Source organism: Exiguobacterium indicum HHS 31, assembly GCF_001939065.1.
Classification (GTDB): Bacteria; Bacillota; Bacilli; order Exiguobacteriales; family Exiguobacteriaceae; genus Exiguobacterium_A; species Exiguobacterium_A indicum.
On sequence record NZ_MPSZ01000003.1, the window covers coordinates 173,015 to 227,702 of the forward strand.

Annotated in this window: 46 protein-coding genes and 2 riboswitches (1 of these 48 only partly in view); of the genes, 17 read left to right on the forward strand and 29 right to left on the reverse strand. The window is 48.1% G+C overall.

Going from position 1 to position 54,688, the window contains the following annotated elements:
* From N179_RS10580 to N179_RS10595, 4 genes are all read left to right on the forward strand, one after another.
* A protein-coding gene (locus N179_RS10580) for an aminotransferase class I/II-fold pyridoxal phosphate-dependent enzyme (RefSeq protein ID WP_058264623.1) crosses the window boundary here: on the forward strand, window positions 1-171 show its final stretch. It extends 1,017 nt beyond the left edge of the window; only the last 171 of its 1,188 coding nucleotides appear in the window; its start codon lies off the left edge, out of view; the stop codon is at window positions 169-171.
* A 62-nt stretch (window positions 172-233) separates the two neighbouring features.
* Window positions 234-339: riboswitch (SAM riboswitch) on the forward strand.
* An 84-nt stretch (window positions 340-423) separates the two neighbouring features.
* Window positions 424-1,437 carry a methionine ABC transporter ATP-binding protein gene (locus tag N179_RS10585; protein ID WP_058712982.1) on the forward strand — a complete coding sequence of 338 codons (1,014 nt, stop codon included), beginning with the start codon at window positions 424-426 and terminating at the stop codon, window positions 1,435-1,437.
* Window positions 1,427-2,092 carry a methionine ABC transporter permease gene (locus N179_RS10590; RefSeq protein WP_023469366.1) on the forward strand — a complete coding sequence of 222 codons (666 nt, stop codon included), beginning with the start codon at window positions 1,427-1,429 and terminating at the stop codon, window positions 2,090-2,092. Before N179_RS10585 ends, N179_RS10590 begins: the two co-directional genes overlap by 11 nt.
* 27 nt (window positions 2,093-2,119) lie before the next feature.
* Complete coding sequence (locus tag N179_RS10595) at window positions 2,120-2,935, forward strand: MetQ/NlpA family ABC transporter substrate-binding protein (protein WP_058712983.1); 816 nt, start codon at window positions 2,120-2,122, stop codon at window positions 2,933-2,935.
* 59 nt (window positions 2,936-2,994) lie between these two features.
* Here N179_RS10595 and N179_RS10600 read toward each other — a convergent pair whose 3' ends face one another.
* Entirely contained in the window at window positions 2,995-3,495 is a 501-nt protein-coding gene (locus N179_RS10600; RefSeq protein WP_241492559.1) for a GNAT family N-acetyltransferase, read from the reverse strand.
* Between the two features lie 85 nt (window positions 3,496-3,580).
* Window positions 3,581-4,459, reverse strand: a complete 879-nt coding sequence (locus N179_RS10605) for a CAP domain-containing protein (protein ID WP_075642842.1) — start codon at window positions 4,457-4,459, stop codon at window positions 3,581-3,583.
* Between the two features lie 348 nt (window positions 4,460-4,807).
* Between N179_RS10605 and N179_RS10610 the strand changes: the two genes are divergently transcribed.
* Window positions 4,808-5,164 (forward strand): hypothetical protein, encoded by a 357-nt coding sequence (locus tag N179_RS10610; RefSeq protein ID WP_050678127.1) that lies wholly within the window; start codon window positions 4,808-4,810, stop codon window positions 5,162-5,164.
* Window positions 5,165-5,259: 95 nt separating this feature from the next.
* On the opposite strand, the gene N179_RS10615 is transcribed toward N179_RS10610, so the two are convergent.
* Together N179_RS10615 and N179_RS10620 are read right to left on the reverse strand one after the other, a co-directional pair.
* Window positions 5,260-7,968: a chitobiase/beta-hexosaminidase C-terminal domain-containing protein gene (locus N179_RS10615; RefSeq protein ID WP_244150230.1), complete on the reverse strand. Its 2,709-nt coding sequence runs from the start codon at window positions 7,966-7,968 to the stop codon at window positions 5,260-5,262.
* 129 nt (window positions 7,969-8,097) lie between these two features.
* On the reverse strand, window positions 8,098-8,277 hold the full coding sequence (locus N179_RS10620) for a DUF2188 domain-containing protein (protein ID WP_035396111.1): 180 nt from the start codon (window positions 8,275-8,277) through the stop codon (window positions 8,098-8,100).
* Between the two features lie 601 nt (window positions 8,278-8,878).
* Between N179_RS10620 and N179_RS10625 the strand changes: the two genes are divergently transcribed.
* The gene (locus tag N179_RS10625; protein WP_075642843.1) at window positions 8,879-10,909 is read left to right on the forward strand and encodes a thioredoxin domain-containing protein; all 2,031 of its coding nucleotides are present in this window, start codon (window positions 8,879-8,881) and stop codon (window positions 10,907-10,909) included.
* 200 nt (window positions 10,910-11,109) lie between these two features.
* A complete protein-coding gene (locus N179_RS10630) occupies window positions 11,110-14,481 on the forward strand; it encodes an SH3 domain-containing protein (protein WP_075642844.1) in 3,372 nt (1,123 codons plus the stop codon).
* Between the two features lie 315 nt (window positions 14,482-14,796).
* Here N179_RS10630 and N179_RS10635 read toward each other — a convergent pair whose 3' ends face one another.
* The 5 genes from N179_RS10635 to N179_RS10660 form a co-directional block, all read right to left on the reverse strand.
* Window positions 14,797-15,885, reverse strand: coding sequence for a universal stress protein (locus N179_RS10635; RefSeq protein WP_075642845.1), 1,089 nt, complete (start codon window positions 15,883-15,885; stop codon window positions 14,797-14,799).
* On the reverse strand, window positions 15,882-16,403 hold the full coding sequence (gene kdpC / locus N179_RS10640; RefSeq protein WP_075642846.1) for a K(+)-transporting ATPase subunit C: 522 nt from the start codon (window positions 16,401-16,403) through the stop codon (window positions 15,882-15,884). Before kdpC ends, N179_RS10635 begins: the two co-directional genes overlap by 4 nt.
* A gap of 14 nt (window positions 16,404-16,417) precedes the next feature.
* Window positions 16,418-18,484 carry a potassium-transporting ATPase subunit KdpB gene (gene kdpB / locus N179_RS10645; RefSeq protein WP_371811226.1) on the reverse strand — a complete coding sequence of 689 codons (2,067 nt, stop codon included), beginning with the start codon at window positions 18,482-18,484 and terminating at the stop codon, window positions 16,418-16,420.
* Between the two features lie 20 nt (window positions 18,485-18,504).
* Window positions 18,505-20,145, reverse strand: coding sequence for a potassium-transporting ATPase subunit KdpA (gene kdpA, locus N179_RS10650; RefSeq protein WP_075642847.1), 1,641 nt, complete (start codon window positions 20,143-20,145; stop codon window positions 18,505-18,507).
* A gap of 325 nt (window positions 20,146-20,470) precedes the next feature.
* Window positions 20,471-20,624: riboswitch (cyclic di-AMP (ydaO/yuaA leader) on the reverse strand.
* A 241-nt stretch (window positions 20,625-20,865) separates the two neighbouring features.
* Entirely contained in the window at window positions 20,866-21,060 is a 195-nt protein-coding gene (locus tag N179_RS10660; RefSeq protein WP_023469379.1) for a hypothetical protein, read from the reverse strand.
* Between the two features lie 170 nt (window positions 21,061-21,230).
* Here N179_RS10660 and N179_RS10665 point away from each other — a divergent pair, with 170 nt between their 5' ends.
* Window positions 21,231-21,710: a glutathione peroxidase gene (locus tag N179_RS10665; RefSeq protein WP_058264615.1), complete on the forward strand. Its 480-nt coding sequence runs from the start codon at window positions 21,231-21,233 to the stop codon at window positions 21,708-21,710.
* 47 nt (window positions 21,711-21,757) lie between these two features.
* Here the strand turns inward: N179_RS10665 and N179_RS10670 are convergent, their stop codons facing one another.
* Together N179_RS10670 and N179_RS10675 are read right to left on the reverse strand one after the other, a co-directional pair.
* Window positions 21,758-22,327, reverse strand: coding sequence for a hypothetical protein (locus N179_RS10670; protein ID WP_058264614.1), 570 nt, complete (start codon window positions 22,325-22,327; stop codon window positions 21,758-21,760).
* Between the two features lie 63 nt (window positions 22,328-22,390).
* A complete protein-coding gene (locus N179_RS10675) occupies window positions 22,391-23,461 on the reverse strand; it encodes a glycerate kinase (protein ID WP_058264613.1) in 1,071 nt (356 codons plus the stop codon).
* Between the two features lie 123 nt (window positions 23,462-23,584).
* Here N179_RS10675 and N179_RS10680 point away from each other — a divergent pair, with 123 nt between their 5' ends.
* The 3 genes from N179_RS10680 to N179_RS10690 all read left to right on the forward strand — a co-directional run bounded on the left by N179_RS10680 (window position 23,585) and on the right by N179_RS10690 (window position 28,541).
* Entirely contained in the window at window positions 23,585-27,094 is a 3,510-nt protein-coding gene (locus N179_RS10680; protein ID WP_075642848.1) for a CDP-glycerol glycerophosphotransferase family protein, read from the forward strand.
* Window positions 27,095-27,246: 152 nt separating this feature from the next.
* Window positions 27,247-27,930 (forward strand): hypothetical protein, encoded by a 684-nt coding sequence (locus N179_RS10685; RefSeq protein WP_075642849.1) that lies wholly within the window; start codon window positions 27,247-27,249, stop codon window positions 27,928-27,930.
* The gene (locus N179_RS10690) at window positions 27,927-28,541 is read left to right on the forward strand and encodes a hypothetical protein (RefSeq protein ID WP_152995325.1); all 615 of its coding nucleotides are present in this window, start codon (window positions 27,927-27,929) and stop codon (window positions 28,539-28,541) included. The genes N179_RS10685 and N179_RS10690 overlap by 4 nt, the downstream gene beginning before the upstream one ends.
* 74 nt (window positions 28,542-28,615) lie before the next feature.
* On the opposite strand, the gene N179_RS10695 is transcribed toward N179_RS10690, so the two are convergent.
* Entirely contained in the window at window positions 28,616-29,521 is a 906-nt protein-coding gene (locus N179_RS10695) for a Gfo/Idh/MocA family protein (RefSeq protein WP_058264610.1), read from the reverse strand.
* Window positions 29,522-29,665: 144 nt separating this feature from the next.
* On the opposite strand from N179_RS10695, the gene N179_RS10700 reads away from it, so the two are divergent.
* Both N179_RS10700 and N179_RS10705 read left to right on the forward strand, forming a co-directional pair.
* On the forward strand, window positions 29,666-30,895 hold the full coding sequence (locus N179_RS10700; protein WP_023469387.1) for an SH3 domain-containing protein: 1,230 nt from the start codon (window positions 29,666-29,668) through the stop codon (window positions 30,893-30,895).
* Window positions 30,896-31,041: 146 nt separating this feature from the next.
* The gene (locus N179_RS10705; RefSeq protein WP_075642850.1) at window positions 31,042-31,647 is read left to right on the forward strand and encodes an AmiS/UreI family transporter; all 606 of its coding nucleotides are present in this window, start codon (window positions 31,042-31,044) and stop codon (window positions 31,645-31,647) included.
* 238 nt (window positions 31,648-31,885) lie between these two features.
* Here the strand turns inward: N179_RS10705 and N179_RS10710 are convergent, their stop codons facing one another.
* The 13 genes from N179_RS10710 to N179_RS10770 are packed head-to-tail and all read right to left on the reverse strand — an operon-like array spanning window position 31,886 to window position 46,329.
* Window positions 31,886-32,782, reverse strand: a complete 897-nt coding sequence (locus tag N179_RS10710; protein ID WP_075642851.1) for an LCP family glycopolymer transferase — start codon at window positions 32,780-32,782, stop codon at window positions 31,886-31,888.
* Window positions 32,783-32,811: 29 nt separating this feature from the next.
* Window positions 32,812-33,555: a hypothetical protein gene (locus N179_RS10715; protein ID WP_035396081.1), complete on the reverse strand. Its 744-nt coding sequence runs from the start codon at window positions 33,553-33,555 to the stop codon at window positions 32,812-32,814.
* 23 nt (window positions 33,556-33,578) lie between these two features.
* Window positions 33,579-34,730 (reverse strand): aminotransferase class I/II-fold pyridoxal phosphate-dependent enzyme, encoded by a 1,152-nt coding sequence (locus N179_RS10720; protein ID WP_075642852.1) that lies wholly within the window; start codon window positions 34,728-34,730, stop codon window positions 33,579-33,581.
* A complete protein-coding gene (locus N179_RS10725) occupies window positions 34,727-35,800 on the reverse strand; it encodes a lipid II:glycine glycyltransferase FemX (RefSeq protein ID WP_075642853.1) in 1,074 nt (357 codons plus the stop codon). The genes N179_RS10720 and N179_RS10725 overlap by 4 nt, the downstream gene beginning before the upstream one ends.
* The gene (locus tag N179_RS10730; RefSeq protein WP_035396072.1) at window positions 35,781-36,401 is read right to left on the reverse strand and encodes a sugar transferase; all 621 of its coding nucleotides are present in this window, start codon (window positions 36,399-36,401) and stop codon (window positions 35,781-35,783) included. The genes N179_RS10725 and N179_RS10730 overlap by 20 nt, the downstream gene beginning before the upstream one ends.
* A 15-nt stretch (window positions 36,402-36,416) precedes the next feature.
* On the reverse strand, window positions 36,417-37,526 hold the full coding sequence (locus N179_RS10735) for a glycosyltransferase family 4 protein (protein ID WP_035396069.1): 1,110 nt from the start codon (window positions 37,524-37,526) through the stop codon (window positions 36,417-36,419).
* Complete coding sequence (locus N179_RS10740; protein ID WP_023469395.1) at window positions 37,514-38,857, reverse strand: nucleotide sugar dehydrogenase; 1,344 nt, start codon at window positions 38,855-38,857, stop codon at window positions 37,514-37,516. The genes N179_RS10735 and N179_RS10740 overlap by 13 nt, the downstream gene beginning before the upstream one ends.
* Before the next feature lie 12 nt (window positions 38,858-38,869).
* Entirely contained in the window at window positions 38,870-40,219 is a 1,350-nt protein-coding gene (locus tag N179_RS10745) for a phenylacetate--CoA ligase family protein (RefSeq protein ID WP_023469396.1), read from the reverse strand.
* A complete protein-coding gene (locus tag N179_RS10750; RefSeq protein ID WP_058264602.1) occupies window positions 40,209-41,243 on the reverse strand; it encodes an NAD-dependent epimerase in 1,035 nt (344 codons plus the stop codon). The genes N179_RS10745 and N179_RS10750 overlap by 11 nt, the downstream gene beginning before the upstream one ends.
* A complete protein-coding gene (locus N179_RS10755) occupies window positions 41,233-42,519 on the reverse strand; it encodes a glycosyltransferase family 39 protein (RefSeq protein WP_058264601.1) in 1,287 nt (428 codons plus the stop codon). Before N179_RS10755 ends, N179_RS10750 begins: the two co-directional genes overlap by 11 nt.
* A 12-nt stretch (window positions 42,520-42,531) precedes the next feature.
* Window positions 42,532-43,791: an oligosaccharide flippase family protein gene (locus tag N179_RS10760; RefSeq protein ID WP_055969136.1), complete on the reverse strand. Its 1,260-nt coding sequence runs from the start codon at window positions 43,789-43,791 to the stop codon at window positions 42,532-42,534.
* A gap of 15 nt (window positions 43,792-43,806) precedes the next feature.
* The gene (locus N179_RS10765; protein WP_023469400.1) at window positions 43,807-45,672 is read right to left on the reverse strand and encodes a polysaccharide biosynthesis protein; all 1,866 of its coding nucleotides are present in this window, start codon (window positions 45,670-45,672) and stop codon (window positions 43,807-43,809) included.
* Between the two features lie 21 nt (window positions 45,673-45,693).
* Window positions 45,694-46,329 carry a YveK family protein gene (locus N179_RS10770; RefSeq protein WP_244150231.1) on the reverse strand — a complete coding sequence of 212 codons (636 nt, stop codon included), beginning with the start codon at window positions 46,327-46,329 and terminating at the stop codon, window positions 45,694-45,696.
* Between the two features lie 338 nt (window positions 46,330-46,667).
* On the opposite strand from N179_RS10770, the gene N179_RS10775 reads away from it, so the two are divergent.
* Window positions 46,668-47,936, forward strand: a complete 1,269-nt coding sequence (locus tag N179_RS10775) for an O-antigen ligase family protein (RefSeq protein WP_075642855.1) — start codon at window positions 46,668-46,670, stop codon at window positions 47,934-47,936.
* A 28-nt stretch (window positions 47,937-47,964) separates the two neighbouring features.
* Complete coding sequence (locus tag N179_RS10780) at window positions 47,965-48,723, forward strand: homing endonuclease associated repeat-containing protein (protein WP_023469403.1); 759 nt, start codon at window positions 47,965-47,967, stop codon at window positions 48,721-48,723.
* A gap of 60 nt (window positions 48,724-48,783) precedes the next feature.
* On the opposite strand, the gene N179_RS10785 is transcribed toward N179_RS10780, so the two are convergent.
* Together N179_RS10785 and N179_RS10790 are read right to left on the reverse strand one after the other, a co-directional pair.
* Entirely contained in the window at window positions 48,784-49,779 is a 996-nt protein-coding gene (locus N179_RS10785) for an ATP-grasp domain-containing protein (RefSeq protein WP_075642856.1), read from the reverse strand.
* A gap of 16 nt (window positions 49,780-49,795) precedes the next feature.
* Entirely contained in the window at window positions 49,796-50,320 is a 525-nt protein-coding gene (locus tag N179_RS10790; RefSeq protein ID WP_075642857.1) for a VanZ family protein, read from the reverse strand.
* Between the two features lie 203 nt (window positions 50,321-50,523).
* On the opposite strand from N179_RS10790, the gene N179_RS10795 reads away from it, so the two are divergent.
* Window positions 50,524-50,943 (forward strand): helix-turn-helix domain-containing protein, encoded by a 420-nt coding sequence (locus N179_RS10795; RefSeq protein ID WP_023469406.1) that lies wholly within the window; start codon window positions 50,524-50,526, stop codon window positions 50,941-50,943.
* A gap of 502 nt (window positions 50,944-51,445) precedes the next feature.
* Here N179_RS10795 and N179_RS10805 read toward each other — a convergent pair.
* Together N179_RS10805 and N179_RS10810 are read right to left on the reverse strand one after the other, a co-directional pair.
* Window positions 51,446-52,183 carry a class I SAM-dependent methyltransferase gene (locus N179_RS10805; RefSeq protein ID WP_035396050.1) on the reverse strand — a complete coding sequence of 246 codons (738 nt, stop codon included), beginning with the start codon at window positions 52,181-52,183 and terminating at the stop codon, window positions 51,446-51,448.
* On the reverse strand, window positions 52,176-53,372 hold the full coding sequence (locus N179_RS10810) for a hypothetical protein (RefSeq protein WP_075642858.1): 1,197 nt from the start codon (window positions 53,370-53,372) through the stop codon (window positions 52,176-52,178). Before N179_RS10810 ends, N179_RS10805 begins: the two co-directional genes overlap by 8 nt.
* Window positions 53,373-53,743: 371 nt before the next feature.
* Here N179_RS10810 and N179_RS10815 point away from each other — a divergent pair, with 371 nt between their 5' ends.
* Entirely contained in the window at window positions 53,744-54,637 is an 894-nt protein-coding gene (locus tag N179_RS10815) for a helix-turn-helix domain-containing protein (protein ID WP_035396046.1), read from the forward strand.
* Window positions 54,638-54,688: the final 51 nt, after the last annotated feature.

The window sequence follows — 54,688 nt, forward strand, 5'->3', positions numbered from 1 at the left end:
ACGGATCACCTGCTTGACGAAGCACATGTCGCTGTGACCCCTGGATCCTTCTTCGGCGAATACGGTGAAGGCTACGTCCGGATCAGCTTGATTGCTGACGTTGAACGTCTAGAAGAAGCCGTCGATCGAATCGGAACGCTCAACCTGTTCCGGACACCTGTTGCGGAATAATTCTGAAAAAACATTTGACAGATGGGAATCATTTCCGTTAAAGTAAATCCCAACAGCATAACTACTTATCGAGAGCGACCGAGGGATTAGGCCCAACGACGTCCGGCAACCACCTGTAAGGAACGGTGCCACATCCTACAGAATGATTTTCATTCTGAGAGATAAGTTACGAAATCTTACACTTTCGTCGCTTTTTTCTGGTTGCTCCGCTACTAGGAAAAAGCGACTTTTTTTGTATGAGGAGATGAGCGGATGATTGAATTCAAACACATTACAAAACGGTTCGTCCGAGACCGGACCCCGATTTTTGCCTTACGGGATGTCGATTTGACGATTCAAAAAGGAGAAATCTTCGGAATCATTGGAGAGTCTGGTGCCGGTAAAAGTACGTTGCTTCGCCTAATCAACGGGCTCGAGCATCCGACACAAGGAACCGTCAAGGTCGACGGTGTCTCGCTCGGCGGGATGTCAAAAGCAGATTTGCGTCAACTTCGCTTGCGGACAGGAATGATCTTTCAGCATTTCCAATTGATCCAGTCGCGCAACGTCGCGGATAACATCGCTTTTGCGCTCAAGGCCGCTGGCGTCAAACGAGCAGATTTCCCGGAGCGGATTCGCGAACTCGTCTCGCTCGTCGGACTTGAAGGATTTGAGACGAACTTCCCGAGTCAATTAAGCGGTGGGCAGAAACAGCGCGTCGGGATTGCCCGGGCACTCGCAAACAATCCGACCGTCTTGTTATGTGATGAAGCGACATCCGCTCTTGACCCCGTTACGACACTACAGATCCTTGAACTGCTGAAGGATTTGAATGAACGACTCGGGTTGACGATCGTCCTCATCACGCATGAGATTGATGTCGTCAAACAGATTTGCCATCGTGTCGCGGTCATGTCACAAGGTGAAGTCGTTGAAGTCGCCTCAACCTATGACTTGTTCAGTCAAGCTAAGCATCCGGTGACGCAACATTATGTCGATACGGCACTACAAATCGAATTGCCGGAACGCATCTTACAGGCAACCCCAGGCAAGATCATCCGCTTGCAGTTCACGGGCGAGAAGACCGGTGAGAGTACGTTATCAGAAGCGATCCGCCGTTACGATATCTCAGTCAGTATCTTGCACGGCAAGGTCGACTATATTCAAGACGTCGCCTTCGGTGTCCTCATTGTCAGCTTGACGGGATCATCCGATCAAATCGCTCCTGCCCTCGACTGGCTCGCGACGGAACTTCATGCACTCGAGGTGATTCAGGATGTGGCTTGATCGTATTCAAACGATGTTACCTGAACTCTTGAAGGCACTCGGCGAGACAGCATGGATGGTCGGAATTTCACTTGCTTTCGCATTGGTCGTCGGGATTCCGCTCGGAATTCTCTTGTTCGTCACCGACCGCGGATTATTTTTTCAAAACCTTGCCGTCCGCCGTGTTCTTGACTTCGTCGTCAACATCGTCCGGTCGCTACCGTTCATTATCTTGTTGGTCGCCCTCATTCCGTTGACGAAGTTCTTACTCGACAATACGATCGGTCCGACGGCAGCATCTGTCAGTCTCAGTGTCGCAGCGATTCCATTTCTCGCGCGACTCGTCGAAACATCACTCCGTGAAATTCCGCCTGGTCTAATCGAAGCAGCGGAAGCCTGTGGGGCGAAACCCTTGCGGATCATCGTCAGTGTCCTCTTACCGGAAGCACTCCCTGGCATCATTCAGGGCATCACATTAACGACGATCAGCTTGATTGGCTTCTCAGCGATGGCTGGTATCGTCGGCGGCGGTGGTGTCGGTGACCTCGCGATCCGTTTCGGTTACTATCGCTACGATAATCTCATCATGATCGTGACGATCGTCGTGCTCATCGTCATCGTTCAAAGTATTCAAGCACTTGGCAATCAACTGGCGCGAAAAACAGATAAACGCTAATCATACATGCAAAGGGAGAGTGGAATCATGAAAAAACGATATGCCTTTTTAGCAACAGCCTTACTCGGTGCAGGAGTCCTCGCAGGATGTGGAGACAGCAGCGCTGATGAAAAAAACAAGACGATCAAGATCGGGGCGACGAGCGGTCCGTATAGCGACATGGTCAAACAAGCGATTCAGCCACAACTCGAAAAGAAAGGCTATAAAGTCGAAATCGTCGAGTTCAGCGATTACATTCAACCGAACATCGCCCTCGGTAGCGGCAATATCGACGCCAACTTGTTCCAACACTCGATCTATCTCAAGACGTTTTCTAAAGAAAAGAATCTCGACTTAAAAGGACTGATCACGGTTCCGACAGCACCGATGGGACTATACAGCAAGACAGCGAAGACACTTGACGACGTCAAGACAGGTGCTGAAGTCGCGACGCCGAATGATCCGACGAACCAAGCACGGGCACTGAACTTGCTTGCGGAACAAGGCTGGATTGAACTCAAGCCGGACGCTGATCCACTGACCGTTTCAGAAAAAGATATCGTCAAGAATCCGAAGAAACTCGTCATCAAACCACTTGAAGCGGCTCAACTGCCACGCGCTGTTGAAAGTGTCGACATCTCAGCCGTTCCAGGAAACTTCGCACTTGCTGCGAAATTCGACTTACTTGATGCGTTAGCACTTGAGACGATGGACGAACAATACCGTAACCTCGTCGCTGTCCAAACGAAAGATGCGGACAAACAAGTCGCAAAAGACTTAAAAGCAGCCGTCGAATCGGACGCCTTCAATACAGTCATCGAAAAATCATTCAAAGGCTTCAGCAAGCCTGAATGGGCAAACTGATGTAAAAAACGACCGGAATTCAAGGAGAGATCATCTCTTTGAATTCCGGTCGTTTGGTGTTAGAACCGATACCACATCAGTTCTTCATCATGATAGGTATCATCGATTTTCAGCGCCCGTGGTTCAATCGCGTATGATTCAAAACCAAGCGACCGGTACAACGCTTTAGCAGCTTCGTTCGTCCGGACGACCGAGAGATGGACTTGCTCAATTAGAGGATGATGCTTTAATGTACGTAATGCCTCTTCTACGAGTTGTCGTCCGACCTGTTGTTTTCGGGCGCGTGGCGTGACGTACATCGCAAATACATTCGCTCGATGTCGCATCTTGAACGGCTCGGAGCAGACGATGGTGACGACACCGACGAGTTCATTTTCATGAAACGCACCAAACGTCATCGACTGTTCGCTTTCAAGACGAGTTGCGTACCGTTCGACGGATCGATCTTTTTCTGATTCATAATCAGAGCCAAATGCCTCAGGATGGTTTCGTAAGGCTTCTAATCGCAACGCTTTATAGAGTACTGCATCTTCTGGATTCAATCGACGGATTTCCAACATCCCCACCTCCTGCCTTTAGTGTAAAACACATCGCTTCATGAAAAAGAGGACGACATCGTGAAATATCGTCCTCCATTTTTCTATTTTAAGGTGTTCGGAAATTAATCGTGAAGTATGGCGCGTTACTCCGGAAAGCCACACCGATGTCAGCTTGTTTGTACTCTTTTTTCAAAATATTTTCTCGGTGCCCTTTTGAATTCATTAAGCCCCAATGTGATGCAAAGACATTCGGATAGCCCATTGATAGATTTTCACCAGCATAGCTGAACCTGATGCCTTCACGCTTCATCCGGTCGAACGGATCACGCCCTTGCGGATCCGTATGTGCGAAGAAATTATTCTTCGCCATATTTTCGCTATGACCGCGTGTCACTGGCTTCAGTGCCGTATACGGAGCCAACGTATTTAACTTGTAGTCAGCCCGTTCCCAGTTCATCAATCGTAGCATCAGCTTCTCATCCGTCGTTCGTAACGCATTCGAAGCCGTACCATAGAAACCCTTTTTCTTCGCTTCGACGTCTTTCGGAATCGACAGTGTCGCTTTCACCTTATTCCCATCATGTTGGTCGAAGAAATAGGTGACGTAATTCCCCTTCTTCTCATAGACGGCTGCATGATCCAGGTTCAACATGTAGTTCGTGTTGCCTTTACGGTAGGATTTCACTGCGGTCCATCCTTTTTTCTTCAGCGATGATTCCGTATCCTTGTTCAAGACTGCCCCTTGCGTTGTTATACCATTTTTAAATCGGTACTTTCCGTATTCCTTACCGTCCTTCGTCAACGATACGAATTCTTCGCTGGACGTCCGCCTGACTTCCCAGTCGTAACCTGGATATTCACTGCTATATCGATCAATCAGCTTGCCGCCACTTTTCGGATAATCGGCTTCTGCCTGTTCCATTGGAATGTTCTCGTAGCCGAAAAAAGCTACTGCTGCTACTCCGACGATCAACCATTTTTTCATATCTTCGTTTCGCCTCCTTTAATCATTACCTTTATTTTAAAAGAAAATGATTCTTTCGAACAGTCATTGGCTCTTAATTGTCTAAATCACATTTTCCGTTCACAAATTAGACACGTTTTATGAGAACGTTCTCATATTATTAAAATGCTTTCGTTAAGAGGATTCTTAAAAGTATTTAGTACATATACTAAACCATCTTTCCCTTTTCTTAAAATGTGTGAACATTCTTTTATTTCATCATTCGAGATTTTTGATTGCTCTCGGAATTCTTACTCGGTATCATTAGAATTCGTAAGCCAAACTTTCAATGCTTTTCCAAATAACATAATGATATGAAGGAGTTGACCTATGGTTTTACTGTATTTCATTTATGAATCCATTGCTTTTTTACCGATTCAACAATACTTATTTTCCGGCTGGATGATTCTTGTCGCGTTGACCGTATCGTTTAGCTTGGCTAATGCACATGAAGATGTTCGACTCAATCAACGGCTCGGTTTCGAGTTGCTTGTTCCTGGATCAGGTATGCTACTTTCTAAGAAATTCATTCCTGGTCTTGCTATCATCCTGTTCTTAATCTTGATCCACTTCACTTATATGTTCCGCGTCATTCCTCTACCGATTGCTTTAATTTCGACGCTCTCGATCAGCACCCTCTCACTTCTTTCGCTTTTAATTCCAGCACGCAAAAAAGCGGACCGCTAAGTCCGCTTTCAAAAAAACAACGGACCTTCTTCGTCAAAAAGGTCCGTTGTCATATTATTGATAGTTTTTCGTTTCTTGTAATTTATAGCCGTTCGCTAATTCAAGCCACAGCGTTTTACCTTTTTCGTTTTCACTTGGATGGTTGGATTGTCTTGTGATACACGAAGAGCGAGAAGATCTCCTTGCTGATCGGCATGTGTTTCTCCGACCTTCTCCCATTTCGAACCTACTTGACGTTCAATGAAGATATGTTTTCCTTTTTGAACAGCACGCCAGTTTCCGACTTCTGCTGTTCCTTTGACCGGTACGGCCGTCTCTGCACCTTGAATCGAGATAATCGCTGGGTCGTGATCACTCGCGCTACCGTCTGCTTCCATATACTCTGAGTTGATGTTGACGATATCCGACGACGTATACGACTTCAAGTTGTTCGAGATTAAGATATGGTCGAGCACTTGAGCGTTTCCGTTATAGACATACGAGTACCGCTCTGATTCCGGCAGATCGTCAACTGTGTTCCACAAGTTATCGCCTTTTAAGATATCAAGCGTCTTCGAGAACTGGAAGTCGTTTAAGTCACCGAGTACGACGACGTTCGAGCCTTTGACTTCCGTCTTCAATTCAGAGACAAAATCTTGGACGATATTCGCAATCGCATGACGCTGGACTTCACTTTTACGCACGACCGGTTGGTTCTTACCGAAGTCAGCTCCGTCGCCACCTTTTGAGTTAAAGTGGTTGACGATGACATGGTACGAATCACCATTGAAGAGGAATTCAGCGACGAGCGGTTTCCGTGAACTCGCGAAGTTCGGATCCGTCGGTTGGATACGACCCGGGTTTTTCGTTAACTTACCATTTTCCACCGTAACGGCTTCCGTCGCGCCACCTTTTTCACCTGGTGCGAGCGATACACGTGCTGGATTGTAGAGGAATCCGACACGAATGTTTCCGCCTGGCTGTCCACCGTCTTTCTTATCTTCTGGTGCGATGTCCGTATAGGCATAGCGGACACCTGTTTTTGCTTCGATTGCTGCAATCAATGTCTCGAATGATTTTGATGCGTCGACTGTTCCGCTATCCGTCGCACCATCATTATCCTGCATCTCTGTCAAACCGACGATATCCGGCGTCTTCAGGAATGTCGCGATGCCTTCTGAGACACGATCGACTTTTCCAGCGTCTGCCGTTGAGGCGAAATTCTCGACGTTGTACGAAGCAACCGTCAAGCGTGATTCCCCCGTCTTGATGTTCGTCGGTTGACGCTCCACTTCGCTCGTGACGAGTTTCGGAAGGTCCGCTGCTTTGGCGAGTACTTTATAAGCCGAATAGTTATAGCTCATGACGCCTTCGATTGTTCCATCGAATGTATCACCAGCTTTCGCACGGTACGACGAGCTGCCCATCTCGACAAATAGACGTTCTGGGTTGACATTATCCTTCGTCAGGATTGGTGTGCCACGTTTTGTGTAGACCTTGTTTGCGTCTGTTTGTGTCCGAACTGGGATTGTTCGGTTTGCTTGCGGCCCTGTGACGATTGCGTTCGGTAAAGCGACACGCATACCTTCTAAGCTTTCGTATAAGTCAATCGCATCTTCTTCTGGATCAAACTGGGCGAAGGAATCATTGTCGACGACTTGCGTCGGAATCAAGACCCCTTTATCACCAAGAACGATACTTGCTGGTAAGCCTTCATTAAGCGCACCCTTCACGAGATTGACCGTACTGATTTCCGTGACAGCAAGGTCTGTATCTGCTTTATCGCTGTATCCGCCAAGTAACCACTCTTTGACATATCCTGTCGTCGCGATCTGTTGTCCAATAGCAGCACCATGGTTTTTCGCATAGACGAGAATCCCTTCTGATGTCCGGCTGTCGTTATCTGGATTTGGATCCTGCATGTAGAAGTTGTTCGCATCGACGACGTACGTGACGACACCTGTCGTCCGGACGAGCTGGTCGGCATATGGTGATGTATGCGCAATACCTTGGATGTTGCTGATTTTCGTGATTTGTGGTGCGATATAGTACTTGAATGTCGAAACCGCTGACGTTTTACCGTCCTTGACGGCAACTGCTTGAATCGTCACTTCATCGTTGATCGTAATCGGTGACGTGTACACCGGACTGTCGACAGTCGGTGTCGTGCCATCGACCGTATAATGGATTGTTCCTTCACCTGACAATGTCACTTGATCTCCACGTTCGACTTCACCGACCGGAGAAGCTGTAGGTGCTGCAAGAACGTCGCCCGCTTCTGTCTGATGACTGCCGAGATTCGTCAGTGTATCAACCGGGAAGCTCGTCCACTGTGATGGTTCGTACGTTTTAGCACCTGATGTGACGCTAGATTTCCGGACAAGTGTCGTATCTTTTGCGAAATCCGTCGATGAACCGAGTGGTCCGATGATATCAAGAACGACATCACCCTTTTTCAATGCGATCGGATCATTCCCGTTGAAGTTCAATGATCCCGTCGTCAATTGTGCTTTTGCTTTGATATCTGCATTCGCACTCGAGTTCGCGATGACGAACGTCTTCCCTGGATCCACTTTCCCCGATAGTGTGATTTTCGCTTCTGACGGTCCACCGTTCGTATATTGAACGAGTGTATAGTCTGCTAAATCAATGATTTGCCCCGACCCATTGTATAGCTCGATTGCCTTATTATTACTTGTTCCTTCTATGTATTCAGACAAGATGACGCCTTCGCCTTCTGCCCCGACAAGACCCGCTTGTGGAAGGATTCCTGCTGTTAATACTCCGGCCAATGCCCACTTTCCAAACGTACTGCCGTATTTCATGATGAGACCCCCTATTGAATTTTCTGACACTTCTTCATAATATCAGATTATATTCTCAATAGTGTATATTTTTCGTAAAAAAAGATACCATCCTTCGTAAATGAAAGAAATGGTATCGCTTACAACTTTTTATTGTTCGTCTTTGTGACTTTCGTACCATTTTTCAGCTTGCGATGTCGCGATCGGAATGGCGCGCCCCTCTTCATAGCCATCTTTTAATAACGCGTTCGCGATTTCGATCGCTTTCTTTCGAAGCGGCGGATCAAAGTTCTTGAATGACTCCGGATAGTCGTTCTCATTCCATGGCATGTCGTCACCCCCCTTCTTTTAGCATTACCCGAAAAAAGGCACAAAAAAAACGCCTCATCAGCGTGTCGTTGTTTTTGGTTGTCATGAGAATCGAGGATTACAGGTGATCAAAACACCTGAAACGACGAAAGCCCTACCTCTCTTTCGTTGTTACGGCTCCTTGGCCGCGCCAGCTGAATCAAGCATTTTAGCAAGAATCGTGATGCGTCTGCAACGGACGCATGATACTGGGATTTTTAGAAATAGCTCGGGAATGAGCGGAAAAGTATCGATTGGAAGGTTTATCTTGCTGGGTCAACTTCTCCTCGTAGTATGAAGAAGGACAAAATAAAAGCGATGACTTATGTCTGACTCATTTGTCAGTAGCGGTCTAAAAATCCTGACCTGTCGATTTAATTGTATGATATGGATTGAAGATTCTCACATGAGTGATCATCCCCGATTCATGACTTATATTAATCTATCACACTTTCTTTTATAAAGTCAATCTTTCTTTTTAAAAATCGTTTTCTCCTGTCTCAGAATTGGAGTTGCACCTGCCGTAAAAGCCGAGTATCGTGAAGAGGACTTATTATTATAGAAGAAACGAGGGAAATCCATCATGTCGAATCGACTTATCCATGAAACGAGTCCCTACCTATTGCAACATGCTCACCAGCCTGTCGATTGGTACCCGTGGGGCGAAGACGCCTTCACTGCCGCTCGAGAAAGCGGCAAGCCGATTTTTTTATCGATTGGTTATTCGACGTGCCATTGGTGCCATGTGCTGTCTCATGAGAGCTTCGAAGATGAAGAAACGGCACGACTCTTGAACGAACGCTACATCGCAATCAAGGTCGACCGGGAAGAACGTCCTGACATTGACCATGTCTACATGACGGCGGCTCAAGTCATGAACGGACAAGGTGGCTGGCCACTGAGCGTCTTCATGACAGCGGACCAGCAACCATTTTACATCGGCACGTATTTTCCGAAGACGCCTCAGTTCAACCGCCCGAGTTTTCGTCAGGTGACGCTTCAGCTCAGCGAGCAATTCCGCCGTTCACCAGAAAAAATCGCACAAGTCGGTCAGAACATGTCGCAAACGCTTCGCGACGTATTGCAGCCTACGACGTCTACCCATACTTGGAATGAATCCATCATTCACGAGACCTTTGATCAAGCGATGTGCCAATTTGACCGTCAACACGGTGGATTCGGCGAGGCACCGAAGTTTCCGTCGCCAGCCCTGCTTCGTTTCTTGCTTGATTATTATCAATTCGCGGAAGACGAAACAGCGCTCCATATGGTCATGCGTTCATTAATCGCGATGCGTGACGGCGGGATGACCGATCAAGTCGGCTACGGTCTGTTCCGCTATACGGTCGATGCCGAGTGGCAGATTCCTCATTTCGAGAAGATGCTGTACGACAATGCTTGGTTTGCAACCCTATGTATCGAGACGTATCAAGTGACCGGGCAAATCCGCTTCCGACGTTACGCGGAAGAAGTACTGACATTCGTAGAGCGTGAGTTGTCTGCACCGGACGGCACCTTCTACGCCGCCTTGGATGCGGATAATGAAGGGGGCGAAGGACATTATTATACGTTCACGGCAGCTGAACTGACCGACTTACTCGGACCAGACACACTGTTCCCGCGCTTTTACCATGCCTCCCAGTCCGGGAACTTCGAAGGAAGGAATGTCTTTTACCGGACAGGACAAACACTCGAGATGTTCGCACGTGAAATGCACTTGTCACCTGCTGAGACAGCGGCGCAACTCGAACGCGAGCGACAAACTCTTCTTCGTGCGCGAAGTGAACGCCCGCGACCATTTTGTGATGATAAGCGCCTGACATCGTGGAACGCGATGATGATCTCGACGTTCGCTAAAGCCGGTCGTGTCTTTGGTGAACCGCATTATACACATGTCGCCACGCGTGCGATGACATCACTCGAGCGATTCGTCCGCACGGAGAATCAACTTGCTGTTCATTACCGAGACGGACAAGCAACCGGACACGGATTCCTCGATGACTATGCATATTTGATCGATGCACATCTTGAACTATTCCAATCAACACGACGGGCGCTTCATCTAAAGGAAGCTTTAGCATTCGCAGATGTGCTACAGGACCAGTTTCAAACAGCAGATGGTTATTTTTATCTGACGTCGTCACGCTCCGATGAGCTACTCGTTCGTCCACTCGATCTGTATGATGGCGTCACACCTGCTGGAAATAGTATTGCCTTAAACGCCTTCTTCACGCTCAGTCGTCTGACTGGTCGTCTCGTTTATCAGGAAAGTGCCGAACGGGCGCTCGCAGCTTTAATCGAAGAAGTCGAGCAACAACCGACCGGATTCGCCTCACTTGTCGGTACCTTCACCTACCGGCAGATGGAACCGAAGGAATTGATTATCTTGATTCCAGAAAACGTAGACATCCCGGTCGAAATCGATCAACTGCAACAGATGCGCTTGCCGGAAGTCGCCTTGTTAATTGGTACGAAGCGTGACCTTTTGCCGCACGTCTCTTTGCTCGCGGATTATCCAGAACCAGAAGAGCCAACGGCGTATCTCTGTCATGATTTTACTTGTGAACGCCCGACGACGAATTTAACAGAAATCCTCGCACGTCTCACTATCTGATCCTATTCCCTCTTGTTTAAACAAACAGGAGGGTTTTTCAAAAAACTAAATCCCTTTTTTCAAAAAAACCCAATATTTTCTTCATAAAAATCCGATATGGTCGATAGTAGGAATAGGCATAAGTACGTACACCTTAGACCAGACATCCTAGAAGCCGATTCCGTCCGCTTGGACGAATATCTACTAGGAGGAAAGATACTTTGAATACGACATCCATCTCGAAACCTTTGAAGGTGTTCGCGAGTCTTCTTATCGTGTTTAGCATCATTCTATCATCTCTACCGATAGTGAACGCAGCAACAACGAAAGTAACGGCTTATCGTCTATCGGCAGATACGGATCTGTATGATAAGACGACATCTTCACGGAAACGCTTGTTGACGATCAAGACCGGAACGGTCGTTTCATCCGCATATGATGCCGGAAGCTACAAAAAAGTAACATATGGCGGAAAAACGGGATATGTCGCTTCAAAATATTTAGTGTTGTATGAGAAAAAGCAAACGATCTCTGGACAACGCTATATCGTCTCTACGAATACGGCGATTAAAAATGCGGCACGCACGACAGCAACGACAATTGGTACCTTGCAAAGTAAAGATGTGTATTATACGACACAACGGATTACCGATCCATACGGCAAAACGTGGTATCGCCTGAACTACGCAGGAAAAACAGGATATGTCCCATCTGGTGCCACTCCTGTTTCCTATCAGAAGATTGCGAACGAAACATCACGTACGACGGATACCTACACGCTACATACTTATGCAGGAACGGGTTATCCAAAAGTCGAATCGATTCCAGTTGGGACAAACGTTGAAGTAGTCGGAAAAATCGACGGCTGGTATAGCGTTCGTCACGGCAAAAATAGTGGATACATGCACCGTGACGCTTTTTTACAAGTCTCTAAACAAAGTGTCAAAACGATTCCTACTACACGTGTTCTCTTGAAGAAATCCGTCGAAATCAAAGCATCTGCCTCTTCGACGAGTAAAACGATTGCTTCTTTAAAAACAGGCGATGCGTATTACACGACGACACTTGCAACGGATTCTCGAGGTAGCACGTGGCACAAAATTAAAAAAGACGGTCAAACCGGTTATCTTTTAGCGAATCAAGGAACGATCGTGAATTATGAAAGCCTGAAGAACGTCTCTTTCGTCACAACAGCTAAAACGACACTTCGCTCTTATGCAGGCAGTTCGTATGCAGGAATCAAGTCGATTCCGGCCGGTGCGAAACCGCTCGTCTCTGGTCGAATCGGTACATGGTATCGTGTCACGTACGATGGTGTAACAGGATATGCGTCGGCTTCGACGTTTAAGACAGCAGCCCTCGTCCAAACCATTTCAGGTACACGTTTCGCCGTCACATCATCCACCGATATCTTAGTCGCTCCTGAAGCAGATGCGTTTAAAATCGCTACGCTTCAAGAGGGTGATATCTATTACACGACACGTCTCGTCACACTTGGTTCTAAAAAATGGTATCAGATCAAAAAAGACGGAAAGACCGGTTACATCGCTTACGGAACAGGAGAAAAAGTCTCCTATCAAGCGGATGCCGTGACGATGAAAACAACCGACGCTACAGGATTAAAGTCTTATGCTGGCGTATCTTACGCTTCCATCAAGTCTATCCCAAGCGGTACGAAGTTATCCGTAACAGGGGCTATCAATGAGTGGTACCGTGTGACGTATGCAGGAAAAATCGGATATGTTCATCAGGATGATTTGAACGAATATATCGTAACGTCTACGATCTCAGCAGCGCGTTATGTATTAAATACATCCATCGACGTCAAAACGACGTATCAGGCGGATGCCGATACATGGAAGACGCTAAAAAGCGGAGATGTCTATTACACGACGCGCCTTGTCACGAACGGTCACGGTCAGTCGTGGCATCGTATTTCAGTAGACGGGAAAACAGGATATATCCGAGCGAATCAAGGAAGTCCGATTTCATACCGTAAGATTTCAGCCCATCGCTATAAGACGGTACAAACGACTTCTCTGAAGTCATATGCTGGTCCGACATACAGCGAAGTCTCATCGCTTACGAAAGGAACAGTCGTACAAGTGAATGGTTCAATCGGGACATGGATGAACGTAAGTGTTAATGGAAAAACAGGGTATATCGATGGCGCTCTTTTAACACCTTATACAGAAACAAAAAAGATTAGTGGCGCTCGTTTCCTCGCGAACGAGAACTTAATCATTCGAAATTCACCTTTAGAAGAAGCAACAGCACTTACGACACTAGCTAAAGGAAACGTCTACTACACGACTTCACTGATTACGTCACATACGAATAAACAGTGGCATAAAGTAACGATCAATGGAAAAACAGGGTATGTCGATACGAACGCATCTACAAGTAAGATTGACTATGTATCGAAAGATTCGTTATACGTCCGAGCTACAAGTCCTACTCCACTTCGCTCGTATGTCGGAAGTTCCTATCAAGTCGTGACGACGATTCCTTCGAACGTCGTCGTCAACGTCACCGGACAAATCGGCCAATGGTATAAGATTTCCTATCAAGGTAAATCAGGCTATGCGTATAATGGAACACTTGTAACGACATCTTCAAAACTAAATGTCTACAACTCCATTGCGACACCGTATACATTTGATAACTTCATCAGCACTCAAATGAAGTTAAATCCTTCACCTCAAACCGATTTGTATAAAAATAAGATGATGTATGTCAGCTCGATGTATGTTCGATTCGGTGGATCAGAAGACCCAGTCAATGGTACACTCGCGACCGTATCGTCAACGACACCACTCAACATCCGATCGGGTGCGGCGACGGATAGCCATATTTATGGACAATTCCAGCCGAAACAGATGATTAAGGTCTATCAACGAATCGGTGATTTCTATACGACGTATCCGCGTGTTTACACGTCTTCCACTGGATACTGGACACTCGGTTGGTTGAATGCACTCGAGTCCGATGTCCGGAACGTCGCTGACCCATTAAAAGTCAGCCGCTCTTCAAAGGAATTCTTCCAATTCCTTGATTTATCGAAGACGACAGGCGCATCTGCCGCAACATTAGATAAGATCATCAGTACAAAAGGCATCTTTGGTAAATGTACGACTGGAAGCTGTGGACAAGCATTCATCGACGCTGGTACAGCCTTTTCCGTCAACGAAATCTACTTGATCTCCCACGCGCTACTTGAGACAGGAAATGGAACGTCAACTTTAGCGAATGGCGTCATGTGGAATGGAAAAATGGTCTACAACATGTACGGCATCGGTGCTATCGATTCAGATCCAATCAACGGTGGAGCAAGAACAGCTTACGAAAAAGGATGGTTCACACCGGAAGCAGCCATCATGGGTGGAGCCGAATTTATTGGAACCCAATATATTCACCATGCATACAATCAAAACACACTCTATAAAATGCGCTGGAACCCAATGAATCCTGGTCGTCATCAATATGCGACAGACATGGGATGGGCAGCGAAACAAACGACTCGCATCTATGATTTATATCAACAAATGGATAGCTATACAGCTGTCTTCGATATTCCAGTCTTCGCTCGTTGAGGAAACGATGAAGCCGAGTCTTTAAATCATTGAAATGATTCCAACAAAAAAGGAAAGACCGTTCTGGTGACTTCACTGGAACGGTCTTTCCTTTTTGATTGATGTAGAACGAAAAATGTCATCCTCCACTCCTACAGGATCAGAAAGCGCGCTCGGCGCTTTCGTCAGGGTTAGGTAAGACCCGGCAGACCGCATCAAATGCAGGGATGCCGCGGCTTACCTCCCGCCCTGAGGACAGGGAGAATGACCGACTCGTTCGTCTTGTGAAACGACAAACTTCGAAGAGAACCCCTGCATTTACGCGGAAGGGCTCCCCTAGCGTTCCATGTCATCGGCAACGATTTGAATATCAATCCCGCGGACATGACGCATGATTTCATTGATGATTGATCCGCGCCGAATTTCCTGCCAACGGGTCCGTGCGGATTGACCGAGGACGATTTGAGTGATGCGATGATGCTTGGCAGCTGCCGTGATCGCTTGGGCGATCGAGCGCTCGCCTTGGATTCGGATTAGAACTTCTGCTCCGAACAAGGAACCACTCTCGCGTACCATCGCTAAGACTTCTTTCTGTTTCGCATTCAATTGATTTTCCGCTGCCGGTAAAATCGTTAGGACATACAGTTCTGCCTTCAATCTACTTGCCATGCGAAAGCCGCGATAGATCAACTTCCGCGCGTTGTCGTTGAGCTGGATACAGACGAGAATTCGTTCTTGTAGCGACGCCGGATCTTTTTCGATCAGCAAACGTGATTGATAGACTTGATCGTCGACTTCGTCCGCGACCTGACGCAGCGATAGCTCACGTAAGCTCGCAAGATTCTGAAGCGAGAAGAACGAATTCAAGCTCTGTTCAATCTTTTCTTTTTTGTAGATCTTTCCTTGCTCGAGTCGTTCCCGTAACGTCTGTGGTGTGACATCGACGAGTAGAATCTCATCGGCTTCCCCGAGAAACGGATCCGGGATGCGTTCCCGCACTTCGACACCCGTCACTTCCTTGACTTTAAAGAGCAAGCTTTCGAAATGCTGGATGTTGACGGCCGAATAGACATTAATTCCTGCTTCAAGAAGTGCTTCGACATCTTGATAGCGTTTCTTTCGTACCGATCCTGGCGCATTCGTATGCGCCAGTTCATCGATCAGAACGATATCGGGGCGACGGGCAATGATCGCGTCCACGTTCACCTCGGGGAATGTCTTGTCCTTGTAGACGACTTCAAGTAGCGGGACTTGTTCGAGTTGCCCGACCATCTCCGCCGTCTCTTTTCGACCGTGTGTCTCAATCAGACCGATGACGACATCCTTGCCTTCAAGCGTCAATGTTCGTGCATCGGCAAGCATCTTATACGTCTTTCCGACACCAGGAGCTGAGCCGATGTACAGCTTCAGCTTTCCTCGTGTCATGACTTACTCCGATCAAGGGCTAAGTTCAAACGCAGGACGTTGACGTAATCATGTGTTTCTGCTTCCTTCGTGATCAACTTCCGTACTTCTTCACGCGACAGGTCGCGCGCGGTTGCGATACGCTTCGCCTGAACCAAAGCATAATCGACTGAGATGTGCGGATCGAAGCCAGAACCGGATGTCACGAGGGCATCGTCCGGAAGCGAAGCGCCGTCCACTTGGTTCTGTTTCTGTAATTCCGCCATCTTCGTGCCAAGCTCCGGGTTCGATGCTGCTAGGTTATCCCCAGCAGACGCTCCCGCTAATTGATCGACCGCTGATGGACGTCCGTGAAAATACTGTTTCGACGTGAACGGCTGGGCAATCAATTCCGATCCGATGAATTTTCCGTTTTCTTGTACTAAAGAACCTTCAGCTTTATCCGGTACGAGTAGTTGACCGAACAGAGTCAATAAAGCGGGAAAGACGATCCCGCATAACGCCGTGACGAAGACCGTCACACGAATGGCTTGTTTCATGATTCGTTTTCTCCTTAGAGGATGCTTGCAAGCAAGACATCGATGATTTTAATCCCAATGAATGGAACGACGACACCGCCAAGACCGTAGATCAGCAAGTTACGACCGAGTAATTGATCCGCCGTCATCGGTTTGTAGGTAACCCCCCGCATCGCGAGTGGAATCAACATCGGAATAATGATCGCATTAAAGATCAAGGCAGACAAGATCGCACTCGTCGGTGAATCAAGACGCATGATATTGAGTACTTCCATCTGCGGGATTGCGACCATGAACATTGCTGGGATGATCGCGAAATATTTCGCGACATCGTTTGCGATCGAGAACGTCGTCAAGGCACCCCGTGTCATCAAGAGCTGTTTCCCGATTTCGACGACTTCGATGATTTTCGTCGGGTTCGAATCGAGATCGATCATGTTCGCCGCTTCTTTTGCGGCTTGCGTTCCGCTGTTCATCGCGAGTCCAACATCGGCTTGAGCGAGCGCTGGTGCATCATTCGTTCCGTCTCCCGTCATCGCGACGAGGTGACCAGCTGCTTGTTCCTGCTGAATGACACGAATCTTATCTTCCGGCTTACATTCGGCGACGAAATCATCGACGCCTGCTTCGCGAGCAATCGTTGCTGCCGTCAATGGGTTGTCACCCGTACACATGACCGTTTTGATACCCATCTCACGCAACCGATCGAATCGTTCGCGCATGCCCGGTTTCACCGTATCTTTTAAATAGATGACGCCAAGGATCGTTGCATCGATCGCAACGACGAGTGGTGTGCCACCAAGACGAGAGACCGCATCTACTTTCTCTTGCAAATCATTCGGAATGGTTCCACCTTGTTCCTTGACCCATTCTTGAATCGCTTGCCCCGCCCCTTTCCGTACACGGCGACCATCTCTTAAATCGAGTCCGGACATCCGTGTCTCTGCGCGGAACGGTACGATCTCTGCATCATCTAACCAATGTTGTTCAACAGGCATCGCGCGAAGTTCAGCGAGTTCAAGAACGGAACGTCCTTCTGGTGTCTCATCAGCGAGTGAGGCGAGGATTGCCCCCTCAAACGCCTGCTCGGCAGTGCGTCCGCCGACCGGCGTGATTTCCGACGCCATCCGGTTACCGAACGTGATTGTTCCTGTTTTGTCCAAGATGATCGTTTGGATATCGCCTGCTGCTTCGACCGCCTTCCCGCTCATCGCGATGACGTTGAAGCGGGTAACGCGGTCCATCCCGGCGATTCCGATTGCTGACAGTAAGCCACCGATCGTCGTCGGGATCAAACAGACGAGTAAGGCGATCAAGATCGGACCTGATAGATCAAATCCAAGGTAGTTCGTAAAGACCGGTAATGTCATGACGACAAGTAAGAAAATCAATGTCAAGCTCGTCAAGAGCGTTGATAACGCGAGTTCGTTTGGTGTCTTTTGACGACTTGCGCCTTCGACGAGGGCAATCATCTGATCGAGGAATGATTCACCCGGATTGCTCGTGATTCGAACTTCGATCTCGTCACTGACGACGAGTGTTCCACCGATGACCGAGGAGAAATCACCGCCCGCTTCCTTGATGACCGGTGCGGATTCACCCGTGATCGCTGATTCATCAATCGAAGCAAGTCCTTTGATGATTTCACCGTCACCCGGTACATACTCCCCTGCTCGGACGAAGACGATATCGCCTTTGCGGAGTGTCGCCGACGAGACACTTTGAATCAGTTGTCCGACACGTTTACGTGCCATGACATCTGCTTTTGACGCTTTCAATGAGTCCGCCTGGGCTTTCCCGCGTCCTTCCGCGATCGATTCCGCGAAGTTCGCGAACAAGACCGTCAGGAAAAGGATGATACTGACCGTTAAGTTAAAGCCACGCATCTCATCAATGAAGATCGTATAGCCGATTGCAAGCAAGCAGCCGATCCAGACGACGAACATGATCGGTTGTTTGACCATATTAACGGGATTCAATTTTTTAAAGGCATCGATCGTCGCTTGACGCGCGATCGAGCCACTGATTGCTGATTTGGATTGGTGTTCCGGCTCCCCGTTCGGTTGGTGTTCCTCGGGCGTCGGATGCATGATTCGTTCCATCATATGCTTTTATCTCCTGTTCACATCGTCAGCCAATCCGCGACCGGTCCAAGTACGAGCACTGGCAAGAATGTCAATGCACCGACGAGTACGACCGTACCGAGGAAGACTGTTCCGAAGAGTGGTGTGTCTGTCTTAAACGAAAATTCATCTTGCGGAACCGATTGCTTCGCTTTAAGCGAACCTACGATTGCAAGCATCAAGATCAATGGGATGTAGCGTCCGAAGAACAACGCGAATGATGTCGAGACGTTCCAGTAGACGTTTGCGTCGCCGAGTCCTTCAAAACCGGATCCGTTGTTCGCTGTCGCGGACGTGAACTCATACAAGACTTGCGACAGTCCGTGATAACCTGGGTTCGAGATGCCGGCGACGCCTGGTGCGACGTACATCGAGATCGCCGTTCCGACGAGAATCAGGAAGGGCGGCACGAGTAGCGCGATCGCGATCATCTTCACTTCGAACGTCTCGATTTTCTTCCCGAGGAACGTCGGTGTCCGACCGATCAAGAGACCTGTCAGAAAGACTGCGACAAAGGCGTAAAGCAAAACGTTCAGGAATCCTGCACCTGCTCCACCGTAAACGACGTTGAGCATCATATTGCCGAGTTGGATCAATCCTGCGAGCGGATGCAGTGAGTCGTGCATCGCGTTGACCGCACCAGTTTCAGCTGCCGTCGTAATTGAACTGTAGAGCGCCGTTCCGATTTGACCAAATCGTAATTCCTGACCATGCGCTGTTGGATTCGCAAGTAAGCTCCCTGCCATCCCGACCGTCATCATGATGAAGAGAAGCGTCATGACACTAAGGAACAGTCGCCCTTGTTTCGCTGAACCGATGATTTTACCGTATGCAATCGGAAGTGACATCGGAATCAGCAACATCAAGAACATCTGGATGAAGTTGACGAACTGGTTCGGGTTTTCAAACGGATGCGCTCCGTTGGCACCAAAGAAACCACCACCATTGTTTCCGAGCTGTTTGATGACTTCAAAAGCAGCGACTGGTCCGCGGTAGATCAACTGTTTTGCTCCTTCGAGCGTCGTGACGCTGACTGCTCCTCCAAATGTCTGCGGTACACCGAGTAGGATCATCGCTAAACCGAAGACGAACGAAATCGGTAAGAGAATTCGGAAGATGAAGCGGAAGAAGTCGGCATAGAAGTTACCGAGTGGTTTGTTCGCAAGACCACGAATGACAGCGATACAGACCGTGAATGCCATCGTCGGAGCGACGAATAACATCGTTCCGAGGACGAACGTTTGCGAGAGATACGAGAGTGCCTCACCCGAATAGTGTTGTTGATCGGTATTCGTCATGAAGCTGATCGTCGTATGAAGCGCCGTCGACCAGTCGAGATTCACAGCACCGTTCGGATTCAAGGGTAGACTGCCTTGGAAACGAAGTAGCAAATAACCACCGATGAAGAAGAACATATTTACAAGCAACAAACTTTTCGAATAGCCGACCCACGATTGATCGTGTTTCTTTTCATCGACGCCGAGTAACAACAGGAGTCGTCGTTCGACCTTACCGATTTTATCGACCCGACGCTCTGCGACAGGTGCGAAGTATACTCCAATGTAGCGACCAAGCAAGACCGCCGCGCAAAGTGCGATGACGAGAAGGATCCAAAATTGGATCATGAATTGAGTCCACATGTTTTTCTTTTCTCCCTATGCGATTAGAATTTTTCTGGATACATCAGACAATAACCGAGATACAAGAAGACGAGGCAGCCCGTCGCTAGTAAAAACCATGTCATTTGCGGTCACCTGCTCTCCACTGGACGCGTTCGATCAGATGAATCATCCCGAACGTCGTACCGAAGAAGAAGGCAAGCAATACGATACTCCACAGCTCTCCCATTATGAAATTACCTCCATATTATTCAATATTTTTACAATTAAACACGACAAAAAGACGATGTGAGGCGAAAAACGGCCCCAGCATCGCCTTTATACCTTGGCATACTGAAAAAGAGTCGTTCCCTCCTAAAAACGCCTGCGAGGTTAGCTGTCGGATTCGGGCATACCTAGGATTTCGCCCTACCTTTCCCGTTCGGAAAGGATTCACCCCGTGTCACGTGTCGTGACGGTTGGGTCCCCCGCTTCAATCATGAATTCGGCGTACTTTGAGATCGAAGCATTAACATGTTAGTGTTCGTTGATGAGATGGATATTACTCCGATTTTTTAGAGTTGTAAATAGAAAAGTTGAAAAAAAAATAGTCTGATTTTTTAATGACTTACTTTCGAAAAATAGTGTTTTTCGTCCCTATGCTATAGAAGAAAAAAAACCGCAGAAATCGATTCCTTCATCTAAAATGGAGGAGCTCCATTTCAGTGAGAATCGTTCCGCAGTTTCATGAACAAACAACGATTATGATTGCTGATTCATTTTGGCATGGACCGTCAAAGGAGCTAGCATCGTCACCCATAGGGCAACCACTCCAGAAACAAGAATCACAATATCGCGTTCGAATCCAAGCGTCAGTAACGTGATACAACTTCCGACCAGGACGAGACAAAGCGTCGCGATCATGACGAACCGCGATTGTTTCAACATTTTTCTCATGTGGCATCTCTCCTTTCCTTCCATATTCCTTTTCATCGTAACAAAGATTCGTCGAAAAAGCGTCGCTGACACTCGATTGTGATGTTTCTGTCATCTCATAAGTAACGAGAGAAGACGACGAGAAAACGGATTTGTTACACTGTAGAAGTACTTAAAAAGGGGGAATCGATATGTTACAAGATCATTCATTTCAACGCGTCGACGGAACGTCGGCATCTTTAACTGACTACCCAGCTCAAGCATGGCTGATCGTCAATACAGCCAGTAAATGTGGCTTGACGCCGCAGTTCGAAGGACTCGAGCAATTGCATCAAGACTATCGTTCGCAAGGATTGACCGTACTTGGTTTCCCATGTAATCAGTTTGCGAACCAAGACCCGGGAACGGACGAGGAGATTCAGTCGTTCTGCCAAATCAACTACGGCGTGACGTTCCCCGTCTTTTCAAAAATCGATGTCAACGGTGAGCAAGCACATCCGCTGTTTGAGGAATTAAAAGCACAAGCACCAACGACAGACGGTGCAACAGACATTGAGTGGAATTTCACGAAATTCCTCGTGACCCGTGATGGAGAAGTGACACGGTTCTCTCCAAAAACGAACCCGACGGATTTGACGGCAGCGATCGAACGATTGCTCGTTCAAGTCTAAAAAAATAAGCTTCCCTCCTTCTCTCTTGAAGGAACGGAAGCTTATTTTCATGTTGTCCCCGGCTCAAGACGACGACTGATCATCTCTTCTGCCAATCGTTTGACGTCATCGATATCGCGCATTTCCGTGAACGGATGCCCCCAGACGATCAGCTCTTCGATTTCTTCAATCGGTTGCGTCGTATAGCGTGTACCATCGGCAACGAACTCTTGCGCGATCGTTGATTCAAAGGCAGCGTATTTCAGAAGCCATGGTTTCTCGCTCAAGATTTTTTGCGCATGTTTCGCTTGCTTGAACGCAATATCGCCGACGAGGACGACCGGATCGAATCGTTCATGGAGCGGATGCGTATATTGAACAGAGATCAGCAATCCATGTTGGTTCGTTTTTTCTTGTTGCCGGACATACGTCCGAGTTAAAAAGTGCGGTACGAGCGACTCCGCACTCTCCTTCGTCTGATGGATGCTCAGACCATGCTCCGTTTGGACGACTTCCGGGAGAACTGGTTCGTATCCACGGTTTGCTAATTGTTGATCGAGCTCTTTGAACAACAGCAGAGTATGTTCGACCAGTGCTCGGACTTGGCGAAACGATAATTGAATCGATTGATTGATCATACGATGACCTACCTTCTCTAAAAGTATGGCAATATACAGTTATTTACCCAAACTTTTCCGACTTCATCCCTGTTCCCGTGAAAGTTCTTTTAGCCAGATCGAGGCCTGCTCTGTTAAGCGAGCAAACGTCTGCTCTTTGTCTAACGTAACGGGTCGGTCGATATGAATCGATCGACAATCCAGCGCACCGGGTATCTTTTCTTCGACGATACCCGCAAGAATAAGACATGGAACTTGAGCAATTCCAGCAGATCGCACGATTTCTCCTGTTATTTTCCCTAATTGACTTTGGCGATCGACTTTCCCTTCACCAGTCCAGACATAATCTGCTTTCCGTAATCGTTCCTCGCATCCTAAATACGCGAGGATGGACTGGGCACCCGACACGATCGTTCCCCCGACAGCATGAATCGCACCACCCAGTCCCCCTGCGGCTCCTGCACCTTGAATATTTTCTAGCTTGAGAATCGTTTCCATTTCTTTCAATCGTTGATCTAAACATTCAATCTCATTTCGTCGTAACCCTTTTTGGGGTCCAAATAGATACGCTGGACCGTCTTGACCAGAGTAATGGGAACGAACATCTACCAATGCCTCCAACGAAAATGGAGCGTCTATACATGCCAGCCGTCGCGTCTCGACTAGCGGATTCGTGTGAAACCGAATCGGACGATCTTCCGCATCTCGTAAAGAACATCCCATTTCATGTAAAAAACCAAGCCCGCCATCTGTCGTTCCTGTTCCTCCAAGAGCGACTCGAATCTTTGTCATGCCTTTTCGGCGTAACGTCTGGACGAGATGACCGACTCCTTTCGTGTGTAACAAAAATGGATCGTCTGTTTCATGTCTCATCGATAGTCCGCATATCTGTGCGACTTCAATGACGGCTTCCTGTTCATGTTGCGCATACATCACTTCACAAGGGCGTCCGGCTAAATCCACCGTCCACTCCGTCCGTATCTCATAGCCACCTGCCGCATACACAGCTAGTGTTCCTTCTCCTCCATCAGCAACAGGCGATTGATCGATGATCGCGGATGGATCCTGTTGAAGAATACCTGCAGCGACCGCCTCTGCCGCTTCTTTTGAAGCGAGACTTCCTTTGAACGTGTCCATTAAAATCAAATGACGCATTCTTCACACCTTCTTTATAAGTTAATCCGACTTTTTCTGTAACCACTTACATTTACTTTTATGGTATGTTATTGTGTGTCGAAAATACCATTTACTTCTTTTTACATTTTAGGAGGTTTTGTTATGAATGTATCACATCTGTTTTTGAGAATGGCACGGTCCGGTAAAACGATCTTACCGAAACGCTCTTCTTCTAAAGAACGGAAGACTAGCAAACAGCAGATCTCTCTTATGTCAGATGAACATGCTTTATCCTTATCGGGTCATCTGACCGATCCGGATTTAGTCGTCGAGTCCCTTTGTATTTATGACCGGAATCAGCTCCTCGTCACGGAGCTCGTGAATCATCAAGCACGTTCAACCTTTTTCCGATTCGAATTCAATCCATCCCATATTCACCTTCTGATCGACCACCTCATTCAGCATCAAGACACTCACCTAGAACAAGAAGATTTTTTAGAAGAATCAGCTCTTACACCTGAGACGTTACTGCCTCATGGTCGATTTTCCCTATATCTCAAATATCGTAAACCGCTTGCGGCCATTCCACCGGAAACACTTGAGAAGTGGCAAGAGAGCGGTCTTCCTTCGCGATCGACCATTACTAATGAGTCATATGTACGAGAAATTACATTAGGTCGTTTCTTACGTACTACTATTCCTTCACCACTCTCGCCTCTTTTTGATGAAGCGAAGCAACATCGCGTCTTTTTATACACAGACTTGAAAGGAAACATCCGATTATTGCTCAACAAGGAACCCGTCATTAAGTCACGGCTTCAGATTGATCGGATCGATAAAAAACACTCTCACGAAACACATATCGAAGGGAAACTTTTTTCACGTCATTCTTTTTTAAAGAAAGGACAGCTCATCCTCGTCCATCGTGAAACCGGAGATCGGATCGCACTGCCTGTTGATTGGTTCTATGATCAAGAGGCAAGTCAACGTCGGTTTGGTCTATATCGCTATACGTATCGCACACAGATTGATTGGTCCGCCTTACAATCGGAGCGTCTTCTCCATGAAGGCATCTACGATAGCTTCATGGAACTGACCTACTACCATCGTCTGATCCCTCGCCTCGTCCGACTCGGAAGAGCTCGTTACATCACACGTCATCTCACAACGGAACTTACTGGGCGCAACGCGACACATACGATGCATGTCACACCTTATTTCACTGTCGGTCATCGGAACCTCTCGTTTGAATTAAGTGCGTTCACGAACGAAAATTATCGTTACCTTGAGCATATGATGACGTTTGCCCCTCTCTATCGTCTCTTTGCTGACCGAAGAACATGGTTGATCGGGGAAAGACCTTATAAAGCACAAGATAACGGGTATCACTTTTTCCGGTTCATGCGCGAGCAACATGCAGAACATCCTGCTTACTACGTGATTGATCCAAATTCACCTGAGTATGATAAGGTCGCGATTCTTGGAAATACCTTGCCTTTCCGTTCGAAAGAACATATTTATCATTCGTTCATGGCAAGTAAATTCGTTGGAACCCATCATGCCGACTATCTTTATCCCCTTCGCTCACCGCGATTCAAGCGAAAAATGAAAGCCGACCGGATCTTCATTCAACATGGAGTACTGGGCGCTAAAAATATGGAGAATCAGTACGGCAAATTCGCATTATCGTTCGATACCGATCTCTTTTTAGTGAGTTCTGAACGGGAACGTCGATTGGTCATGCAGGATATGGGCTATCGTCAAGACGAGATTCGAATTACGGGGCTCTCACGCTTCGACGCCCTCTTGAACGGTGACACGCCCGTCAAACGGCAAATCTTGATCATTCCGACGTGGCGTTCGTGGTTGCAAACACCTATTCAGTTCTTGGAATCGGACTATTTCGCACAGTACTCCGCTCTTTTAGAACACCCGCGCCTCCATGAACTCGCACACGACCATGATTTGGAGATTCTGTTCTGTCTACATCCGAATATGCAACAGTACGCGAGCCATTTCGAGCGTTTCCCAGTGACCGTCATCTATCAAGGTGAACGGGATGTCCAAAGTTTGTTGAAGGAGAGTCTCTTACTCATTACAGACTACTCGAGCGTCGCCTTTGATTTTAGTTTCTTAGGACGACCGGTTCACTATTTCCAATTCGATGCTCGCAGATTCATCGGTCCGGTCGGTTCGCACCTTGATTTAGCGAAAGAGTTACCCGGTCCCATCTCGACTACAGTCGATGATTTAATCGCTGACCTCGAAGCGACGGCCTCACGTGATTTTGCGATGCTTCCGTCTTACAAGGAGCGGGCTGCGGTCTTCTTAAAACCAACAGAACAGTCTTATTCCGAAGATATCTACCAAACGATTCTTGATTACAAACAGCAGCGCCATGTTTGGGAAACGATACAAACAAAAGAAGCATCACTCGTGTTATTCCGACTTTTCCGTCGGAGTCGCTTCTATTTCCCAATCATGAAAATCAGCTATCGCTTGATGAAAAAATTACCGGTACAAGAAAATAAAATCGTGTTCGAGAGCGGGCTCGGTAAACAGTACGGTGATAGTCCCCGTTATATCTATGAAGAATTGCGTCGCCTCGGCAGCACCCATCAAGTCATCTGGGTGCATAATAAACGACTCTATCTCGGGGATGATCATGTTAACGTCATCAAACGTCTTTCACCTCGCTACTTTTATCATTTAGCGACGGCCAAGTATTGGGTGAACAATCAAAATTTCCCTCATTACATGACCCGTCGTAAAGAAACGACCTATATTCAAACATGGCACGGCACACCACTGAAAAAGATGTTATTCGATTTAGAGGAAATTCATGGTCGAGACGCCGGGTATGTCGACCGCGTCACCCGTTCGATCCAACAATGGAGTGTGCTTCTTTCGCCGAGTAGTTATGCGACAGCGATTTTTAAAAGTGCTTTCCAGTATGAAGGAACGATCCTTGAATCCGGCTATCCACGTAATGACTTATTCTTTGCAGATGCTACGAAAAAGGTCGACGACTTGCGTGCACAACTGAACATTTCGCCGGATAAGAAGGTCATTTTATATGCTCCTACGTTCCGAGATCATCATGCATTAGGAAACGGAAAATTTTTCTTTGATTACCCGTTCGAATTCAGTCGTGTCGCTGAAGCACTAGGGGATGACTATGTATTCCTCATTCGGACCCATGTACTCGTGACGAAAAAACCGAAAATTCCAAGTGAGTATCGAGAACAGTTCCTCGATGTCACCAACTATCCCGACATCCAAGAACTCTATTTATTAACTGATTTATTGATCACTGACTATTCATCCGTCTTTTTTGATTTCGCCAATCTTAATCGTCCAGTCCTGTTCTATGCTTATGACCTAGAGCTCTATCGCGATACGTTGCGCGGTTTCTACTTGGACTATCAAAAGGACTTACCTGGTCCGATCATTGAAGAGGAACTGTCCTTTTACGAGGCACTGGCGACGATTCCGTCTTGGTCGAAGGATTATCAAATAAAGCTCGATCATTTTCGGGAAACGTTCTGTGCGAAAGAGGATGGACTTGCCGCTAATCGCGTAGTACGCACCTACTTCTTGGATGATGCTCCACTCGAAGCGTCCGAGACAGCGGAAGGAATCTTCGTAACGGATCCGTTGAAAAGTACGTAAATGAAACAGTAAAGAACTCATCCATTATCAAGCTGGATGAGTTCTTTTTCATGCTTTGATTACGTTTTCAATTAATGATAAGATGGAAATGATTTCAATAAATAAGATACCGACAAGAAATTGAATTTCATACACTTAGGAGGACTTGTCTTATGGAACGTTGTTCACTTTGCGGAACACCTCTAGGCTACGAGGATGACGCGTGCTCCTATTGCCAGCATCCCGTCATCGCACGGAAGCGTCCTGAAACGGAACCGACTTCATCTGCATTTCGTCCTGTTCTACTATGCATAATCATTTTTTTCGTCTTAATGACCTCGAGTTTATTTTGGTATATGACGAAAGATGCCTCTTCTTCAGAGGTCGTACCTTCTCCAGTCCAGACATGGAGTCTCTCGGAATGGTCAGATGAACAGGTTGCCTATAATCAAACCTATTCGAAAAATAAACCGCCTACATCGTATGATGTATTACGTTTCGTCCGTCAGTATACAGGAACCGTCCCTGAACTCATCACCTTTTCAACACGTTATGATTCGATCGAGACATTCTCTTCGATTCAATATATGTCTTCTCGCGCATTCAAATCTGAACTTCAGGCACTGACCGCTCTACGCCAAAAAGCAACTTCTGCTGCACCACCCCGCGTTCACACAGTTGAATTCCAGGATTTTTCATCCGATGGTTCCATCTATGAACTTCGTACGCTAGAAACGTATCAAACGACACAAGGAAACGAGCCTTCATTTGTCACCTATCGCGTGCAGTATCGTATTCAACTGCATACGGATCATCTCCAAATCACGCACACTACACGAACTGAGGTGAAAACATGAGATATACATGGATGCTTCTTTTCTGTTTGATTTTATCAGGTTGTAAAGAGACACCCTCTAACGTTCAAAGGGAAATGGAGAACGATGCCTACACTCAAGTCGTCGAGCGCGCGACAACTGAGCAGGATAGTCAAGCGGCTCAAACGATGGTGAAGTTGGAGCAACAGTTCGCTAGCTATCATTTCAAAGAAGTAATCCGAACTGCCCGTACGATTGAACAGTCTGATTTAGCGCCGGATCACCCGATTCGTGAACGGGCTCAGTTGATTGAACAAACCGCTCAAGAGAAAATCAAGCAAGTCCGGCAGTTTGAAGGAACGTATGAAGTGGAGCGAAGTACTTTCGAAAATGAACCGTTTGAAGGGAGCGGTCGTATCCACGTTTCGTTTGATTCACGAAATACCTTTGTCGCATCCCTTCAATTCGATCACTTCGGAACAGCTGGATCTTTTCGAAACGATACAGAGGTCATTCGATTCGAGCCTGACCTTTCAGCTCGCCTTTTCTTTTCAGAAGGAAGTGTGACCTATCGATTCGTTCGTTCCTCGCTTCGTCTGACCTTCGAAGGACCAGGCGGAAAAAAGACGTATCAGCTTTATGAGGTGACGTGATGGTAGAAGACCCATTCCTCGATTCCATCCATAGAAAAGCCGTACTCTTCTTGATTCCAGAGTACGGCTTTCGTTCATCTCATCACATGTTGATAGATGTGATGACAGAGTTCATGAGTTTCTAAACTATCTGAAGCCGTGACGGACGCAGACGGATCACCCGCTATCGTTTTCAAGAATGCATCAATCAAGGCAATGAATCCTCTTCGACTCAATGTCGATTCCCAGTTATCTAGCGGATAGACAAGCGTTCCTTCACTCGTTTGTCGTTCGTGCATCGTCACGTCTGTAGCGATCCGCTTTTCATGCGGTCCCATCACTTCTACCCGCTCTTCCGTGACACCATTGTTCCGGTTCATCACTCCGATGGCAGTAATTCCATTTGATTCGAATTGAATCGTAACGTGATGCAACCCACTCGTATCCTGCTTACTCCGGATATGCAGGTTTTCGATTTTTCCACGTCCCGTCAAATAGCGCAGCGTATCCGCAACATGGATGAAATCATCAAACAAAAAAGGTTGCGCGCCCTCAACAGAAGGCGTTCGATTTTTTTGCATGATGATCATATTCGGGGATTCAACTTCTAACAGGCGACGATGTGCGGACGCGAATCGTCGATTGAATCCTGTAATGAACGGGACCTTCTTTTCCTCTGCCAATTGAACCAGCTCCCGAATTTCCTCGATGTTCATCGAAATCGGCTTATCGACGAATACAGGCACCCCTGCTTCAAGTGCTTGCTTCGCTTGTGTTACATGCGCTTTTGTTGCGGAATGAATCATGACAGCATCCATTCCCTCTGACAACGCCGCTTCTAAAGTCGGAAACGTACCTGAAAAACGATACATCGATTGCCATTTTTTCGCTTTTTCCTCTTCGCGCGAAATCAAATGAATGTCCACGTCTTCTCTTGCGGCATATACAGGTAAGTATGCTTTTTGTGCGATATCTCCGATACCTACTACGGCTAATTTCATCTACTATCTCCTCCATTCATCTGCTCCATTATTCCCTTTTCATCACTATTATATTCGGATGCATCAATTTTTTTGAAAACAAGTGAATTTCCTTTTTTGTTTTATGATGAATCTATATTTTCAAAAAGGAGGGAATGATTTTTTATGAAGCCATTTTTTCGAATGAGTCTGATACTCCTGATCCTGTTTACACTTTTCCTACCAGCTTTACCGGCGCAAGCTGCCAGTTATCAAGTCGTCGTCACATCCAAATCCGGAGGAAATATTCGTTCTAAACCAAGTACGAGTTCCTCTGCAACTATCGTTCGCCTCGCTGCGTATCAATCGAAATTCACAGCAGTATCGTATTCGAACGGTTGGTACAAAATCAAAGATGGCGGCACCTACCGTTATCTGTCCAATCAAGTCGCAAAAAAAGTGACCGGTCCGAGTACATATGCTCTCGTCGTCACCTCTAAGTCTGGCGCGAACATTCGCTCCAAACCAAGCACGTCCTCTAGTAAGACGATCGTTCGGCGTGCTGCTTACAAGAGTGTGCTACAAGCAGTCTCCTATTCCAAAGGATGGTATAAGATTAAAGACGGAGGAAAGACACGCTACGTTTCCAATCAAGTCGTCCGAAAGAAAACAGCAGCTAGTAAATACCCGGTTGCCTCTTTACGCTATTTTCAACTCGGTTCTACTTCCTATATTACGACGAAACAAAGTAATGTCCGACGGTATCCGGCAAGTACGACCAAGTTGTTGACTGCCATCGTCGGATACGAAGTAGCCGCTCGAAACGGTACACTGGATCAACCTTTTACGCTCACGTATTCCATGATTTCAGTACCGTATGGTAGCAGTGTGGCGAGTTTACGCTCGGGAGATCGTGTCACGATGCGCCAACTCTTGAATGGCATGTTGATTCGCTCGGGTAATGATGCCGCTAAAGCGATTGCCGTTCGGACCGCGGGTTCTGAATCAAAGTTCGTTTCGTTAATGAATAGTCGTGCTCAAGCACTCGGCATGACAGCAAGTCATTTTTCTAATCCACATGGTTTTCATGAATGGAATCACTATACGACAGCTGCCGATATGCAAAAACTCGCGAACACATACGCGAATTATAGCTACCTGATTACAGTAAGCGGTCGAAAATCATATAAAGCAAGCATCAAAGGACCTTACGCTCGGACGTTAAAGTGGTATCACACGGATAAAACCTTACCTAAGGAACCTCGTATTTATGCGAGTAAAACGGGATATACTCCTGAAGCGAACAATACGCGCGTCTTTTTCCTTAAAAAGGGGAATGTCCGTTATGGATTGGTCACACTCAAAGGTACTCCCACTCAAACGGAAACGACACTCCGCTCTGTCTTAAAACAATAATTGCTCAATCAACAACCTGATTCCCTTTCCGGGAGTCAGGTTATTTTTCATTTTGTCTCTAAAATTATGCTTGCGCTGAAAACGAATTCATCTTAGAGTTAAGTTTAGAATCAGACGTCTGACGTCTTAATGAAGGAGAGTTTTACGTGGGAAATGTCAGTTTGTTATTTGGGGGCGTCGCGCTCTTTTTAAATAGTTTGACCTTGTTCGAAAAAGTCGATCTCCGTAGCGCGGGTGTCTTCAGTCTCATCACCGGTTTATTGCAGACGTTCATCGCAACCTATCTCGTCATCGGTGCCGCTGGCGATCCAGCGTTGACGTTCGGATACGCGAGCATCTATCTGTTTGCCTTTACGTACGTTTACGTCGGGATCACGTTCTTGTTCAATCTCGACGGGAGCGGGGTCGGTTGGTTTTCCTTGTTCGTTGCGATTGCCGCCTTGTTTTATGCGTTCGTCAGCTTCACGACGAATGACATCATCGGCGGTGTGACCTGGTTGTTCTGGGCATTGCTCTGGAGCCTGTTCTTCCTCGGAATGGGAATGAATCGCCCGATTGATGCAATCACTGCCCGCGTTGCCCTCGTCTTGAGCTGGTTGACATTAATCGTACCGGCACTGATCGGGCTTCGATTCGGCTACTTTAGTTCAGCATACCAGTGGTTATGGAGTGGTGCTGCTGTTCTGACTGCTGCCTATTTCCTCTATACGATGATGAAATTCTCGATGCTTCGGACGATCCGGTCATCGTGATACGCTCATCGATTCATCAAAAAAAGATGTCCATTTTCGGTTATGAATCAAAGGTGGACATCTTTTTTGTTCTATTTGTAGTACACGTCAAACGAAAAGCAAAGTAATTTGTTCGCTCGACATCGCTTCCTAGGGAAAAACAAGCAAGAGTGACCCTGCAGCGAAGCGAAGCGGCACGATGCTTGTCCCAGGAAAACGATGCGAGACGAACAAAGCGTACGCTCGTTCTTCCCTCATGTCATTTCAATGCTTCCTTTAGTTGAGCTTGAACTTCTTTCAACGACTTGTCCGTCGGATGCCAGTAGTAGATTCCGTCCGATTCGATTCCCCCTTTCCCGTCGAGTGATAAGGTCTCGACATTTCGTAAGGCATCCCGGTAATCCGTCGCGACGGTCCGGGCAACGGAAAATGGTACGTTCGTCTTGACGTTTTTCCCGAGTGCGTCGAGGACAGCATTGAAGCGACGAATCGAGAAGTCCTCCGTCATCTTATCGGTGACCGCCTGAACGACTTGCCGTTGACGGATCTGTCGTCCAAAGTCACCGCGTGGATCATCATAGCGCATCCGCGCATAGGCAAGTGCTTCTTTCCCGTTCAGCGACAGTTCCCCTTTTGGAAATTGCATCTCATAATATGAGAAATTGATATCGTTCTCGACGGTGACACCATCGACGGCATTAACGAGATCCGTGAACCCTTCTAAATTGATCTCTGCGAAATAGTCGAGTCGGATATCCAGCAGATGACTAACCGTGTCGAGTGCCATCTGTGGACCACCGAAGGCATACGCATGATTGATCTTATCGTTCGATCCATTGCCGATGATTTCTGTTTTCAAATCACGCGGGATACTGATCATTTGGCTCTTATTCGTCTTCGGATCAATCGTTACGACGATGATCGTATCACTGCGTCCTGTCTCGTTTTTTCGTTGATCGACGCCGAGTAATAAAAAGGAGAGCCCTTTTTTCTGTTCGACGGCTTTCTCTGTCTCGACGCTCGCCTTGACTGGCACTTGGACTTGAACTTCTTTCATCGTCTGGCTCGCTTTATGGTACACATACCCGCCTGAACCGAAGAGAAGGAGCAGGCATATCCCCGTCAGTGTCAACACGATCCATTTCCACTTCTTCATCATCCATTCCCCTTTTCTTCGATCTGAATTCAGGACGGTCTCTGCGCTTCAAGTACGAGCAACGCATTGCGCCAGCTACCGAACAAAGCGGTGATGACGCCGATGCTTGGCGCATCACGTCCGATGCTGAACCGTTGGTAACTTGCGATCGTCAGATGTTCCGTTTCTTTTGCAGCTGCGGCGAGCACGTCGAGTACCTCCTCTTCCCGCCAGCGTTTTCGCGGAAATTCGATGCCGATGATTTCAAGGGCGTTTGACCAAGAGCCGTACCGGCGAGCAATCGTTGCGACGGTCGGACGATTTTGACCAGCCGCCCACTTCGTGTAGGTCTGGCTCGTCAAGACCGGCAAGGCACCTTGCGCTTCAAGTAATGACTCGATGATCCGTTGTTCCATTTCCTGGATGCGTTCCTTTAAGATATCCGCTTCTGACAATGCCTGCTGCCACGAGTTGAATTGATGGACGATATCCGTCAGGCTAGGTGCTTGCTTTTGTTGCGCCCATTCGCGGTACGTCGCGCTCGTGAAAGGATCGAGTTCCTCCCGTGCCTGACGCAAGGCGTCAATGATTTCCGATTTCGTGAACGTCAAGCGGGCTTGTCCGATGCCAGCTCGTTCCAAGGCGATCTGCCACGACCCAAACAGCATCAGGATTTCCGCGACGCTTGGATGAGTGGTGTTCAATTGCCAGCGGAAATAGGTATTGGCCGTCAATTCATTCTTCCCGTTCGCAGCGAGACGGAGTGCGTGGATCGCTTCCTCCATATCGCGCATGACGATGTCCCCTTCCCATATATTCATGACTGGACGTTCCGGCGTACGTTCGTCTGTAAGGTATGACGAACGTTTCGGATGACGACGGCTTGTTCGGTGAACGTCATTTGTGAAGCAGACGGGAGGCAGATTCCGTCTTCAAACAGACGACGGCTGACATCCATCCCTTCTGCTGTGATGAATGGTACGTCGCGATAGACGGGCTGCAAGTGCATCGGTTTCCAGACCGGACGGGACTCGGCATTCACCTGTTGTAGCGTCTGGATCATTTCGTCGCGTTGCACTTGACCACCTGGTAAGAGAAAAGCACTGAGCCAACGGTTGGCGAATGTTCCGGTCTGCTCGACTTGCGACGTAACGCCGCCCGGTGCAAAGGCACGTTCATAACGATCAAAGATCTTCCGCCGCGCATCGACGCGTTGATCGATGACTTCGAGTTGACCGCGTCCGATCCCAGCAGCGACGTTGCTCATCCGGTAGTTGTAGCCGACTTCCGTATGCTCGTAATGGAGGACCGGTTGTCTCGCCTGTGTCCCGAGATAGAAGGCACGTTCGATCAAGACTGGATCATTTGCGACGAGCATTCCACCACCTGACGTCGTGATGATCTTGTTGCCGTTGAAGGAGTAGATCCCGAACGTCCCGAATGTCCCCGTCATCCGCCCGTTGACGCGTGTTCCAAGTGACTCTGCCGCGTCTTCGATCAACGGAACATCGTACTCTTCACAGAGCGCAGCGATCTCCTCGATTTGTGCCGCTACTCCGTATAGATGAACGACGATGACGGCTTTCGGAAGTTTTCCTCGCGTTGCCGCCTGGATCAACGCGCGTCGGAGTGCGACGGGTGACATGTTCCATGTCTCCTCTTCCGAATCGATCAGGACAGGACGAGCACCGACGTAACGAATCGGATTCGTCGAAGCGATGAACGTCAAGGACTGACAGAAGACGTCATCCCCCGTCGTGACACCAAGCGTCGCGAGTGCCAAGTGAATGGCTGCCGTACCACTGCTCGTCGCAAGCATTGCGCGAGCTCCCGTGTAGGCTTGCATCTCTCGTTCGAAGGCGTCGACGTTCGGTCCAAGCGGTGCGACCCAGTTCGTCTCGAGTGCTTCCGTGACGTAACGTGCTTCTTGACCACTTAAGTGCGGGATGGAGAGCGGGATATGTTTCATGATGTTTCCTCCCTTCGAGGTGACAGCTGACGGAGCGGCGTCCGGTAGATCGGGAACCACTGTCCTGTCTCGATTTCCGGATGTTGTTGTTTGATTTGTCGCGCGAGCCGGTCATAAATCGTCGGATCAAGAATCGATGTCCCGAGTCCAAAAAATGTTCGATTCGCTTCACCAAAGGATCGTTTGTAGGTGAGTAAGCTATCTGCATCGGATCGTGTCGTTCCGCCACCGAGATGTAACGCTTGAAGACCAGCTTGTTTTGCCCAGCGAATCATCTCCGCGAATAATAGATGATTCGGGCGAAGCGACAAGTAGGCAGGATCTGAAGCACCGAGATGATAATGTGCGAACTGGCGACCCGTCAGGACGATGCACCCAGCGATGATCCGCCCCGCTTGTTCGGCAAGCAACAGGACATTTTTGATCCGTCCTTCAGCGAAGTGATCGAAGTAGGTCTGATCAAAGTAATACCGCGCATCGGCTTGATGTTTATCCATCGTCATCTGATAGAGACGGGCGAAGTCCGAGTACTCTTCCGGACGTCCGAGGCGAATCGTGACGCCTTCGCGGCGTGCTTTCCGGATGTTACGTCGCGTCATTTGCGAGAATCCGCCTTCGATTGTCTCGAACGGATCCGTCAGCTCAAGTGTCACCGTCGGCTGCAAGATATCCGTTTGATGGCACCAGTGTTGACCGAGTTCCTGATTGTGTAGCAAAGGGTGGAAACGAACCGTCTCGGTGACGATTCCGGTTTCACGACAGTACTGTTCGAATCGCGCGCGGGCTTCGCGAATCTGATCAAGTGACCAGATACCCATGAAATAAGGACCACCATAGCCGTACGGCGTCGTGATGTCCTCAAAGCGTGTGCCTGGAATCGGTCGCCGCAAGTACGGATAGATCAACGTCCCAAACTCCGTCGGATAATAAAATAATTCAGGAATCTCATCGGGCCCCTTCGCAAGTTCGAAGTAAGCATGTTCGTAATAACAATCGAGTTGATAGGTCGCGACGAGTGCGTCCCATTCGCGTGGATCCCGAATCAACCGTTCATCGCTTAGCGACATCATGGGGAACACCTCCGTCGAGACCCTTGAACTCACCCATGCCGGTCTGGTGAGCCGTCGAGTTCCCTTCTGACGAGATGACCATTTTGAACGTCTTGAATAGGATGTAGAGATCCAGTCGGAATGTATGATTGGCTGCATACCATTGATCTTGCTCGAGGCGTTGCTGCCACGTCGTTGCGTTGCGACCGTGAATCTGTGCCCAGCCTGTCAGACCAGGTAAGACATCGTGTCGTGCCATCTGCTCCTTCGTATAATGGTTCAGATAGCTGACGAGTAACGGACGCGGTCCGACGAAACTCATCTGTCCGCGGAGGATGTTTAAGAACTGCGGGATCTCATCAAGGCTCAAGCGACGAATCCACTCGAGCGATGCCGGAATCCGGTCCGCATCCGGAAGGAGTTTCCCTTCGGCATCCGTTTCATTCGTCATTGTGCGGAACTTATAGATCTTGAACAATTCTCCCTTATAACCAGGGCGGACTTGATTGAAGAAGATCGGTCGTCCAAGCTTCGTGTAGATGACTAAGGCGACGACGGCGTAGACAGGAATCAAGATGAGGATGGCGATCAGACTAACCGTGAAGTCGAATGTGCGTTTCATGATGACGTCCTCCTTTTACATAGCTGAAAAGAGATCAAGTTGTCGTTTGATGACGTCGGCTTCGTTGAAATGTTTCATGGCACGGTCAAATCCATTCCGTCCCATCTCGTTGGCACGGTCAGGATGTTCGACGAGTGTATTCATCCGTTTGGCGAGCTTCGCGATGTCGTGGACTTCAACGAGATACCCCGTTTTCCCCTCGACGACCTCTTCGCGGCAGCCGCGGATGTTTGTCGCAATGACGGGCTTTGCGCTCGCCATCGCTTCGATGATCGAACGTGGGACGCCTTCGCGATGCGATGGTAAGACGAAGGCATCGACTTGTTGAAACAAGCTCGGTACGTCTTCGACGAACCCAAGGTAATCGACATTCGGAATCTCGCGAATCCGTCGTAAGAATAAGTGCTTCGTCGTCTGATCCCGCTCGCTTGCCATCATCTCACCAGCGATGACGAGACGGGCTTCCGGGTGGCGATAGACGACGTCCTCGAACGCATCGAGCAGTTCGAGAATCCCCTTTTCTTCGACGATCCGACCGATGAAGAGGAACGTAAACGGCGCTCCGGCTTCACGTGGTCGTGGGTAGAAGCGGGTCAAGTCAATCCCATTTCCAAGGTGCATCAGGCGGGTATTCGCCTTAAAGCGTTTGCGCTGAGCGAGTTGATAATCTTCTTCGCTCTGGAGGAGAAGGTAATCGGTCGCGAAACGAGCTAGCCACTTTTCAACGGAATACGTCAGCTGGTACGTCACCCGCCCCATCTTCTCGTGGAAGTAAAAGCCGTGTGCCGTGTAGACGATATGCTTCGTTCCGGCCCGTTTTGCGGCGACGCGTCCGAGGGCGGCAGCGACTGGTGTGTGGACATGGACGGCGTCGTAGCCGTCCTCCTTCAAGATTCGTGTGATTTCTTGGATCGTCCGCCAGTTACTCGTCCAGTCGATCCGGCGCTCGATCGGGATGTCGTGCATCCGGAATCCCTTTGCAGCCAGTTTCACCGAGGCACCGGTGTCGGCACAAGCAATGCCGACGTCGTGCCCGGCGTTTTGTAAAGCGAGTAAGAGCGGCTGTAACATCGTCTCTGCCGTCGTATCAAGGGCACAGACCTGAAGAATTTTTAAAGGCGCCATACGTGGACCCCCTCTGGCTGTTCTGACCGTGGCAACATGCCTTTGATGTCGACGACGATTCCGCGTCCGACCTTCAGTAAGTGTTGCGCTAGATTCCAACCGCCTTCGACGTATTCTTCGTGTGAGACGGCGAAGATGACGACGTCGGCTGGTTTGAGTTCGCTCATCTCGAGCAAGTCGATGCCGTACTCGCGTTTCGCCTCACTCTTTTCGACGAGTCGATCCGTCACTTGGACGTCAATGCCGAACTCTTCGATTTCGCGGACGAGGTTCGCGACTTTCGAGTTCCGGATATCGCTGACGTTCTCCTTGAATGATAAGCCGAGGATCGTGACACGAGCACCGAGGACCGGCATGTTCTGTTTAATCAGGTTCTTGACGAGCGCTGTTGCGATGAAGCGTCCCATCGTATCGTTGATCCGGCGTCCGGCGAGGATGACTTCCGGGTGATAGCCGAGCGACTCGGCTTTCATCGTTAGATAGAATGGATCGACGCCAATACAGTGACCACCGACGAGACCCGGGCGGAACGGAAGGAAGTTCCATTTCGTACCGGCTGCTTCGAGGACTTCGAGCGTATCAATGTCCATCCGGTCGAAAATGATTGCCAGTTCGTTCATCAAGGCGATGTTGAGGTCGCGCTGTGTGTTTTCGATGATTTTTGCGGCTTCTGCAACCTTGATCGACGAAGCCCGGTGGACACCGGCTTCGACGACCGCTTCGTAAACTTCCGCGACGATATCGAGTGTCTGTTCATCCTGAGCCGAGACGATTTTTTTGATCGTCTTGAACGTGTGCTCGTGGTCACCCGGATTGATCCGCTCCGGTGAGTAGCCGACGAAGAAGTCGACACCAGCGCGTAAGCCGGATGCTTCTTCAAGGACCGGGATACAATCTTCTTCCGTCGCTCCTGGGTAGACCGTCGACTCATAGACAACGATATCGCCTTTATTGAGCTGGCGACCAACGAGGTGTGAGGCCCGTAAGAGTGGCGTTAAATCCGGTTGATTCTGCGCATTGATTGGTGTCGGAACGGCGATGATGATGAAGTCACTCGCTTGCAGTGCTGATGGATCCGAGACGTAGTCGACGGTTGCGTTCTTCAACGTGAACGGACTCAGTTCGAGTGTCGCGTCGATCCCTTCTTGCAGTTCTTGAACGCGTTGTTCCTTGATGTCAAAGCCGACAACGGCTGTTTTTTCGCCGAAGGCGACAGCGACGGGAAGACCGACGTATCCGAGTCCAACGACGGCAATCGAACGGTTGGCAATGGGAAGTGAACCAGTTTGGGCTGCTGTCGTATCTACGATGTGTTTGACTGCCTTGTTCATGGTGGGTTCCTCCTATTTCATCGACTGTTTGACGATCAACGTTTTTCCGTTCGGTTCCTGTTTGACTTGTTCGACAGGCTCAAGGACGATTTTCATCTCGGATCCGAGCAACTTGCGCATCTCGTTCAAGAGGATCTGCTCGTGTTTTGGACGGAAACGCTTCGCATCTGGAATATACCGAAGTGTCACGTGATTGAGCGCGTGCTGCTCGACTTGGAGTCGCAAGACGGAGTTCGGAAGTTCTCGGGCAATCGTCGTGATATCCCCTTCGAACACTTTGCCCCGCTTTTCGCTGACGATATAACTCGTTCCCCGTCCATCGATCGAAGCGATGACTGGTCCGTTTAGTCCACAGCTACAGGTCTCGTCACTGAGTGTCATCCGGTCACCGATCCGGTAACGAATCAGCGGTGTTCCCCGTGTCGTAAAACACGTGACGACGACTTCTCCGTCCTCTCCATATGGTTCAATGATGCCCGTCTCATGATGGAGATGAAGTTTTCGATGACTGCATTCTGAGATGATTGGTGCGCCTTCTGAAGAACCATATTGATCGAAGACCGGTGCGTTGAAGGCTTCCTCGAGAACCGAGCGCATCTCCTCCGTCACCGTTTCCGATGTCGGGAAGATGGCGATCAGCGGGATATCCAGCTTTATATGATGCTTCAGCATATAGCGGGCGATTTCGACCATCGCTGTCGGTGTGCCGTCAAGTGCTTGCGGCTGGAATCGATTCAGCTCCTCGATGTAGGCCGGGAAATTCTCTTCCTTCATGTGAAAGATCGAGACGAGCAACTGATTGAGTGGTCGGTTCATCCGCCAGAAGATTGGTTTCTTTTGATCGACAGCTGTCAGCGTCCGTCCGGTGAAACTCGCTCGGCGCATTCCGGCGTGGAAACCATGACGTTCTTTGAAGTAATCGAGATGTGCCATCCGTTCCTGGACATCCTCGCGCATGAACGCCACTTGAAGTGACTTCCCGCTCGTCCCCCCCGTCCGCCCTCGAACCGGCGCATCGACGCGGGACATGAAGGCGTCATTGTTTTGACGAAGTGTTTCTTTTTCAAGGATTGGAATTGTCTTCAGTTGCTCGAGTGACGTGAACGGTAATTGGATATCATGTTCGTGAAAGAGTTGCGCGTAGTATGGCGTATGCGTTGCAACAAAAATGAGAAAGGCATTCAAGCGATCGAGTTGTTCCGCTTTATAATCTTGCGTCCGATCTTTTTTCCGGAGTTCCTTCATCTTCTGTTCATAGAGGGGACCGTATCGTTCTTGCATTAACTTCCGACCGTATAAGGAGGTCAGCCAATTTTGGATGAAGATTGGGGACCGATAGTAGAATTCCTCTTTAAGCGCCATCTTGAATTTCCTCCTTCAGCAAGTAGTGACTCTCGTACCAGTCGATGAATGCATTGACGCCCGCTTCGACCGTCGTCTGTGGACGGTAGCCGATCGTCTCGAACAGTGATGAGACGTCAGCAAAGCTTTCTGGAACATCGCCTGGTTGAAGCGGCATCCCGTTTTGGATTGCCGTCTTGCCAAGGCGCCGCTCAATCAAAGCAACGAATTCATTGAGACGAATCGGGCTGTGACTGCCGATGTTATAGACACGATACGGAACGTTGCTGCGGTCCGGTAAGGGATTTGAGGCATCGAACGATTCATCGACTTCCGGTTCAGTCTGGAACAGGCGGTAGATGCTTTCGATGATGTCGTCGACGTAAGTGAAGTCCCGCCCCATCTCACCGTAGTTGTAGAGGTCGATTGGTTCGCCTTTCGCGATTGCTTCCGTGAACTTGAACAGTGCCATATCCGGGCGTCCCCAAGGACCGTAGACGCTGAAGAAGCGAAGGCCTGTCGTCTTGATGCCGTAGAGACTGCTGTAGGTGTGTGCCATCAGTTCATTCGCTTTCTTTGAAGCGGCGTAAAGACTTAGCGGATGATCGACGGCATCCGTCGTCGCAAACGGCATCTTCGTATTCGATCCGTAGACGGAACTTGAAGAAGCGTAAATCAGTTGTTCGACTGGGTAATGCCGACACGCCTCAAGAATCGAGAGAAAGCCGACGATGTTTGACGTCATGTAGACGTCCGGTCGATCGATGCTATACCGTACCCCAGCTTGTGCTGCCAGATGGAGAACGAGATCGATCGATTCCTGTTCAAAGATCCGCGCGACGGCTGCTGTCTCTTCGAGTGAGACCCGGTAAAACGTGTAGTCCGTTCCAAGTTCAGTGAGCCGGGCTTCTTTTAACGTTGGGTCGTAATAGTCGTTCACTTCATCGAGTCCGATGACCCGGTAACCCTCCCGGATGAAACGACGTGCGGCGTGAAATCCAATGAAGCCTGCGATACCTGTAATTAAGATCGTTTTATTCGGCACGGTGTTCGACCTCCTCGAAGTAGTGGCGCGCTTGCCAGCGCATGTAGTGAACGGATGTGTAGACGATGAGTAACATCGGGAACAACTTATACCGGTGTCGGATGGCCGTTCCGACATTGCCGGTTCCAAGACCGAAGATGACGGCGTTAAGTGCAAAGAGAAGGAAAAAGAAGAAGAGGACGCTGCCGAACGGATGCTGACGGATCAGTTTAAAGGACCGGACGATCGCAAAACAGGCGATGAAGTAGAAGACGGCGTCAAGGAAGAAAATCAGAATGTTCATGACGCTCGACCATTGCCACGGGAACGGTGAGAACAGGAAGTAAATCGTTCGAATCGGCGAGTAGAGAATCATGTCAACTGGACCTGTCACCGTCAATCCGTTCAGATAAGCGGAGCCGCCACGGTCGTAACTCATCCCGCTGAACAACTGACCGTTTTCTGAGACGTGGGTGAACTTTGCAAACAAGACATCCTGGAAGCTGTAGACGATGAAGCCGACGATCAGTACTTGAAAGATTAGTCGCCGCACCTTCGTCGGTTCAAAATCCATTCGTCGTGTCTCATGGCTATAAAACGAGAAATAGACGAGTAAGACGATGATCCCGACAGCAAGTCCGGAGTGGAACATTGTACTAACGAAGTAGCCGAGATACGCGAGCGTCATATGCCATCCGGACTTCTCTTCCGTCCAGCGCACCATGTAGTAAAGTGTGTAGACGATGCCCAGAGCGACGATCTGGTCACGCAAGAGAATCGGTGAGAGCAACAATCCTTGTGGGAAAAATGCGAAGATTAGTGTAGCTGCGAACACGTATCGTTCCGGTAAGCGTAACCGTTGTAGCGTCTTCGCTAGGATGACGACAGCGACAACACCTAGGATAACGTTCAAGAACTGAGCGAGGATTCGTTCAGGACCGAACATCAGGTAGAAGATTCCGAGAAACTTGGAATAGGTGCCACGAACGACATCATTGAAGGTCGACGGATCGGTGAAGATTTGGACACCTTCGAGATGAAAAGCTTCCGTATCGTCCCCACTGTGTGGCGGTAAACGGAACAGCTCGAGATCGATGAACATCAGGACCAGCCGGACGAAGAAAGCGGTGATGAAGACGAGAAAGAGTGGCGTCGTCTCTGCCTGACGGAGTAGATAATAGAGAAACAACACCGAGTTGATGAGCAGCAAGGCGGTCACGTAGGTGTCCGGGAAGAGCGACCGGGCGAATTGACAAACGAGCGCTTCGATGACGATGAGTAGTAGGATTGGTCGCATCTTCTTCCCTCCTTAGCTGCTTTGTTCGACGACGAGCGTGACGTCCCGTGGATACAAGGATCGATACAGTGCTGGCAACAATAGGACGATCTGAGTAACGGCGCAGAGGGTGTAAGCGATCGTCGCACCGTATAGACCATACAGCGGAATCAACAGGCTGCAGGCGATCAGGTTGACGACGACACTACCGAAGATCGAGATCGTCTGGATCCGAAATTGCTGGAAGCCGGTCAAGAGTGCCTGAATGACGGTCGAGTTGTAGAAAAAGAGTGAGGCGACCATCATCAAGACGAAAATCAGATGGTATTGAACGAACGACGCGTTATAGAAAATCGTCAAGCCCCACTTGCCGAAGAAGATCGCTCCGACAATCAACAGGATGCCGACGACGTTCGTCATCAGTAACATCGAGCGGGTCAGCTTGCGCAGTTCCGGTAAACTTTGACGTTCACCCGTCTCAGACGAGAAGTTCGGTAGTAAGACGGCGATCAAGGAGTGGATGAACAGACTGCCAAGTACGAGTAGATAGGCGATGCTAGCGTAGTAACCGAGCTCTTCCGTTCCGATTGCGTGACCGACGAACAATCGTGGAATGTTTGCGTTCAAGGCGATCAGAAGAGCGACGAAGCCGAGTGGCATCGCTTTAAGGAACAGCTCCTTGCCTGACCGGTACCGTAAGTCAAGCGCTTGATTGTCAAAGCCGCGACCAATGCGGCGAATTGTCGGTAAATCGTATGCGAGTAGCATGATCAAGTTTCCAGCGATCAAGGCGAGTACGAATCCGTGGATTGAATGGGTCGTAAAGAGGACGAGTGCTGCGCCCGAGACGTTCAAGAGACTCCGGAAGATTTTCGAGACGGCGACTTCCTTGAAGGCAGTGTGTCCTTGCAAGAAACCGTAAGCGAGATCAGCGAACGATTCCATGTACTTATTCAGGTAGACAAGCAGTGTCAGGAGTAAAATGTCCGCTTCACCGAAGAAATAATAGACCCCAAGGAGGACGAACACACCTGCCGAGAGGAGTGAAAAACGAGTCTTGATGAAGAGCCAGAAGTTCGTCAATCCAGCCCGTTCTGCCGTCAGGATCGTACTGGCGTTCAGCCAACAGAACATGACGATCGGTGCGGTGATGGCAAGGGCGTAGTTGAAATAACCGATGTTGAGCGGTGTGCTCCATTTGATCAGGAGCGTCAAAATCATCCATTGATGGAGCGAATACGCCGTATCGGCAATGAAGATGAGATTGAAGCGGGACAGCCGGGCCGTTTTCATCGTTTCCCCTCCTCTCTATTTGCGAGCGATCCGCATCGTCGGTGCGACCGGGTCGGCATCGGTTTCGTTCGTGACGTCCAACAAATACTGGCGGAGTACCTCGTCCTGACCGAGCGCTTGGGCGATCTCTCGCAGGTACGGGTCGACGGATCCAAAAGGTCGTGTCTTACCGACAAGGATCTTGTCGAAGACGAGTTCGTCATGCACTTCATCACGAGCGAGCAGTTCCTCGTAGAGTTTCTCGCCTTTTCGAATGCCGCTGTAGACGATCGGGATCTGCTCTTCCGTGAATCCACTCAAGTGAATCAAGTTCTTCGCGAGTGTCGTGATGTGGACCGGTTCACCCATATCGAGGACGAACACTTCGCCACCTTTTGCGAGGACACTCGCTTGGATGACGAGACGACTCGCTTCCGGGATCGTCATGAAGTAGCGCGTCATCCGGGGATCGGTGATCGTGATCGGTCCGCCTTTCGCGATTTGTTCTTTGAAGAGTGGAATAACGGAACCGCGGCTCCCGAGGACGTTGCCGAACCGGACGACGGCGAACGTCGTCTCGCTGTTACGCGCCATCTGCTGGATGACCATCTCGGCGATTCGTTTCGTCGCCCCCATCACACTCGTCGGATTGACGGCCTTATCGGTCGAAATCATGACGAAGCGTTTGACACCAGCCGCTTCCGCCGCTCGAGCAACGTTGCGTGTGCCGTAGATGTTGTTCTTGACGGCTTCGCTCGGATTATCTTCCATCAGTGGCACGTGCTTGTGGGCTGCCGCATGATAGACGAGATCCGGTTCGAACCGTCGCATGACTTCAAGCATCCGATCACTGTCTTGCACATCGGCGATGACAGATTCGAACTGGATGTCCCGGCTGAGACACTCGAGCTCCCGGCGGATCAAGTAGATGCTGTTTTCGCCGTGTCCGAGAAGGATGAGCCGTTCAGGACGGAAGCGAATCAGTTGCCTGCAAATTTCGGAACCGATCGAACCACCAGCACCGGTGACGAGGACGGTCGCGCTATGAACGCTTCGTTCGATTTCCGTAATATCGAGTTCGACCGGTTCGCGACCGAGTAAGTCAGCGATCGAGACTTCACGAATTTGTTTGATCGAGACCTTTCCGGACGCCAGTTCGACGAGCATCGGTAACGTATGCGCTTCGACTTGGGTTTGTTTAATCCGGTTCAGCAATTCAACCCGCTGCGGATACGGTAACGATGGGATCGCGAGAACGACTGCTTCAATCTTTTGTTCCTCGATGATGCATTCAAGTTGGTCGATTGCTCCGATGACGGGAACACCGTGAATCCGCATCCCGCGGAGTTCGAGTGAATCATCCAGTAATCCGACGACGTTTAAGATGTGCGATTTCTTTTGTTTCAGTTCTTTTGTGATCATCTGACCGGAAGCACCGGCACCGATGATCAGCGTTCTTTTACCGAGCGTCTTATTATCAGGGACGAGTCTTAAGCTACGTCCACGAATCAACAGACGGACGAATAAGATACCGTTTAAAACGAGTCCGGTCTGTAAAAAAATCGCTCGTTCGACCGCGAAGTCGAATAACGCGTATTCAAGACCCAGTAAGACGAAGCTGCTGGCGAGGACGACGACTAGGAGAACGGCGAGATCACGAAGACTCGCGTAACGCCAGATGATTTGATAGAAGCGCATCCAGTGTGCGACGAACGTAAGAGCGACCCACTGGATGAGAGCGATTTCGAGTGCGTCCTGCAATTCGAAGTTGACCGTGAGATGGAGCGGATTAAAGAAGTAGAACGTAACGACAGTCGCGAGTGCGATGATTCCGGCGTCGATCAGGCGAAGGAGTCCGATTTTCAACTGCCGACGGTACGGGGTGAGCGGGGAATGCTGCATGACGGTGTCTCCTCTCCTCTCTCATGAATGACTGCGGGGAATCGCTTTCGGATAACTATCAGTGGATTCGCGTGTCGCTTCCTTTTTGCTTAACGAGCGAGAATAGACGATCAAGAGTCCGAGCATCAGACCAAGGACACCACCGATTCCTGTATTCATGAGAATGTTCGGTGATACGGGTTTCGTTGGAATCCGTGCGCTCGAGAACACTTCCGTCTTACTCGTGTTGATCAGTTGTGGAAGATAATCCTGGAAGACTTCCGTCATCGTATTCGCCTGGATGGCTGCCTGCTCCGCCGAACGATCCGTGACGGATAAGGCGATGACTTGCGAATCGAGATTGCTCGAGACCGTCAGGCGATCCGTCAAATCGAATAACCGCTTGTCGGTGACGTTCATCTTTTGGGCGACCTGATCGACGACCTCTGGGCTTCGTAGGATATCTTGATAGGTACTGACGAGTGTCGGCGTCGATGTCGCCTCTGTGTTCGCTTGAGGAACGACGAGGATGTATGCCGTCGCCTCGTATGTCTTTGGGATGACATACGTGCTAAGCGCATATCCGGCTCCCGCAAAGAGAATCATGAAGAGTGCAAGTAGCCACCAGCCGCGTCGGAGTGTCGTCAAATGATCTCCGAAGGTTTTTCTTTGATGCATCGAGCTCACTGTTGTTCACCTCTTTCTGGCTTGACCGAATGGATGGACATTGGTTATGTCTACACCTTATTTCCAATCGACTCCCAAAACAATTAGAGCTTGGTGGAAATGATTATATTTTTTTCGGTAGCTATCTCGCTTGCGTGACACTATTTCACAGCATGAATTCATATCACGAAAAAAACGCGATTCACGAAAAAATGATCACGTTTTCCTTAATATTTTTTCATTTATCTGCATGATGTTTTGAAAGATAAGGGTAAATACCAATTTGATGATTAAAAAGTGCTCAAATCGGTAATAAGTCCTATATGAAGGGTGGATAGTCTTTAGAAATCATGTTAAAATCAGCCAATATACCCACATCGTTTGCCTTATCCATCCTAGTCGTTTGGATCATGCTCGATGCTTGGATTCGTCCCTTATCCTTCACGGACGAAGTGTTGCCGAAACAGTGGTCTCTTTGGTTGCTTCCGGTCTACATCGTTCTGTTCAGTGTCTGTTGGCTCATCTTACGACCGTTCTATCGCGCCAACCGAGCGACTGGACATCAAATTGCACTCATTTTTCTGATTTATCTGACATTTCATATCGTTTTTTTCTTCTTTAACACGAATACGGATCGTATTCTTGCTTCGCTTTACCTCATCTCGACTTGGCTGTTCGTTGGCATCGTCTCTTCGCTCTCGCGTACATCGATCGAACGATGGCAACGACTGTTGTGTCATTTTCTTTATGGACAAGCCGTCTTTCTCGCTTCCTATGCCCTCATCGTCTCCTTTGGTTCAGAGTATGTCCCGGTCGAAAACCTGCAATGGCTTCGAATCGGTCCTTTGTCGTTTCCTCAACTGTACGTCGGGGAACAAGGCTCTTTCCTTCGCCTCGCTGGTCTGATGAACAATCCGAATACGTTTGCAGCGTGGCTTGTTCCAGGCGGACTGTTTGCTTGGTTCTATCTGCTCAGACAGTTCCCGCGTCGGCAAAGCTTTCTGCACGCCGTACTCCTCCTCCTCATCATCATCGCGTTACTCAGAAGCGGTTCGCAGACAGGTATCTATTCTTTTCTCCTCCTTGCTCTGCTGACGAGTATTCGAATGGTTCCGGGAACGAGACAGCGGGTGCAGGTGACAGCGTGTTACGTAACGGGCAGCTTGATCCTCCTAGCCATCTTTACGTTTCAAGGACTGCTTCCCCGTTTGCTCAGTCTCAACGGACGATTGACGCTTTGGCAAGCCGGATGGCGCGCTTCCGCTGATTCGCTTTGGTTCGGGCACGGGATCGGGAGTGCCCCACGCGGACTGGAGGAACAACTGAACGAACAAGTTCTCTATACGTTCCACAGTACACCGATCACTTATCTCTATGAATTTGGACTCATCGGTTGTTTGCTGTACGGCGCAGTCTTTCTGTATCTGTTCTATCGACTGTTTCGGATTCAGACAACGGATCTCGCGTTTCTCCCACTGTTGCTTGCAAGCTGGCTCGGACTACTTCAATTCACGGAAAGCATTCTCGTTAGACCGAGTGGATTTTATTTCATTTGGCTCAGCCTTCTCGCTTATACGTCGCTTCGTCGACTTCCACCTCACGACAGTACCCACACCTAGAGCACCTACATGAAAGGGGTATGACATCATGAAGAAATGGACAGAACAACAAGTCATCGATAGCCTAATCGAAGCTAGTATCGAATATCCCGCTCTCGACGCAAAGACGTATGCGCGCTGGTCGGTCGGAAAAGACATTCCATCGATCACGACGATCATCAATGTATTTGGCTCTTGGCGTGAAGCACTCCAAGCCGCTGGTCTCTCATCGATCCGTCCTTATTTCTCAGACGAAGAAATCCTTGCTTTCATCAAGGAAGCGTCAACGCGTCTTCATCCTTTCCATAGCAACAGCTACCGGGAGTGGGCAAAGGCGAAACATGGCCCCTCCTTGACATTGATCAACTTACGCTTCGGTTCTTGGTCACGTGCACTCGAAGAAGCACACATTGAAATGACACGTTCTATCTCGATGACAGAAGAACGTATTATCACGGCACTGCTCGAAGCTTCAGATGTCCTTCCACGTCTGACGACACAGACGTATGCGATTTGGGCACAAGAAAACGGACATCCGACAGTCGCGACGATTGCCCGTAAATACGGTTCATGGGCAGATGCCCTCGCTTGCCTCGACATCGCCCCGCCTCGCCGGAAATGGGTCGAAGAAGATGTCCTTGAAGCACTGCGGCAGGCACAAGAAGAGTTACCTTCGCTCAGCATCATTCATTACCGGAAATGGGCAGAAGGTCGCTCGGTTCCGAGCACCTCAACGATCAATGCTCTCTTCGGTAGCTGGACCTCCGCCGTGCAATGCCTCAAGCGTGCACGCGTCTCTCTTTCCTGATTCTGCTCTTCTACCTAAAAGGAGTGGTCCGGTCTCGACCGGATCACTCCTTTTTCGTGCCTATGATTTTTTGATTTGCTCAAGCAGCGAGGCAGGCAACAGCGTCACCGTATCGTGCTTCAATAAATAGATGTCTTCCACATACGCTCCGATGCGTCGGGGATTACGTTGCCCGTGGAGATTGTTTTGAATCGCTTTCGGAAAATTGACGCCACATTCATACGCATGCGGGTACCCCCCACCGAATCGCGGATTGATCTCTGATAGGTAGAGCGTTCCGTCCACATCGAACAGGTCAAAATCAAGCGGACCGATAAGACCGGTTCCATCTAAGACGTGCTCGACCAGTTCAAAGACATCATCGCGTTTAACGGAACGACTCTTGTCAGTTTCTCCTGCACGCATGACGAGTTTCTCCTTGATGAAGATATCGGTCACTTCATGCGTCAGCCAGTCGACATAGACATCGACACCGAGCTCTTGTCCTCTTAAGTATTCTTGAATCAATAAATCTGGATAGGTAGCGAATAATCCTTCGACGACCTCAAGTGAAGAAACTGCCTGGACATGGAGACTGGCACTCCCATTGCGTGGTTTGACGAAGACTGGGAACTGGACCTCCCCTTGCGCAAGTGCGCTCCGGAATGCTTCGAGCGTCACGTATGTCCGCGCATGCGCGATCCCTTCCGCGACACAATACGTATACATCGCGTACTTGTCGAAACAGAGACGACAGGCATCCATCGGTGAGACGAGGACCGTGACACCGATGGCTTCAAACTGTTCCGTCGCCGCTGCAAGTAACTCCAGTTCAGGATCAATCAATGACAATAATGCTGTCACCTGTTCCCGCTGGCACAATTCAAGTAAATGCTTGATATAATCCGGTGCATCGATCCGTGGTACGAGATGATGGCGTTCCGTCATATAGAGACCCGGTGCGAGTGGACTACAGTCCGCGGTACTGACATGACCGTATGACATCTCACGGACAAAATACTCGACCAGCTTCGTCCGACGACCAACGCTCGTCATCAATAAATGGGAAGTCTTCATAAGGCAGTCTCCTTCGTTAAAAGTGATGCCTGTTCTTTTCGTGCCAGAAGGAAAGACTTCCTGCTTGGCGTCGTACTTTTTTCCTATAGACGAGTAGATAACATCCGATTCCAATTAATGCCCCCATTCCATCGAGTAAGACATCTTGAATGAGTCCTGTCCGGTCCCCTGTCAAAATCTGATGAAACTCATCAAAGACCGCTACCGTGATTGCTAACGAATAGGCAAACAAGACGGCCAGTCCTGTCGTTAGGCGACGACGCGTCAAATCAATCAATCCCACACCTAACACAAGAAACGTTGAGACGTGCGCGGCTTTTCGAATGAAAAATTCAATGAAGCCACTCCGTCCAAGGGCAGCGACACTGACTTCTCCATGATAGGAAAAGGAGATGAAGCGCAGATGATCGACGAATCCTAACGGAATGAAGCGCGATAACCCTGGTTTGATGGATTGTGCCTGGTACGGCATCGAACTTGAGATAAAGAGGACTAAGAGAACGGCGAGGACAACATAGCCGGACCATGTAATTTTTTTCATGAAGACACTCCTTTTTTCACATACACCTTAGAATAGCATGCGGTTTACATCAGTATAACTATCGCTTTAAAAGCCAGTTTTAGTATTTAACTATCTTTTTATTTCCTTATTCAAACGTTTTTTACATTTCAAAGGTTTCTCCCGTACGATAAGTGGTTAATTAGTACTATACACGATGACCTGAGGAATAGGAGTGAAGCGCTATGAATCGCGCACTTGGAAAAAAAATCATGCAACTACGAAAACAGCACAAGTACACCCAAAAGCATCTAGCCGAAAAATGTGGTGAAACTGCGACGACGATTTCCGCATATGAACGCGGACAACGGATGCCAACTCCCCAATCCCTCGAACGCTTAGCACTTGCTTTAAATACAACAATCATTGATTTGATTGATCCAAAGCATGTTCAGCACCCATCTCTGAATGAATTCATACAACAAGCGCTCGAACCGACGAAACCTCTTGATTTAAAGCTCGTATTAGAGGATTTACTCGTTCATTTGAGTTTATCTAAAGAAATTTATTTCGATGGTAGACTGATCTCAACTACAGTTCGAGAAGAGATGGCGACTTCGATTGATCATGCGTTAAAACGCGGATCAGCATCGATCGAAGCTTAAAAAGAGAAAAGGCATGGGACGTAATCGCTCCCATACCTTCTCTCTTTTTTTAGTCCGTTTTTACGACATGATCGATGTACAATTGACTTTCTTCATATGTTGCCTCCAACAGTCTTCGAAAAAAAGTGTTTTGTACCGTCTTCTCTGAAACGAACACGCGATCATATCGTTGATGTGTCTGTTTGAGAAGACTGAATTTTAGCGTTCGAAGTTCTGAAGAAAAAAACAATTGAATACCGTGATGTCCGAAAGCATCCATTGCTCTCGATTCTTCTAAGAAGTGAAAGGATTCGTCTGGAAACAAAGTCTCAATGAACGATAGACAGCTTTTTTGAAAGGTAGTTTCGTTCTGATTTTCCATGATGGTCCGGCTCCTCTTTCTCATGATGTACTTTGAATCGTAATACAAAACTTCTGTATCTCAATACCCTGCCTTTAGACCTATTCAAACTAAACTAGGAGATATATTTTTAATTTATTCTCCTTCTATTCTATCAAAAGCTTATTGTTTATTGAATTCAAGAACGACAATTGTTTTTCCTTCATATATTGATCGACCTTCATAACGAGAGAGTTTCGCGAATTCAAATAAGGTTTCAGGTTTGTATAAGTAATCGATTGCATAGCTTACTTTTTCTTCGCTACCTGATTTTAAATACGCATTAAATAAGAGTCGTTCGCCATCTACATGATGACCAAAGAACATTAAAGTATCATGTATCCGTCGAGTCGAAATGGACTGCTCTGATTCTCTTAGATAAGGAATATCGTGCAACGAAACGAGCAGTTTTCCATGTACACCTAAAAGTTGACGTATGTTCCGAAAGAATAATAGCAGTTCCCCACGGTTGTAATGCATGATGGTCGTACCAGGAAGAACGATCCGATCAAAGAATTCAGGACCTACGACGTCTGTCACATCATGGCTCCAGCCATATACTTTATGACGGTACGGTGTATCGATTTGATGTGTCCGAATCATTTCTGACTCGATCAAATATAAATCGTATCCTTCATCAGATAAGAGATTAAAGAGTTTTGGATCGAACGTGCCGTAAAACAGAACCTTCTCTTCTTTTTGTAGATAGCGTCGATAAAACGTCAATTCATCAATTTCTGTGACTTGCTTCGCTTCTTGATACAGTTGCCCAAAACGTTCATCCGCATAAACGTGATCGAGTACTTCAACACGTGAATAGCTTCCCTTTCTTAAAAATGGACCAAATAATACGTCACTCATGATACATCAACTCCTTATAGTATCGAATCGCTTCTGCATAGTCTGCTCCAAGTCGTTCTGGTAATACATCAAATTGTTCTTTTTGATCAGCTTCAAGAATCCACAAAAATGCTTCGTTCGTTTCGAATAGTTGCATCGATGTTAAATCGAAAGCGAAATACCCCTCTTCGTTTTGAATACCAATCAACGTGAGTGGACCGATACGTCCAATCGTTCGTGGTAATTCTAAATCTGAATAGGGTGTAACAAATCGACTTTCACCTGAAAATGATCCTGCGAGTTGATAGAGTAACGGAAATAACTCGAGTTCCTTTGGTGTGGCCATTGCCTCTAACTGCCCTGCTCTTTGCTCAACCATTAGAGAAATGTCCGAACTCAACCGATCGGTTTTCTGTCGATCCGCATAGATACCATCTTCAAAGAAAAAAAGACGATGTGAATTTTTCAATCCAGCTTGTGTCGCATAATCCAATATACCGGCAAATCGTTCGTTTTGAATCCACCCGGTATCCTTCCAGCGCTCCAACTGACGAGCGAGTTCTGCCCGAGATAAAACATCAAGTCGTGTTTCAAGCGGTGGGGACAGTGTATCACCGAAAGCAAGAAGGACTGGCATCCGACTCATTAATTCAATGATTGGTAGATCGTGACGCATCGGATGATCAAAATACACGATACTATTCACTGTCATCGATGTGAAAAAGGAGGCTGGAATACGATTCAACAATGAGCTATCTTCGATATAGACATGCCGCAACGGTTGCGGTTGGAATAGTGAAGCATATCGATGAACGCCCGTCATCAAAGACAATAACTCGTTTTGAACGATGGGAAGCACTAACTTTTCATCCTCAAATATGAGAGGTAGTTCTAAACCATTTAGAAAATCGGGTTGTCCAAATACGATACCACCTTCCGCTCGAATTAAATGAAACTGAACATGAAGCATCTGCTGCTGCAAATAAGCAACCAGTCGTAATGTACGTTCTCCTTCACCTTGTAGAATAAAGAGATAATGTTCATATTCTTGAAAATTCATATAATCCAGTAAATCCTCGAACGTATGCATGTCGTAATCAAAAACATCTAAAGAAAAACGATGGGTTTCACAAAAGTGTCTCATCGCTGAAGAGGGACGTGAGCGTTGTAACCAACCATCCTGTTCTGATACGATCGTAATTCCTATCATGTGATTGCTCCTTTCTGATGAAAATCATGCAAAAAGGACTTCATCCCACATACGAATGAAGTCCTTAGAATGATTCAAGCAGTCTTGTTTCTATCTTTCTTAGACTTAGCAATGGTTTGATCCATTTCCCGATGAGCCAAGGGGGCGACTGAGACGGTAGCAGCATTGAGACACCAAGCGCAAGAAGTCATGTTACGTCGCGTTTCTTTTAAGATGAGTGTCATGGGTGTACCCCTTTCTGAATCAAATACGGCGGGCGATGAAACATTGATATGAAATCAAGTAAATCTATGGTATCCCTTTGCAATCACTTCTATAATAGAAATGGATACTGAGTAACAGTTCAATTTTCATGAAAGGACGAGGATCCAATGGATCATTTCACGTCACCGCAAATTGGTTTGGCGTTACGCCGTCTGCGAAAAAAACATAATCTAACGCAAAAGGATTTAGCAAACGGTATCTGCAGTCAAGCAGAAATCAGTAAGATTGAGAGTGGCACACATTCCCCAACAATCGAATTGTTATATGCGCTATCCCGAAGGTTACAAGTTCCGATTTCTGCGTTTCTAGATCCCAATCGTCAACAAGATTCATTAAAGACGATCGATGAAGACTTACTACATCGTTTTAGAAATCAAGACTTTGAGTCGATCTATAAAGAGAGTCAAAAGATTTTAGAGCAACATGATTCTTCTTTTGAGTTTGTACTACTGTACAAATACTACTATTACCTTTGTTCGTATCGACTTCAAAAAATTGATTATCGAACCTGTATCGTTGAGCTTCAAAATTTATCAGCAGATTATCTAACTTCTCATTATTCACCCAGTATGCTGATTCGTATTAAGTCAGCTATCGCGAATCTATACTCTGAAAATAAAAGTTATCAGCATAGCATTAATGTTTATGAGGAAATCCTCAAATTAAATTTTGATAGTGATGATTTAGTAACAGAAAAAATTAGAATCACCTATAATTTTTCTAAAATCTTATTAGATTTCTCTAAATATGAACAAGCTCTGCAATTGATTGATGAAGCAATTGAAGAAAGCCTTAATTTTAAAGACATGTCGGTATTAGGACAGTTATACGCTCAAAAGGGAGATTGTCTTGAGAAGTTGGGCGCGACTAAAGAACAAATTATTGGTGCCTATGACAAAGCGTATTTTTTGTTCGAACTACTCAACATGAATCAGTATAAAAAAATCATTTCTTCTATTCGAAGTGATTTTTTAAAAAATATTGTTAGTCAAAATAGTTAATTATGCTCGTGTTGTAGAATATTCAAGTGGGATACGCTCGATCGCTACATC

Excerpts from the sequence above, each read along its gene's own strand:
- N179_RS10610 (WP_050678127.1), top strand. The coding sequence starts at position 4,808 with ATGGTTTTACTGTATTTCATTTATGAATCCATTGCTTTTTTACCGATT.
- N179_RS10595 (WP_058712983.1), top strand. The coding sequence starts at position 2,120 with ATGAAAAAACGATATGCCTTTTTAGCAACAGCCTTACTCGGTGCAGGA.
- N179_RS10680 (WP_075642848.1), top strand. The coding sequence starts at position 23,585 with ATGAATGTATCACATCTGTTTTTGAGAATGGCACGGTCCGGTAAAACG.
- N179_RS10600 (WP_241492559.1), bottom strand. The coding sequence starts at position 3,495 with ATGTTGGAAATCCGTCGATTGAATCCAGAAGATGCAGTACTCTATAAA.
- N179_RS10770 (WP_244150231.1), bottom strand. The coding sequence starts at position 46,329 with ATGCATCAAAGAAAAACCTTCGGAGATCATTTGACGACACTCCGACGC.
- N179_RS10700 (WP_023469387.1), top strand. The coding sequence starts at position 29,666 with ATGAAGCCATTTTTTCGAATGAGTCTGATACTCCTGATCCTGTTTACA.
- N179_RS10765 (WP_023469400.1), bottom strand. The coding sequence starts at position 45,672 with ATGCAGCATTCCCCGCTCACCCCGTACCGTCGGCAGTTGAAAATCGGA.
- N179_RS10635 (WP_075642845.1), bottom strand. The coding sequence starts at position 15,885 with ATGACACGAGGAAAGCTGAAGCTGTACATCGGCTCAGCTCCTGGTGTC.
- N179_RS10615 (WP_244150230.1), bottom strand. The coding sequence starts at position 7,968 with ATGAAATACGGCAGTACGTTTGGAAAGTGGGCATTGGCCGGAGTATTA.
- N179_RS10775 (WP_075642855.1), top strand. The coding sequence starts at position 46,668 with ATGTTAAAATCAGCCAATATACCCACATCGTTTGCCTTATCCATCCTA.
- N179_RS10805 (WP_035396050.1), bottom strand. The coding sequence starts at position 52,183 with ATGAGTGACGTATTATTTGGTCCATTTTTAAGAAAGGGAAGCTATTCA.
- N179_RS10740 (WP_023469395.1), bottom strand. The coding sequence starts at position 38,857 with ATGAACAAGGCAGTCAAACACATCGTAGATACGACAGCAGCCCAAACT.
- N179_RS10685 (WP_075642849.1), top strand. The coding sequence starts at position 27,247 with ATGGAACGTTGTTCACTTTGCGGAACACCTCTAGGCTACGAGGATGAC.
- N179_RS10810 (WP_075642858.1), bottom strand. The coding sequence starts at position 53,372 with ATGATAGGAATTACGATCGTATCAGAACAGGATGGTTGGTTACAACGC.
- N179_RS10710 (WP_075642851.1), bottom strand. The coding sequence starts at position 32,782 with ATGAAGAAGTGGAAATGGATCGTGTTGACACTGACGGGGATATGCCTG.
- N179_RS10795 (WP_023469406.1), top strand. The coding sequence starts at position 50,524 with ATGAATCGCGCACTTGGAAAAAAAATCATGCAACTACGAAAACAGCAC.
- N179_RS10815 (WP_035396046.1), top strand. The coding sequence starts at position 53,744 with ATGGATCATTTCACGTCACCGCAAATTGGTTTGGCGTTACGCCGTCTG.
- N179_RS10620 (WP_035396111.1), bottom strand. The coding sequence starts at position 8,277 with ATGCCATGGAATGAGAACGACTATCCGGAGTCATTCAAGAACTTTGAT.
- N179_RS10730 (WP_035396072.1), bottom strand. The coding sequence starts at position 36,401 with ATGAAACGCACATTCGACTTCACGGTTAGTCTGATCGCCATCCTCATC.
- N179_RS10605 (WP_075642842.1), bottom strand. The coding sequence starts at position 4,459 with ATGAAAAAATGGTTGATCGTCGGAGTAGCAGCAGTAGCTTTTTTCGGC.
- kdpB (WP_371811226.1), bottom strand. The coding sequence starts at position 18,484 with ATGGAACGAATCATGCATCCGACGCCCGAGGAACACCAACCGAACGGG.
- N179_RS10745 (WP_023469396.1), bottom strand. The coding sequence starts at position 40,219 with ATGGCGCTTAAAGAGGAATTCTACTATCGGTCCCCAATCTTCATCCAA.
- N179_RS10760 (WP_055969136.1), bottom strand. The coding sequence starts at position 43,791 with ATGAAAACGGCCCGGCTGTCCCGCTTCAATCTCATCTTCATTGCCGAT.
- N179_RS10585 (WP_058712982.1), top strand. The coding sequence starts at position 424 with ATGATTGAATTCAAACACATTACAAAACGGTTCGTCCGAGACCGGACC.
- kdpC (WP_075642846.1), bottom strand. The coding sequence starts at position 16,403 with ATGAAACAAGCCATTCGTGTGACGGTCTTCGTCACGGCGTTATGCGGG.
- N179_RS10590 (WP_023469366.1), top strand. The coding sequence starts at position 1,427 with ATGTGGCTTGATCGTATTCAAACGATGTTACCTGAACTCTTGAAGGCA.
- N179_RS10665 (WP_058264615.1), top strand. The coding sequence starts at position 21,231 with ATGTTACAAGATCATTCATTTCAACGCGTCGACGGAACGTCGGCATCT.
- kdpA (WP_075642847.1), bottom strand. The coding sequence starts at position 20,145 with ATGTGGACTCAATTCATGATCCAATTTTGGATCCTTCTCGTCATCGCA.
- N179_RS10790 (WP_075642857.1), bottom strand. The coding sequence starts at position 50,320 with ATGAAAAAAATTACATGGTCCGGCTATGTTGTCCTCGCCGTTCTCTTA.
- N179_RS10660 (WP_023469379.1), bottom strand. The coding sequence starts at position 21,060 with ATGAGAAAAATGTTGAAACAATCGCGGTTCGTCATGATCGCGACGCTT.
- N179_RS10625 (WP_075642843.1), top strand. The coding sequence starts at position 8,879 with ATGTCGAATCGACTTATCCATGAAACGAGTCCCTACCTATTGCAACAT.
- N179_RS10695 (WP_058264610.1), bottom strand. The coding sequence starts at position 29,521 with ATGAAATTAGCCGTAGTAGGTATCGGAGATATCGCACAAAAAGCATAC.
- N179_RS10755 (WP_058264601.1), bottom strand. The coding sequence starts at position 42,519 with ATGCGACCAATCCTACTACTCATCGTCATCGAAGCGCTCGTTTGTCAA.
- N179_RS10780 (WP_023469403.1), top strand. The coding sequence starts at position 47,965 with ATGAAGAAATGGACAGAACAACAAGTCATCGATAGCCTAATCGAAGCT.
- N179_RS10715 (WP_035396081.1), bottom strand. The coding sequence starts at position 33,555 with ATGCGCGATATGGAGGAAGCGATCCACGCACTCCGTCTCGCTGCGAAC.
- N179_RS10690 (WP_152995325.1), top strand. The coding sequence starts at position 27,927 with ATGAGATATACATGGATGCTTCTTTTCTGTTTGATTTTATCAGGTTGT.
- N179_RS10675 (WP_058264613.1), bottom strand. The coding sequence starts at position 23,461 with ATGCGTCATTTGATTTTAATGGACACGTTCAAAGGAAGTCTCGCTTCA.
- N179_RS10670 (WP_058264614.1), bottom strand. The coding sequence starts at position 22,327 with ATGATCAATCAATCGATTCAATTATCGTTTCGCCAAGTCCGAGCACTG.
- N179_RS10725 (WP_075642853.1), bottom strand. The coding sequence starts at position 35,800 with ATGATGTCGCTAAGCGATGAACGGTTGATTCGGGATCCACGCGAATGG.
- N179_RS10720 (WP_075642852.1), bottom strand. The coding sequence starts at position 34,730 with ATGAAACATATCCCGCTCTCCATCCCGCACTTAAGTGGTCAAGAAGCA.
- N179_RS10785 (WP_075642856.1), bottom strand. The coding sequence starts at position 49,779 with ATGAAGACTTCCCATTTATTGATGACGAGCGTTGGTCGTCGGACGAAG.
- N179_RS10735 (WP_035396069.1), bottom strand. The coding sequence starts at position 37,526 with ATGGCGCCTTTAAAAATTCTTCAGGTCTGTGCCCTTGATACGACGGCA.